Annotated in this window: 54 protein-coding genes and 1 other RNA gene (1 of these 55 cut by a window edge); 14 read left to right on the forward strand and 41 right to left on the reverse strand. The window is 61.0% G+C overall.

What is annotated here, in order from left to right; all coding sequences use genetic code 11:
- Positions 1–802: 802 nt before the first annotated feature.
- The 5 genes from groL to I5S59_RS08895 form a co-directional block, all read right to left on the reverse strand.
- Positions 803–2,455, reverse strand: a complete 1,653-nt coding sequence (groL, locus tag I5S59_RS08875) for a chaperonin GroEL (protein WP_128323925.1) — start codon at positions 2,453–2,455, stop codon at positions 803–805.
- A 47-nt stretch (positions 2,456–2,502) separates the two neighbouring features.
- Positions 2,503–2,796, reverse strand: coding sequence for a co-chaperone GroES (locus tag I5S59_RS08880; protein WP_029614823.1), 294 nt, complete (start codon positions 2,794–2,796; stop codon positions 2,503–2,505).
- Positions 2,797–3,048: 252 nt separating this feature from the next.
- Positions 3,049–3,555: an FxsA family protein gene (locus I5S59_RS08885; protein WP_197876271.1), complete on the reverse strand. Its 507-nt coding sequence runs from the start codon at positions 3,553–3,555 to the stop codon at positions 3,049–3,051.
- Positions 3,556–3,625: 70 nt separating this feature from the next.
- Positions 3,626–4,351: a HugZ family protein gene (locus I5S59_RS08890; RefSeq protein WP_197876272.1), complete on the reverse strand. Its 726-nt coding sequence runs from the start codon at positions 4,349–4,351 to the stop codon at positions 3,626–3,628.
- A 105-nt stretch (positions 4,352–4,456) separates the two neighbouring features.
- Positions 4,457–5,464, reverse strand: a complete 1,008-nt coding sequence (locus I5S59_RS08895; RefSeq protein ID WP_197876273.1) for a DUF481 domain-containing protein — start codon at positions 5,462–5,464, stop codon at positions 4,457–4,459.
- A 152-nt stretch (positions 5,465–5,616) separates the two neighbouring features.
- On the opposite strand from I5S59_RS08895, the gene I5S59_RS08900 reads away from it, so the two are divergent.
- Positions 5,617–5,970, forward strand: coding sequence for an MGMT family protein (locus I5S59_RS08900; protein ID WP_197876274.1), 354 nt, complete (start codon positions 5,617–5,619; stop codon positions 5,968–5,970).
- Positions 5,971–6,013: 43 nt separating this feature from the next.
- Positions 6,014–7,564 carry an AmpG family muropeptide MFS transporter gene (locus I5S59_RS08905; RefSeq protein ID WP_197876275.1) on the forward strand — a complete coding sequence of 517 codons (1,551 nt, stop codon included), beginning with the start codon at positions 6,014–6,016 and terminating at the stop codon, positions 7,562–7,564.
- A 24-nt stretch (positions 7,565–7,588) separates the two neighbouring features.
- On the opposite strand, the gene I5S59_RS08910 is transcribed toward I5S59_RS08905, so the two are convergent.
- The 3 genes from I5S59_RS08910 to I5S59_RS08920 form a co-directional block, all read right to left on the reverse strand.
- Positions 7,589–8,836 carry an MFS transporter gene (locus tag I5S59_RS08910; RefSeq protein ID WP_197876399.1) on the reverse strand — a complete coding sequence of 416 codons (1,248 nt, stop codon included), beginning with the start codon at positions 8,834–8,836 and terminating at the stop codon, positions 7,589–7,591.
- Between the two features lie 196 nt (positions 8,837–9,032).
- Complete coding sequence (locus I5S59_RS08915; protein ID WP_420066448.1) at positions 9,033–9,815, reverse strand: mechanosensitive ion channel family protein; 783 nt, start codon at positions 9,813–9,815, stop codon at positions 9,033–9,035.
- A 169-nt stretch (positions 9,816–9,984) separates the two neighbouring features.
- Complete coding sequence (locus tag I5S59_RS08920) at positions 9,985–10,470, reverse strand: YajQ family cyclic di-GMP-binding protein (protein WP_128323918.1); 486 nt, start codon at positions 10,468–10,470, stop codon at positions 9,985–9,987.
- A 113-nt stretch (positions 10,471–10,583) separates the two neighbouring features.
- On the opposite strand from I5S59_RS08920, the gene I5S59_RS08925 reads away from it, so the two are divergent.
- Genes I5S59_RS08925 through I5S59_RS08935 form a run of 3 tightly spaced genes read left to right on the forward strand, consistent with a single transcriptional unit; the run spans position 10,584 to position 14,160 of the window.
- On the forward strand, positions 10,584–11,501 hold the full coding sequence (locus tag I5S59_RS08925; RefSeq protein ID WP_197876277.1) for a putative 2-dehydropantoate 2-reductase: 918 nt from the start codon (positions 10,584–10,586) through the stop codon (positions 11,499–11,501).
- Between the two features lie 50 nt (positions 11,502–11,551).
- Positions 11,552–13,588 carry a sensor histidine kinase gene (locus I5S59_RS08930; RefSeq protein ID WP_197876278.1) on the forward strand — a complete coding sequence of 679 codons (2,037 nt, stop codon included), beginning with the start codon at positions 11,552–11,554 and terminating at the stop codon, positions 13,586–13,588.
- Positions 13,589–13,590: 2 nt separating this feature from the next.
- Positions 13,591–14,160 (forward strand): cob(I)yrinic acid a,c-diamide adenosyltransferase, encoded by a 570-nt coding sequence (locus I5S59_RS08935; RefSeq protein WP_197876279.1) that lies wholly within the window; start codon positions 13,591–13,593, stop codon positions 14,158–14,160.
- Between the two features lie 51 nt (positions 14,161–14,211).
- Here I5S59_RS08935 and I5S59_RS08940 read toward each other — a convergent pair whose 3' ends face one another.
- From I5S59_RS08940 to secA, 4 genes are all read right to left on the reverse strand, one after another.
- Positions 14,212–15,156, reverse strand: coding sequence for a Nudix family hydrolase (locus tag I5S59_RS08940; protein ID WP_197876280.1), 945 nt, complete (start codon positions 15,154–15,156; stop codon positions 14,212–14,214).
- The gene (locus I5S59_RS08945) at positions 15,153–15,785 is read right to left on the reverse strand and encodes a glutathione S-transferase family protein (RefSeq protein WP_197876281.1); all 633 of its coding nucleotides are present in this window, start codon (positions 15,783–15,785) and stop codon (positions 15,153–15,155) included. The genes I5S59_RS08940 and I5S59_RS08945 overlap by 4 nt, the downstream gene beginning before the upstream one ends.
- Before the next feature lie 63 nt (positions 15,786–15,848).
- Positions 15,849–17,066, reverse strand: coding sequence for a bifunctional glutamate N-acetyltransferase/amino-acid acetyltransferase ArgJ (argJ, locus tag I5S59_RS08950; protein ID WP_197876282.1), 1,218 nt, complete (start codon positions 17,064–17,066; stop codon positions 15,849–15,851).
- Positions 17,067–17,193: 127 nt separating this feature from the next.
- The gene (gene secA, locus I5S59_RS08955) at positions 17,194–19,929 is read right to left on the reverse strand and encodes a preprotein translocase subunit SecA (RefSeq protein ID WP_197876283.1); all 2,736 of its coding nucleotides are present in this window, start codon (positions 19,927–19,929) and stop codon (positions 17,194–17,196) included.
- A gap of 284 nt (positions 19,930–20,213) precedes the next feature.
- Between secA and I5S59_RS08960 the strand changes: the two genes are divergently transcribed.
- On the forward strand, positions 20,214–20,663 hold the full coding sequence (locus tag I5S59_RS08960; RefSeq protein WP_128323910.1) for a DUF721 domain-containing protein: 450 nt from the start codon (positions 20,214–20,216) through the stop codon (positions 20,661–20,663).
- A gap of 58 nt (positions 20,664–20,721) precedes the next feature.
- Here the strand turns inward: I5S59_RS08960 and lpxC are convergent, their stop codons facing one another.
- The 18 genes from lpxC to rsmI form a co-directional block, all read right to left on the reverse strand.
- The gene (gene lpxC / locus I5S59_RS08965) at positions 20,722–21,633 is read right to left on the reverse strand and encodes a UDP-3-O-acyl-N-acetylglucosamine deacetylase (RefSeq protein ID WP_128323909.1); all 912 of its coding nucleotides are present in this window, start codon (positions 21,631–21,633) and stop codon (positions 20,722–20,724) included.
- Positions 21,634–21,745: 112 nt separating this feature from the next.
- Complete coding sequence (gene ftsZ / locus I5S59_RS08970) at positions 21,746–22,936, reverse strand: cell division protein FtsZ (RefSeq protein WP_128323908.1); 1,191 nt, start codon at positions 22,934–22,936, stop codon at positions 21,746–21,748.
- A 57-nt stretch (positions 22,937–22,993) separates the two neighbouring features.
- Positions 22,994–24,247, reverse strand: a complete 1,254-nt coding sequence (gene ftsA, locus I5S59_RS08975) for a cell division protein FtsA (protein ID WP_197876284.1) — start codon at positions 24,245–24,247, stop codon at positions 22,994–22,996.
- Positions 24,248–24,261: 14 nt separating this feature from the next.
- Positions 24,262–25,131 (reverse strand): cell division protein FtsQ/DivIB, encoded by an 870-nt coding sequence (locus I5S59_RS08980; protein ID WP_197876285.1) that lies wholly within the window; start codon positions 25,129–25,131, stop codon positions 24,262–24,264.
- 4 nt (positions 25,132–25,135) lie between these two features.
- Entirely contained in the window at positions 25,136–26,095 is a 960-nt protein-coding gene (locus I5S59_RS08985) for a D-alanine--D-alanine ligase (RefSeq protein WP_197876286.1), read from the reverse strand.
- The gene (gene murC / locus I5S59_RS08990) at positions 26,092–27,546 is read right to left on the reverse strand and encodes a UDP-N-acetylmuramate--L-alanine ligase (protein WP_197876287.1); all 1,455 of its coding nucleotides are present in this window, start codon (positions 27,544–27,546) and stop codon (positions 26,092–26,094) included. Before murC ends, I5S59_RS08985 begins: the two co-directional genes overlap by 4 nt.
- A complete protein-coding gene (murG, locus tag I5S59_RS08995) occupies positions 27,539–28,618 on the reverse strand; it encodes an undecaprenyldiphospho-muramoylpentapeptide beta-N-acetylglucosaminyltransferase (protein WP_197876288.1) in 1,080 nt (359 codons plus the stop codon). Before murG ends, murC begins: the two co-directional genes overlap by 8 nt.
- Positions 28,608–29,822, reverse strand: coding sequence for a putative lipid II flippase FtsW (gene ftsW, locus I5S59_RS09000; protein WP_232239659.1), 1,215 nt, complete (start codon positions 29,820–29,822; stop codon positions 28,608–28,610). Before ftsW ends, murG begins: the two co-directional genes overlap by 11 nt.
- Positions 29,819–31,165: a UDP-N-acetylmuramoyl-L-alanine--D-glutamate ligase gene (gene murD, locus I5S59_RS09005; protein ID WP_197876289.1), complete on the reverse strand. Its 1,347-nt coding sequence runs from the start codon at positions 31,163–31,165 to the stop codon at positions 29,819–29,821. The genes ftsW and murD overlap by 4 nt, the downstream gene beginning before the upstream one ends.
- Positions 31,166–31,171: 6 nt before the next feature.
- A complete protein-coding gene (gene mraY / locus I5S59_RS09010; RefSeq protein WP_197876290.1) occupies positions 31,172–32,254 on the reverse strand; it encodes a phospho-N-acetylmuramoyl-pentapeptide-transferase in 1,083 nt (360 codons plus the stop codon).
- Entirely contained in the window at positions 32,254–33,621 is a 1,368-nt protein-coding gene (locus I5S59_RS09015; protein WP_197876291.1) for a UDP-N-acetylmuramoyl-tripeptide--D-alanyl-D-alanine ligase, read from the reverse strand. The genes mraY and I5S59_RS09015 overlap by 1 nt, the downstream gene beginning before the upstream one ends.
- On the reverse strand, positions 33,614–35,077 hold the full coding sequence (locus I5S59_RS09020; protein WP_197876292.1) for a UDP-N-acetylmuramoyl-L-alanyl-D-glutamate--2,6-diaminopimelate ligase: 1,464 nt from the start codon (positions 35,075–35,077) through the stop codon (positions 33,614–33,616). Before I5S59_RS09020 ends, I5S59_RS09015 begins: the two co-directional genes overlap by 8 nt.
- A complete protein-coding gene (locus I5S59_RS09025) occupies positions 35,077–36,810 on the reverse strand; it encodes a peptidoglycan D,D-transpeptidase FtsI family protein (protein ID WP_197876401.1) in 1,734 nt (577 codons plus the stop codon). The genes I5S59_RS09020 and I5S59_RS09025 overlap by 1 nt, the downstream gene beginning before the upstream one ends.
- Entirely contained in the window at positions 36,810–37,103 is a 294-nt protein-coding gene (gene ftsL / locus I5S59_RS09030) for a cell division protein FtsL (RefSeq protein WP_128323896.1), read from the reverse strand. The genes I5S59_RS09025 and ftsL overlap by 1 nt, the downstream gene beginning before the upstream one ends.
- Positions 37,100–38,047, reverse strand: a complete 948-nt coding sequence (gene rsmH / locus I5S59_RS09035; protein WP_420066447.1) for a 16S rRNA (cytosine(1402)-N(4))-methyltransferase RsmH — start codon at positions 38,045–38,047, stop codon at positions 37,100–37,102. The genes ftsL and rsmH overlap by 4 nt, the downstream gene beginning before the upstream one ends.
- Positions 38,044–38,499, reverse strand: a complete 456-nt coding sequence (gene mraZ / locus I5S59_RS09040) for a division/cell wall cluster transcriptional repressor MraZ (protein WP_128323895.1) — start codon at positions 38,497–38,499, stop codon at positions 38,044–38,046. The genes rsmH and mraZ overlap by 4 nt, the downstream gene beginning before the upstream one ends.
- Before the next feature lie 309 nt (positions 38,500–38,808).
- Positions 38,809–39,168: RNase P RNA component class A (gene rnpB / locus I5S59_RS09045), an RNA gene on the reverse strand.
- A 64-nt stretch (positions 39,169–39,232) separates the two neighbouring features.
- Positions 39,233–40,111: a 16S rRNA (cytidine(1402)-2'-O)-methyltransferase gene (gene rsmI / locus I5S59_RS09050; protein WP_197876293.1), complete on the reverse strand. Its 879-nt coding sequence runs from the start codon at positions 40,109–40,111 to the stop codon at positions 39,233–39,235.
- 186 nt (positions 40,112–40,297) lie between these two features.
- Here rsmI and I5S59_RS09055 point away from each other — a divergent pair, with 186 nt between their 5' ends.
- The 5 genes from I5S59_RS09055 (at position 40,298) to I5S59_RS09075 (ending at position 44,046) form a co-directional block, all read left to right on the forward strand.
- The gene (locus I5S59_RS09055; RefSeq protein WP_197876294.1) at positions 40,298–42,118 is read left to right on the forward strand and encodes a penicillin-binding protein activator; all 1,821 of its coding nucleotides are present in this window, start codon (positions 40,298–40,300) and stop codon (positions 42,116–42,118) included.
- Positions 42,118–42,489 (forward strand): YraN family protein, encoded by a 372-nt coding sequence (locus I5S59_RS09060; protein ID WP_197876295.1) that lies wholly within the window; start codon positions 42,118–42,120, stop codon positions 42,487–42,489. Before I5S59_RS09055 ends, I5S59_RS09060 begins: the two co-directional genes overlap by 1 nt.
- Positions 42,490–42,623: 134 nt before the next feature.
- Positions 42,624–43,217: a phosphoheptose isomerase gene (locus tag I5S59_RS09065; RefSeq protein WP_026001179.1), complete on the forward strand. Its 594-nt coding sequence runs from the start codon at positions 42,624–42,626 to the stop codon at positions 43,215–43,217.
- Complete coding sequence (locus I5S59_RS09070) at positions 43,214–43,792, forward strand: BON domain-containing protein (protein ID WP_197876296.1); 579 nt, start codon at positions 43,214–43,216, stop codon at positions 43,790–43,792. The genes I5S59_RS09065 and I5S59_RS09070 overlap by 4 nt, the downstream gene beginning before the upstream one ends.
- A gap of 35 nt (positions 43,793–43,827) precedes the next feature.
- The gene (locus I5S59_RS09075; RefSeq protein WP_128323890.1) at positions 43,828–44,046 is read left to right on the forward strand and encodes a YgdI/YgdR family lipoprotein; all 219 of its coding nucleotides are present in this window, start codon (positions 43,828–43,830) and stop codon (positions 44,044–44,046) included.
- 47 nt (positions 44,047–44,093) lie between these two features.
- Here I5S59_RS09075 and I5S59_RS09080 read toward each other — a convergent pair whose 3' ends face one another.
- From I5S59_RS09080 to rplM, 7 genes are all read right to left on the reverse strand, one after another.
- Positions 44,094–44,528, reverse strand: coding sequence for a ClpXP protease specificity-enhancing factor (locus tag I5S59_RS09080; protein WP_197876297.1), 435 nt, complete (start codon positions 44,526–44,528; stop codon positions 44,094–44,096).
- 17 nt (positions 44,529–44,545) lie between these two features.
- On the reverse strand, positions 44,546–45,163 hold the full coding sequence (locus tag I5S59_RS09085) for a glutathione S-transferase N-terminal domain-containing protein (RefSeq protein WP_197876298.1): 618 nt from the start codon (positions 45,161–45,163) through the stop codon (positions 44,546–44,548).
- A 117-nt stretch (positions 45,164–45,280) separates the two neighbouring features.
- On the reverse strand, positions 45,281–46,060 hold the full coding sequence (locus tag I5S59_RS09090) for a cytochrome c1 (RefSeq protein ID WP_128323887.1): 780 nt from the start codon (positions 46,058–46,060) through the stop codon (positions 45,281–45,283).
- Positions 46,060–47,271, reverse strand: a complete 1,212-nt coding sequence (locus I5S59_RS09095; RefSeq protein WP_128323886.1) for a cytochrome b — start codon at positions 47,269–47,271, stop codon at positions 46,060–46,062. Before I5S59_RS09095 ends, I5S59_RS09090 begins: the two co-directional genes overlap by 1 nt.
- A complete protein-coding gene (gene petA / locus I5S59_RS09100; protein ID WP_128323885.1) occupies positions 47,271–47,864 on the reverse strand; it encodes a ubiquinol-cytochrome c reductase iron-sulfur subunit in 594 nt (197 codons plus the stop codon). Before petA ends, I5S59_RS09095 begins: the two co-directional genes overlap by 1 nt.
- A 275-nt stretch (positions 47,865–48,139) precedes the next feature.
- A complete protein-coding gene (gene rpsI, locus I5S59_RS09105) occupies positions 48,140–48,532 on the reverse strand; it encodes a 30S ribosomal protein S9 (RefSeq protein WP_128323884.1) in 393 nt (130 codons plus the stop codon).
- Positions 48,533–48,546: 14 nt separating this feature from the next.
- Entirely contained in the window at positions 48,547–48,975 is a 429-nt protein-coding gene (rplM, locus tag I5S59_RS09110; RefSeq protein ID WP_128323883.1) for a 50S ribosomal protein L13, read from the reverse strand.
- A gap of 250 nt (positions 48,976–49,225) precedes the next feature.
- On the opposite strand from rplM, the gene I5S59_RS09115 reads away from it, so the two are divergent.
- Both I5S59_RS09115 and I5S59_RS09120 read left to right on the forward strand, forming a co-directional pair.
- Entirely contained in the window at positions 49,226–50,266 is a 1,041-nt protein-coding gene (locus I5S59_RS09115; protein ID WP_197876299.1) for an NADP(H)-dependent aldo-keto reductase, read from the forward strand.
- A gap of 214 nt (positions 50,267–50,480) precedes the next feature.
- Positions 50,481–51,377 carry a GlxA family transcriptional regulator gene (locus I5S59_RS09120; RefSeq protein WP_197876403.1) on the forward strand — a complete coding sequence of 299 codons (897 nt, stop codon included), beginning with the start codon at positions 50,481–50,483 and terminating at the stop codon, positions 51,375–51,377.
- Positions 51,378–51,431: 54 nt separating this feature from the next.
- Here I5S59_RS09120 and zapE read toward each other — a convergent pair whose 3' ends face one another.
- From zapE to I5S59_RS09135, 3 genes are all read right to left on the reverse strand, one after another.
- Positions 51,432–52,526 carry a cell division protein ZapE gene (gene zapE, locus I5S59_RS09125; RefSeq protein ID WP_128323881.1) on the reverse strand — a complete coding sequence of 365 codons (1,095 nt, stop codon included), beginning with the start codon at positions 52,524–52,526 and terminating at the stop codon, positions 51,432–51,434.
- Between the two features lie 82 nt (positions 52,527–52,608).
- Positions 52,609–53,958 carry a tryptophan--tRNA ligase gene (locus tag I5S59_RS09130; RefSeq protein WP_197876300.1) on the reverse strand — a complete coding sequence of 450 codons (1,350 nt, stop codon included), beginning with the start codon at positions 53,956–53,958 and terminating at the stop codon, positions 52,609–52,611.
- 24 nt (positions 53,959–53,982) lie between these two features.
- The gene (locus tag I5S59_RS09135) at positions 53,983–54,618 is read right to left on the reverse strand and encodes an alpha/beta hydrolase (RefSeq protein ID WP_197876301.1); all 636 of its coding nucleotides are present in this window, start codon (positions 54,616–54,618) and stop codon (positions 53,983–53,985) included.
- Positions 54,619–54,756: 138 nt separating this feature from the next.
- Between I5S59_RS09135 and I5S59_RS09140 the strand changes: the two genes are divergently transcribed.
- Positions 54,757–55,194, forward strand: coding sequence for a YhcB family protein (locus tag I5S59_RS09140; protein ID WP_128323878.1), 438 nt, complete (start codon positions 54,757–54,759; stop codon positions 55,192–55,194).
- A 55-nt stretch (positions 55,195–55,249) separates the two neighbouring features.
- Here the strand turns inward: I5S59_RS09140 and mdeB are convergent, their stop codons facing one another.
- Positions 55,250–57,337 carry the 3' portion of an alpha-ketoglutarate dehydrogenase gene (gene mdeB / locus I5S59_RS09145; protein ID WP_197876302.1) on the reverse strand. The gene runs 612 nt beyond the window's last position, so the window shows 2,088 of its 2,700 coding nt (coding positions 613–2,700); the start codon falls outside the window, past its right edge; the stop codon is at positions 55,250–55,252.

Consider the following 57,337-nt stretch of genomic DNA (forward strand, 5'->3'; position numbering starts at 1 on the left):
GGTTTTTACAACAGCTGTCGGCTGCACTCAGCACTGGGCTATCGCTCACCGAACGCTTTTGCAAAGGACTTAAAGTGCAAGCCTTAACGCCCAGCTTCTTGGCGTCTGCTGCCAAGGGACAGAACCAGCAAAACCGCTCGCTCCTGCATACGGCCCTACGCTACGCTCCGGGTCCCTTCCCTCCGGCACCTTCCGGGACCACGCGGCCTACGACTTGCTTCGCCAAGTCTACATCTCGCGTCTTCGGCTTCGCCGAAGGTGCTGCGCACTGCCCCTACAGGCACCTCCACTCAGCCTCCTGAAGTCGCAGTCTGCGGCGTCTGAACCGACGTGCTTGAAGATCAAGATCAAAAGCCGGATCAAGATCAAGATCAAGATCAAGATCAAGATCAACAGCGATCTCCATGTTTTGAGTTCGAAGATGCGTCCGTATCGGCGCCACGGATTGCTTTTGCGACTTCAGGAGGCTGAGTGGAGGTGTCTGGAGGGGGCTGGTGCGCAGCACCCTTCGGCCTTGGCCGAAGTTCGCGAGCCGGAGACTTGGCGAAGCAAGTCGTAGGCCGCGATGCCCCTGGAGGGCACCGGAGGGAAGGGACCCGGAGCGTAGCGTAGGGCCGTATGCAGGAGCAGGCGGTTTTGGTTCCTTTTGCCAAGACAAAAGGGACCCGCCGTAAGGGCGGAAGGGGCCGTCAGCTGCGCCACATAGAATGGATAAGCTCCCAGCCCCCAAAGCCAAAGCCAAAGCCACAGCCAAAAAAAAGCCCCGCATCAGCGGGGCTTTTTCTCAAGCGGTGAGGCTGGCTTACATCATGCCGCCCATGCCGCCCATACCACCCATGCCGCCCATGTCTGGCATGCCGCCACCAGCAGAAGCTTCTACTGGCGCGTCAGCAATCATGGCCTCGGTGGTGATCATCAGACCACCGATCGAAGCTGCAGCCTGCAGCGCGGAACGGGTAACTTTGGCTGGGTCCAGGATGCCCATTTCGATCATGTCGCCGTACTCACCGGTAGCAGCGTTGTAACCGAAGTTGCCCGAACCTTGCTTGACCTTGTCGGCCACAACGCTTGGCTCGTCGCCAGCGTTGGAAACGATCTGACGCAGCGGCGCTTCAACAGCGCGACGCAGCAGGGCGATACCGACGTTCTGCTCTTCGTTGTCGCCTTTCAGATCCTTGATGGCTTGCAGGGCGCGAACCAGTGCAACACCACCGCCAGGCACCACGCCTTCTTCAACGGCTGCACGGGTAGCGTGCAGGGCGTCTTCAACGCGGGCTTTCTTCTCTTTCATTTCGACTTCGGTGCCAGCACCGACCTTGATCACGGCAACACCGCCAGCCAGTTTGGCCAGACGTTCTTGCAGTTTTTCACGGTCGTAGTCCGACGAAGTTTCTTCGATCTGGGCACGGATCTGTTTGACGCGTGCTTCGATGTCGGCTTCAACACCAGCACCGTCGATGATGGTGGTGTTTTCCTTGGACAGGGTGACGCGCTTGGCGTTACCCAGGTGCTCCAGGGTAGCGGACTCCAGGCTCAGGCCGATTTCTTCGGAGATCACGGTACCGCCGGTCAGGACGGCGATGTCCTGCAGCATGGCCTTGCGGCGGTCGCCGAAGCCAGGTGCCTTGACCGCTGCAACCTTGACGATGCCGCGCATATTGTTGACTACCAGGGTAGCCAGCGCTTCGCCTTCAACGTCTTCAGCCACGATCAGCAGTGGACGGCCGGCCTTGGCAACGGCTTCCAGAACTGGCAGCAGTTCGCGGATGTTGGAGATCTTCTTGTCAACCAGCAGCAGCAGTGGGCCATCCAGCTCGGCAACCATGGTGTCTGGCTTGTTGACGAAGTAAGGGGACAGGTAGCCACGGTCGAACTGCATGCCTTCTACAACCGACAGTTCGTTTTCCAGGCCCGAGCCTTCTTCAACGGTGATCACGCCTTCTTTACCGACTTTTTCCATGGCTTCGGCAATGATGTCGCCGATGGAGTTGTCGGAGTTGGCGGAGATGGTACCTACCTGGGCAATGGCCTTGGAGTCGGCGCATGGCTTGGACAGGGACTTCAGCTCGGCAACGATGGCAGCAGTGGCCTTGTCGATACCGCGCTTGAGGTCCATCGGGTTCATGCCGGCAGCAACGGATTTCAGACCTTCGCTAACGATGGCCTGAGCCAGAACGGTAGCAGTGGTGGTGCCGTCACCGGCAGCATCGTTGGCCTTGGAAGCAACTTCCTTGACCAGCTGGGCGCCCATGTTTTCGAACGCGTCTTTGAGTTCGATTTCTTTGGCAACCGATACACCGTCTTTGGTGATGGTCGGAGCGCCGAAGCTCTTGGCGATCACTACGTTACGGCCTTTCGGGCCCAGGGTCGCTTTTACCGCGTCAGCCAGAACGTTGACACCAACGAGCATTTTTTTGCGGGCGGAATCGCCGAATTTTACGTCTTTAGCAGCCATGATCGTTTAATCCTTGAATACTTTGGAGTAACGGGAAACCAGCAGAATCAGCCTTCGATAACAGCGAGAATCTCGTTCTCAGCCATTACCAGCAGGTCTTCGCCGTCAACTTTCACAGTGTTGCTGCCCGAGTAAGGGCCGAAAACCACCTTGTCACCCACTTTCACGGCCAGCGCACGCACTTCACCGTTGTCCAGAACGCGGCCGGTACCTACAGCGACGACTTCGCCACGGTTAGGTTTTTCAGCGGCCGAACCTGGCAGAACGATACCGCCAGCGGTTTTCGATTCTTCTTCGCTGCGACGGATGACGACGCGGTCATGCAGAGGACGAAGCTTCATTGTCGATCTCTCCTAATTGTGGTTTTCATCGGCCGGTATCGACACCGGCGGGTTGATGCTTGCGGCGTAGCCGCTCGTAGCTCGCTGTGCGAACTACCCATGTAATGTCCAGGGCAAACCCCTGGAAACCTTGCGGTAACCCCTACATGAGGTCGCCAAGATCAATTACAAGGCTTGCCGGTTAAATTTTTTAGCGATGGCTCATACAAAACAGAACGGCCCCGTCAGGGGCCGTTGGCAAAAAGCGCTGGATCAAATGTCGCGGGGGTTGCGCGGTACGCGCGCATCAGGCCCGTCGCGGTGTTCATACTCGCCTTCGATCACGTTTGGCTGGCGCGGCTGAGCACCCGGGTTACCCGGGCGCGCCATGAACGGATCATCACCAAAGGCACGCTGGCGCATGGCCTGGGCCTCGGCACGCTCGCGCATCTTGCGCCCCACCAGACGGCGGGTGAAAGGCAGCAGGCAGACCAGGCCGATCACGTCGCTGATAAAACCAGGAAGCAGCAACAGGCCACCACCTAGTGCCAGCATCAAGCCCTGGAACATGTCTTCGGCGGGCAGTTCGCCACGTTGCAGGCTCTCACGGGCGCGCAGGGCGGTGGCCAGACCGGCCACCCGCACCACCAGCACACCCAGGGCGGAGCCGGCGATAATCAGCAGCAGCGCCGGAAAGAAGCCGATCGCGGTGCTGACCTTGAAAAACACATACAGCTCCAGCACCGGAAAAATCAGAAACAGCAATAGAAAAGCACGCATCAAGGGTTCCTCTGCGCAAGAATGACTTGCAGTAAACCTTTAATGGATGCGATCCACCGCTATTTCAAGGCTATGCGCTTTCACGAACGGGCCACTGATCGGCGCGCGCCAGAAAAACCAGGGCTTCGCGCACTTGTATCGGCGTATTGCAAGGTACTGCAAACGGCAACCAGTGTACGCCTTGGCCGATACGCAAGTGCATGCCTTCGCTGTCGATACCGACCAGCTGCGCCGGAACGCCCTGTGGCAGGCCGCTGAGCTGGACGTAATGTTCGATGGCCGAGGCATGGTCACTGTTCATGTGCTCGATCATGCTCAGCTCGGCTTTGCCGGCAAAGGGATTGGCCAGGCTCAGGTGATCGACCCAGTGGATGGCGCCGAAACCACCGATGTAGCGGTGACGAACCGGCTTGAGCACCCAGAAATCGAAGTCATGCGCCTTGTGGTAACTGCTCGACTCGGGGAAGTACCGGTAGTAACGCTCGGCAGCCGCTTCAATGGCAGCCGGATCGTCGAGCTTGTGCGCTTCGGCCAGCACGGTAAGCCGACCGACGGCCTGCACATCCTCAGCTTCACGCTCGCCGACCAGCAACGAGCACTTGGGGTCTTTTTGCAGGTTGTGGGTGTGCTGGGCAATGCGGCTGATCAGGATAAGCGGGTTGCCCTCAGCATCCAGGCAATACGGCACCACCGAACCGAACGGAAAGCCTGGCATCGACTTGGAATGCGTCGACAAGACTCCACGGTACTCCTTGAGCAGCAGCTCACGGGCCTGTTGTGCGACTTTTGCGCTCACGGTGTAACTCCCGACTCGATAATGTTGCGAAGGTCGGCCGGACCTGAAGTCCGGCGCGTGCTAAACCGTCAAAATAATCATTATCGCCGGCGCTTGCCAGAAGACTTACCAGGTTACGCCGAAGCCTGCGGTGTAACGGGTCTTGTCGAGGTCACTGTCACGGGTGCCGCTGATCACGTCCTTCTCGGCCTTGAGGTTGAGCGAGGCCCATTCGGTGACTTTGTAACGCAGGCCGACTTCGGCATCCAGGGCATAGTTGGCGACCCCGTCCAGCGGCTTGCCGAGTTCACCGTTGGTGAAGAACTCGACGCGTTTGCCAATCAGGTAGCGGTTGTAGTCCCACTTCATGGCCAGGGCGTAGAAGTTGTCCTTGCCGCCGTCGGCGTATTCATAGTCGGTGCGGTTGATCAGCGAGCCCAGCGAGAACGCGCCCAGTTCATCATCCCAGAACTGGTAACCCGGGCCGGTACCCACGGTGCGTTGACGGGCCAGGTCCTCGATATGATCACGCTTGTACTCCAGGCGCCCCTGCCAGAACCACTTTTCCGTGATAAAGCGGTCCAGGGCGTATTCGGCGCTCCAGTTGTTGGTCGTGGTGACATCGTCCTTGGATTCGCGGTTGTACTCACCCTCAGCCTGATGACGCCAGCGGCCATGGCGGGCCGTAGTCTTGAAGTCGACGTCGTAGTCGTCGCTGTCGGTGTCAGCGCGCTTGTAGTCCATCGCCACGTCGACGTTACCTTTCCAGGAAAGGTCTTCGATCACGGGCTTGGGTTTCATGATCTGCTGGATACTGGCCAGCTCAACCGTCTTCGGCGCCTCGCCGTTGGCCAGGATGACCTTGCCATCATCTGCCGGGTGCAGGGACTTGGCCTTCTCGCCGGTGTACGCGTCCTGCTTGACCAGCAGCTCCTGGTCGCTTTCCAGGGTTTTGACCTGTTTCCAGTCGAGGGCGACGGAGCCACCGTACTCGGTCTTGATCAGCAGCTTGCCACCGTCAAAGACGGTGATCTTGCCACTGAGCCGGTCACCATTTTTCATCCAGACGGTATCTGCCATCGCCGCAGAACACAGGCCAAGGAGGGTGAGGCACAGCAAGACTCTAGAAAACATAAGCAGGTACGGACTCGGGTTCACAAAAAAAGTCGGGCATTATCCAGATACCAGCCCGTAGAGCAAGGACTGACCCACCCCATGCCCATGAGTTCAATGCCTGTTACGGCAAACGATTCCTGCGTTTACCCGCCTACGCCCGCGAGGCCGCGATGAAACCGACACCTGGCGATCCCACTGAAAACGCAGAAGCCCGACGAATGGCGCTCTACCTAGTGCTCGGCCAAGTGCCCTGCGGCAAGGTCGTCAGCTATGGACAACTGGCCGAACTGGCCGGTTTGGGCCGCGCAGCTCGCTGGGTTGGACGCACCCTCAGTCAACTGCCTGCCGACACTCAATTGCCCTGGCATCGGGTGCTGGGAGCAGGCGGACGCCTGAGCCTGGCCCTGGGCACGCCGTCAGGCGACGAGCAGCGTGCACGATTACGGGCAGAAGGCGTCACCCTGCACAATAATCGTGTGGATATGTTGCGCCATGGCTGGCGCCCGATAGAGCACAGCGGTTAGAGTGCGCGCTTTGTTTTCGTAATATTGAGGCAGATGTTGGCCCATGCCCCGTAAAACCTGGCGCGCTGCGCTCGCTGCCTATGCCAGCCCGTCGACCCTGGTGCTGCTGCTGCTCGGCTTTGCCGCCGGCCTGCCCTACATGCTGGTGTTTTCGACCCTGTCGGTATGGTTGCGCGAGGCCGGTGTAGCACGCGAAACCATCGGCTATGCGAGTTTGATTGGCCTGGCCTACGCCTTCAAATGGGTCTGGTCGCCGCTGCTCGACCAATGGCGCCTGCCGTTGCTCGGCAAGCTCGGTCGACGCCGCTCCTGGCTGGTGTTGTCCCAGGTGCTGGTGGTGATCGGCCTGGTGGGCATGGGTTTTTGTGACCCCCAAAAACATCTGTCATGGCTGATTGCCCTGGCCGTGCTGGTGGCCTTCGCCTCCGCCACCCAGGATATCGCCGTTGACGCCTACCGCCTGGAGATCGCCGACGATCAACGCCAGGCTGCGCTGGCTGCCAGCTACATGGCGGGCTACCGTGTCGCTGCCCTGCTGGCCACTGCGGGTGCGCTGTTTTTCGCCGAAGGCTTCGGTTCCACCGGCTTCAGCTACCTGCACAAGGCCTGGACCGGCACCTACGTGCTGTTTGGCATACTCATGCTGCCCGCGGTCATCACCACCCTGCTGATGCGCGAACCGCCGGTACCGCTGCGCACGCAGTTGTCGGCCGCCCGTTACGGCCTGGTGCATCAGCTGGTTTCGGTGTTCGTCCTGATCGTTCTGCTGGTCTCGGTACCGGCCACCTTCACCCAGCTGTACAACACCGACTTCGCCAGCGTGCTGTTCGACGGCATGAGCCTGCTCGACCTGCTGCTGCAAGACCGTGCGTTCTTGCGCGCGATCCTCTACATCACCCTGACCACCCTGTGCCTGTCGTCCATGGGCCGACGCGGCCTGGCACCGGTACTGACCCCGGTCAACGACTTCATCCTGCGCTACCGCTGGCAGGCACTGCTGCTGCTCGGGCTGATCGCGACCTACCGGATGTCCGATACGGTGATGGGCGTGATGGCCAACGTGTTCTATATCGACCAGGGCTTCACCAAGGACCAGATCGCCAGTGTCAGCAAGATTTTCGGTTTGATCATGACCCTGGTCGGCGCCGGCATGGGCGGCTTGCTGATCGTACGCTTCGGCATCCTGCCGATCCTGTTCATCGGCGGTGCGGCTTCGGCCGCCACCAACATCCTGTTCCTGATGCTGGCCGACATGGGCCCGAACCTGCAGATGCTGGTGGTGACCATTTCCCTCGACAACTTCAGCTCGGGCCTTGCCACCTCGGCGTTCGTGGCCTACCTGTCGAGCCTGACCAACCTGAAGTTCTCGGCGACCCAATATGCGTTGCTCAGCTCGATCATGCTGCTGCTGCCGCGCCTGATCGGCGGCTACTCCGGTGTCATGGTGGAGAAGTTCGGTTATCACGACTTCTTCCTGATCACCGCCCTGCTGGGTGTGCCGACCCTGATCCTGATCGCCCTGCAGTGGCGTCAGGAACAGAATCGCGCGAAACAACTACCCACCGACAACCCGGTTGCCGAGCAGCGCCCCTGAGCCCGAATGAGGCGCTTACGGGTTTTATTCCGGTAACGCCTGCACTTCTACGCTGGAGGCCCTCAAAACGACCCTCAGCGGCCACAGCGCGAGGATACCGGCAACTCCGGCGGCCAAGGCAAAACTCAGCAGGCTGGCACCCGCGCCCAACATGGCCAGCAAAGCACCTCCCAGGCCCAGCAGGGCAATGGTGATCATCCCCAGCATCGCCGACACCAGTCCTTTGCTCTGCTCACTGGCAAACAGGGTCATGCGGTAGAGTACCGCGTTGGCAATCCCCAGCCCCAGGGCGTAGACCGACAGGCCGGCCACCAGGCTCGGCACGGTCGGGTGCAGCCAGGTCGCCAGCATCATGCCCAACAGCCCGGCCAGATACGGCCACAGCGCGCGCCGTACCAGGCTGGTCAGCGGGTAACGGTCGGCAATACGGTTGATGATCAGGTTGCCGAGAATCAGGCCGCCAAACACCGGCAGTTGCCACAGCGCATAGTCAAAGGTGCTCAGGCCTTCGTCGTGAATCAGCAGCACCGGTGACAAACCGATCCAGCCGATCAACGGCAAGCCCACCAGGCCCAGTGCGGCACTGCCGGCCACAAAGCGGCGGTTGGCAAGCAACTGGCCATAGCCGGCCAGCAGCGGCAGCAGGTGAATGGGCTGAAACGCCAGCCGTGAGCCGTCTCGGCGCTCAACGCCGAGGGTTTCCGGCATGAAGCGATACAGTGCCAGCCACGACAGCACGGCACAGGCGCCGAAGATCACGAACAGCCAGCGCCACGACACCCACTCAAGCAGCAGCGTGCCCACCAACGGCCCGAGCAGAGGCGACAACAGCGCAATATTGGCCAGCAAGGCCATCATGCGCACCGCATCCGCTTCACTGAAAGCTTCGTTCAAGGCCGGATAGCTGACCGTCACCACAAAGCCCAGGCCGATGCCCTGCAGCAGACGCAGCAGGTTGAACAGTTCAATACCTTTGACCCAGAACGTCGCCAGACAGGCCGCACAGAAGAACGCACAGCCCACCAGCAATAACGGCCGGCGCCCATAGCGGTCGGCCAGCGGACCGATCAGCCACTGCAACAGCACACCGCCGAGCAGGTACAGGTTAAGGGCATGCGGTATGAATTCTGGGCTGGCATCGAGATCGCCGACCACCACCGGCATGGCCGGCATGACCACATCGCTGGCGAGGTAGGTCAGCAGTTCGAAGAGTGCCAGGGTCATGGCAAAGCAAAACGCCCGAAATGGCGTGATGTTGATCAGCGGGGTCAGCATGGTAGGGCCGGCAAACAAAGGTAAGCCAGCCTATATGCCAGAAACACCAGGACGCAGGTAGCGCGAAGACGTGAACAAGTGTAATGGCAGGCCCCGCGCTACGCGCTCGGTCGCAGGCTTCGCCCGCTCCCACAGCTCAGACACTGTGGGAGCGGGTTTACCCGCGAAACAGCCAGAATGAAGGCTGTTGCTACTAGACGACCGTTTCCTGCACCACGCGGATTACCCGCTGCGGGAAGGGAATGTCGATGCCCTCTTGCTTCAGACGGTCACGGGCGTGTTCGTTGAGCATGAACATCACGTCCCAGTAATCGGCGGTGTTCACCCACACCCGCAACGACAGGGTGATCGAGCTGTCGCCCAGCAGCGAAACCACGGCCTGTGGCGCCGGGCTCTGGTGGATACGCGGATCATCGGCCAGCTCCAGCAGCACCTGCCGCGCCTTCTGCAGGTCGGCTTCGTAATCAACCCCCACATCAAACACAACTTTGCGGGTCGGCTGACGGTTGGTGTTGGTGATGATGCCGTTGGACAGGCTGCCGTTGGGCAGGATCACGGTCTTGTTGTCACCGGTGCGCAGCACGGTGTGGAAGATCTGGATACTGTCCACGGTGCCGGAGACGCCTTGCGCCTCAATCCAGTCGCCCAAACGGAACGGACGGAACAGCAGGATCAACACGCCGCCCGCGAAGTTTGCCAGGCTGCCCTGCAACGCCAGGCCGATGGCCAGGCCGGCAGCACCGATGGCGGCGACGAACGAGGTGGTCTCGATACCGATCATCGAGGCAACGCTGACCACCAGCAGAATTTTCAGAATGATGTTGGCCAGGCTGCTGATGAAGCCCTGCAAGGCCAGGTCGACTTTACGCAGGGCAAGGAGCTTGCCCAGGCGGTCGGCCACTTTGTTGATCAGCCACCAGCCGATCGCCAGGGTCAGCAGCGCCAGCAACAGGCGGCTGCCGTACTCCATGATCATCGGGACCCAAGTTTGCGACGTTTTTACCAGCTGATCGACTTCAGCACTCAAATCCATAATCCATTCCTCATGCCGAAGGGCAAAAGCTGTGAAAAACACGCCGCAATCGTTTCAGCGGCAGCACAAACCTCGGACGCCAAATCGGCGCCAAGGTTCCAAAGCGCCATGATCAGTCGCGGAAGTTGTTGAACTGCAGTGGCATGCCGAATTCCTTGGCGCGCAGGGCTGCAATGGCTTCCTGCAGGTCATCGCGTTTTTTACCGGTGACCCGTACCTGCTCACCCTGGATGGCGGCCTGCACCTTGAGTTTGGCGTCTTTGATATGGGCAACGATCTTCTTCGCCAGCTCCTTGTCGATGCCTTCCTTGAGGGTGGCGTCCTGTTTCATCACTTTGCCCGACGCGTAGGCGTCCTTCACTTCCAGGCACTGCACGTCGATCTTGCGCTTGACCAGGGCCAGCTTGAGGATCTCGATCATCGCCTCGAGCTGGAATTCGGCTTCGGCCGTCAGGGTGACGGTCAGATCCTTTTCCTTGAACTCGAAGCTGCCCTTGCCCTTGAGGTCATAGCGACGGTCCAGGTCCTTGACCGCGTTTTCCACGGCGTTGGTGACTTCGTGCTTGTCCAGTTCCGATACCACGTCGAACGACGGCATACCTTCTCTCCAAAAAATAAACGCACGCTCACCGCTCTGATAACAGAGCGCGATGGAGCCTGCAGGGTTTGACGGTTAAAATACCGGCTCATTATAACGGTTGCGAAACGCTGATGAGCAGCACCTGGCATATTCTCGGCGCCGGCAGTCTGGGCAGTCTCTGGGCCTGCCGGCTGGCACGCGCCGGCAAAGCGGTCCGGCTGATTCTGCGCGATGCGGCACGCGTGCAGGCCTACGAGGCCAGCGGCGGCCTGACCCTGATCGAGCAGGGCGAAGCGCAACTGCACGCCATTCCGGCGCAAACCGCGCACGACACCACGCCCATTCATCGCCTGCTGGTGGCCTGCAAAGCCTATGACGCCGAGCACGCCGTCGCTCAGCTGGCACCGCGCCTGAGCCACGGTGCCGAGGTTATCCTGTTGCAGAACGGTCTGGGCAGCCAGGATGCCGTTGCGGCACTCGTCCCTCACGCCCGCTGCATCTTTGCCTCCAGCACCGAGGGTGCATTTCGCCAGGCCGACTGGCAGGTCAACTTCGCCGGGCACGGTTTCAACTGGCTGGGCGATCCGGCCAACCCCACCCCGGCAGAGTGGCTGGATGATCTGGTTGACGCCGGCATCCCCCACCAATGGACGCCCGACATCCTCACCCGCCTGTGGCGCAAGCTGGCGCTCAACTGCGCCATCAATCCCCTGACCGTGTTGTATGACTGCCGTAACGGCGGCCTGCAGGAACACCACTGCGAAGTGGCCACCCTGTGCGCCGAACTCGCCGAGCTGTTGCAGTGCTGCGGCCAGCCGGAAGCCGCCGAAGGCCTGGACGAGGAAGTCGAGCGGGTGATCAAGGCCACCGCCGCCAACTACTCTTCCATGTATCAGGATGTTCGTCAGGGCCGGCGCACCGAGATCCATTACCTGCTCGGTCATGCCTGCCGGGTGGCAAGCCGACATGGTCAAGAGCTACCGCACCTTGAACGCCTGTACCGGCGCCTGGTCGAACACCTGAATGCACGCCGATTGCCCAGCGACTAAGCGCAGCGGTACCCTGCCCTTTCACCTACCGACCAGGATCTGGCTTTCACATGACGCTGCGCGAACGCCTGGAGAACCTGCCGGTCGGCCAGAAACTGCTGGCCGCCCTGCTGGTGTTGTTGATCACCATTTTGCTGGTGGCCAACGTCACCTTTATCAGCGCCGCCTACTGGATCTCCCAGGAAAGCATGGCCCCACAGGCCCTGCAGACTATTGGCCGGCTGGTAGCCAACCCGCAACTGTCTGCCCAGGCCGCAGACTCGCCCGACGCGGCGAACGAGCTGCTCAAGGAACTCGACAGCTATACACCACTGCGTGCGGCGGCGGTGTACGGCGGCGACGGCAAACTGCTTGCGCAATTGCAGCACGGCGAACAACTGCCCCTGCCCAAGCGTTACCGCAACATCGAGAACTGGCGTCTGACCGAGTTTCGCAGTACCCAGCTGACGCCAATACCGCGCCCGGGCGGGGCTCCCGGGCATCTGTTGATGGTCGCCAGCAGCGAACTGCCGATGGCGTTCTATACCGGTATCCTCACCGCCAGCCTGGGCATCCTGGTGTTCAGCATTTTGCTGTGGATGGTTATCGCCCGGCAGATCAAGCGCCTGATCACGCAACCGATCTATCAACTCGAACAGCTGTCGCGCCAGGTGACCCGCGAAGAAAACTATGCGCTACGCGCGCACCGCGGCAACGACGACGAAATCGGCAGCCTGGCCGAAGCGTTCAACACCATGCTCTCGCGCATCGAAGCCCGCGAGCAGCAACTCAAGCGCACCCGTGACGAATTCCAGCAAGCCTACGACCAGGCGCAGGGCCTGGCTGAGGAAACCCGCCATACCAACCGCAAGCTGGAGCTGGAAGTCCAGGTGCGCAGCAAGATCGAGAAAAAGCTCACCGGCTTTCAGAACTACCTCAACAGCATCATCGACTCGATGCCCTCGGCATTGATCGCCCTCGACGAGCAACTCTACGTCACCCAGTGGAATCAGGAAGCCAGCGCACTGTCCGGCACGCCGCTGGACGAAGCGCTGAACCAGCCGATCTTCCTCGCCTTCGAGCCGCTCAAGCCGTTCCTGCCGCAGCTCAAGGAAAGCGTCGAGAAGCACCGGGTGGCGAAAATCGAGCGGGTCACCTGGACCAAGGGCGACGACAGCCGCTACTACGCCCTGACCTTCTACCCGTTGATGGGTGGCGGCGGGCGCGGCGTGGTGATCCGGATCGACGACATCACCCAGCGTCTGTCGCTGGAAGAAATGATGGTGCAGTCGGAGAAGATGCTGTCGGTGGGTGGCCTGGCCGCCGGCATGGCCCATGAAATCAACAACCCGCTGGGGGCGATCCTGCACAACGTACAAAACGTACGCCGGCGCCTGTCACCGGACCTGGCGAAGAATCAGGAGCAGGCCGGCGAGCTGGGCATCGACCTGGCTACCGTCAACCGCTACCTGGAAAGCCGCGAGGTCCCGCAGTTGCTCGATGGCATTGCCCAGGCTGGCGCGCGTGCGGCCAAGATCGTCACCCACATGCTCAGCTTCAGCCGGCGCAGCAATCGCCAACTGGCGCCTTGCGATCTGCCGGCATTGATCGATCAAGCCGTGGAAATTGCCGGCAATGACTTCGACCTGACCATCGGCTTCGACTTCAAGGGCCAGGCCATCATCCGCCAGTTCGACCCGAACCTGGGCCCGGTACCCTGCACGGCCAACGAACTGGAGCAGGTGCTCCTGAACCTGTTGAAAAACGCCGCCCAGGCCATTCATCTGCGCGAAGACGACAGTGAGCCGGGGCGCATCATCCTGCGCACCCGGCTGAACCCGCCCTGGGCCGAGATTCAGGTAGAAGACAACGGCGTCGGCATGCCCGAGGCCGTGCGCAAGCGCACCTTCGAACCGTTCTTCACTACCAAGGAAATCGGCCAGGGCACAGGGCTTGGCCTGTCCGTTTCGTACTTCATCATCACCAACAACCACAAGGGCCAGATGGAGGTGCAATCGGCACCGGGGCAAGGCACCTGCTTTACCTTGCGCCTGCCACTGGCCAGCAGCTCGCCCACCGTGGTCGAGCATCACTCAATGGAGTCATGAACATGGGTTTTCGGTTGTCGAAGATCTACACCCGCACCGGCGACAAAGGCGAAACCGGCCTGGGTGACGGCCGTCGGGTACCCAAGGATCATCCGCGCATCGAGGCCATTGGCGAGGTCGACAGCCTGAACAGCCAGCTCGGGCTGCTGCTGGCCGGGCTGGCCGAACAGCAACTGGATGAGGTGATCGAGGTGCTGGCGCCTTGCCAACACCGTTTGTTCGATCTGGGCGGTGAGCTGGCGATGCCCAGTTACCAGGCGCTGAACGCCACCGAAGTAGAACGCCTGGAAGCGGCGATCGACCGCTGGAACGAGGAACTGGGGCCACTGGAAAACTTCATTCTGCCCAGTGGCTCGGCACTGATCGCCCAGGCCCACGTGTGCCGTAGTCTGGCGCGCAGTGCCGAACGGCGCTGCCAGCAACTGAACAGTGTCGAACCGCTGGCTGGAGTGGGTTTGGCGTACATCAACCGGTTGTCGGATCTGCTGTTTGTAGCGGCGCGCTTGATCGGCCGGCGGCAAGGGGTTGCAGAGGTGCTTTGGCAGGCGGCGGCGAAACCCCTTCGCGGGTGAACCTGCTCCCACAGGGCCAGGGCAATCTGTAGGAGCAGGCCCGCGAAGGATTCAGACCTCAGGCCAGAACGCGCGGATTCCCGCTACACCTTGAGCGCCGTGCTGCCAGGCCTTTTCGCGTTCGGCAGCGCCGACGCCACCGAGCAGGTACACCGGCTTGCTGAAGCCTTCGATCAGCAGGCAGGCCTGCTCCCAACCCAGCGGCTGGGCATCCGGGTGCGTCTGGGTCGCTTGTACCGGCGACAGGGTGACAAAGTCCACTCCCATCTGCTCGGCCAGGCTCAACTCTTCGGCATTGTGGCAGGACGCCGCCAGCCAGCGCTCTTTCGGGAACGGCCGCCCCTTGCTGGCATACTTGCGCAACTGCTCGGACGTCAGGTGCCAACCGGCCGCAGGGAAATCACCCAGCCACTCCAGTGGCCCCTTGAGCATCAATTGCGCCTTGCCAGCACACAGCCCCACGGCATCGACGGCAACGTCGCGGTACTTGGGGTCATACATGTTCGGCGCACGCAACTGAACCAGTTTGATCCCGCCGGCAATGGCCTTTTGAATGCCCCGCAGCATCTGCGGCACTTCCAGGCCTTCCGGGGTAATCATGTATTCGCCAGGCAGACGCGCCGCTGCGACGATCGACTGGTTGGCTTCCGGGAAATCGTACTGCGGCAGCTCGCGGGCAGTTACCCAGGCCAGCGGCTGGCCTTCGGCGCCATGCGGTTCGCCGGTGAACGCGCTGACTTCCCAGACATCCAGCAATACCTGTTTGTCCGGGTAGTCGTGGTGAACCTTGATCAACGGCCGGGCGGCCGTGACGACAATGCCCAGCTCTTCGTTCAGCTCACGGGACAGGGCGATTTCCACGGCTTCGCCGTCTTCCACCTTGCCACCGGGGAACTCCCACAGACCGCCCTGGTGCTGGGTATCCGCGCGCCGGGCAATGAGGATTCGGCCGTCAGCACCACGAATGACCGCGGCGGCTACATGAATGCGTTTCACCCTTCACGCTCCGCCAGGCCAGCGTTTTGCCATGCCTGAAAGGCCGGCCACTGGTAGATGGTTTCGATGTAGGCCGCTGCTTCGGCAGGCACTTCCACCCGGTAGGTGCGCAGGCGCACTGCAACCGGCGCGAAGAAAGCGTCAGCCAGGCTTGGCTTGCCAAACAGGAACGGACCGGCTTCTTTGGCCGCCAGGCGGCACTCAGACCATAGCGCGACGATACGATCGATATCGACCTGCACTTCCAGCGGCATGTTCTCCAGCGCCTCATCACGAGACAGGTCGAACGGCATGTTGCCTCGCAGCGCGAAGAAGCCACTGTGCATCTGCGCGCAGGCCGAACGGGCCTGGGCACGCGCGGCGACATCGGTCGGCCACAGGTTGGCCTCGGGATGACGCTCGGCAAGGTATTCGGCGATCGCCAGGGAGTCGGCAATGATGCCGTGCTCGCACTTGAGCAGAGGCACCTTGGCGGTAGGCGAGAACTCCAGCAGGCGCGCACGGGTGTCGGCCTGATTGAGTTTGATCAGGGTTTCCTCATAGTCGGCACCCGCCAGCTCAAGGGCCAGGGCGCCACGCAGCGACCAGGAGGAGTACAGCTTGTCGCCGATGATCAGGTGGTAACTCATGGTTCGGCTCCATCAGGGGGAACGATCGCGGAGCCGGTCGAAGCGACTGGCCCCGCGATGTGATCAGGTACGGTACTCAGCGTTGATTTTTACGTACTCGTGGGACAGGTCGGTGGTCCAGATGGTTTCGCTGCACTGGCCACGGCCCAGCTCGATACGGATGGTGATTTCCTCTTCGGCCATCACCGCCGAGCCCTGAGCTTCAGTGTAGGTGGCACTGCGGCCGCCTTTGCTGGCAATACAGACATCGCCCAGGTACACGTCGATCAGGCTGACATCCAGGTCAGGCACCCCAGCGCGGCCTACGGCTGCCAGGATACGGCCCCAGTTCGGGTCGGAGGCAAACAGCGCGGTCTTGATCAGCGGCGAGTGGGCCACGGCGTAACCGACGTCCAGGCACTCCTGGTGGTTACCGCCGCCATTGACTTCAACGGTGACAAACTTGGTCGCGCCTTCACCGTCACGGACGATGGCCTGGGCCACTTCCATGCACACTTCGAATACGGCTTTTTTCAACGCGTCGAACAACGCGCCCTTGGCTTCGGTGACTTCAGCGACATTCGCCTTGCCAGTGGCAATCAGCATGCAGCAATCGTTGGTCGAGGTATCGCCGTCGATGGTGATGCGGTTGAACGACTTGTTGGCGCCGTCGAGCATCAGGTCCTTGAGCACCGCCGGGGCGACCTTGGCATCGGTGGCGATGTAGCCGAGCATGGTGGCCATGTTCGGACGGATCATCCCGGCGCCCTTGCTGATACCGGTAACGGTGATGGTCACGCCTTCGTGCTGGAACTGACGACTCGCACCCTTGGGCAGGGTATCGGTGGTCATGATTCCAGTGGCAGCAGCCGCCCAGTTGTTTTCCGACAGGTCATCCAGCGCAGCCTGCAGTGCGCCTTCGATTTTCTCGACTGGCAGCGGCTCGCCGATGACACCGGTAGAAAACGGCAGTACCGCGCTGGCGTCGACGCCAGTGAGCTCGGCCAGCTTGGCGCAGGTGCGCTCGGCAGCCGCCAGGCCCGGCGCGCCGGTGCCGGCATTGGCGTTACCGGTGTTGGTCAGCAGATAGCGCACGGTGCCCTGTACGCGCTGCTTGGCGAGGATCACCGGCGCTGCACAAAAGGCATTGAGGGTGAACACGCCAGCCACGCTGGAACCTTCGGCACAGCGCATGACGACGACGTCCTTGCGCCCCGGGCGCTTGATACCCGCAGAGGCGATGCCGAGTTCAAAACCTGGAACCGGGTGCAACGTTGGCAAAGGACCAAGACCAACAGCCATGAAAGCGCTCCTAGAAAAAATACACCGGCTCGAATATACCGGTGCTTGAGATGGAACAACGCCGCGAGGGTACGGAACCGGTCGCGGCGTGGTGTTCGTGAATCAGCAGATTGCCGGGTCGATTACTTTAGTTGATCTGACCGTGGCAGTGCTTGAACTTCTTGCCCGAACCACACCAGCACAGTTCGTTGCGGCCCAGCTTCTGGTCGTTGCGCACAGGGGCGGCGGCGACGGCGACTTCAGCGCCCTCCTCCTGCTCCTGAACCTGCTCAAGACCTGGAGCAGCAGCGTGCTGGAACTGCATGCGGGCGGCCAGTTCCTCGGCCTCGCGGCGCAGGCGTGCTTCTTCTTCGGCAGGGTCTTCGCGGCGAACCTGAACGTGCGAGAGCACGCGGATGGTGTCGCGCTTGATCGAGTCGAGCAGCTCCTGGAACAGGTTGAACGACTCGCGCTTGTACTCCTGCTTCGGGTTCTTCTGGGCGTAGCCGCGCAGGTGGATACCGTGACGCAGGTGGTCCATGGTCGACAGGTGGTCTTTCCACAGGTCGTCCAGTACGCGCAGCAGAATCTGCTTCTCGAAGGTGCGCAGGGCTTCGGCGCTGGCCTGCTCTTCCTTCTCGTTGTAGGCCGCCATCAACTCGGTCATGAGCTTCTCGCGCAGGGTTTCTTCGTACAGGTGATCGTCTTCGTCGAGCCACTGCTGAACCGGCAGTTTCACACCGAAATCGCTCGCCAGCGCGGCTTCCAGGCCAGCCACGTCCCATTGCTCGGGCAGCGACTGCGGCGGAATGTGCTGGGCGACGGTAGCGTCGAGCACTTCCTGACGGAAATCGGCAATGGTGTCGCCGATGTTGTCAGCTGCCAGCAGGCTGTTACGCATGTGGTAGATGACTTTACGCTGTTCGTTGGCAACGTCGTCGAATTCGAGCAGTTGCTTACGGATGTCGAAGTTGCGCCCTTCAACCTTGCGCTGGGCCTTCTCGATCGCGTTGGTCACCATGCGGTGCTCGATCGCCTCACCGGACTGCATGCCCAGTGCCTTCATGAAGTTCTTCACCCGGTCAGAGGCAAAGATGCGCATCAGGCTGTCTTCCAGCGACAGGTAGAAACGGCTGGAACCCGGGTCACCCTGACGGCCGGCACGGCCGCGCAGCTGGTTGTCGATACGGCGGGATTCGTGACGCTCGGAGGCGATCACATGCAGGCCACCGGACTCGATCACCTGCTGGTGACGCTTCTGCCAGTCGGCCTTGATCTGGGCGATCTGCTCGGGCGTCGGGTTCTCCATCGCCGCGACTTCCACTTCCCAGTTACCGCCCAGGAGAATGTCGGTACCACGACCGGCCATGTTGGTCGCGATGGTCAGTGCCCCCGGACGACCGGCCTGGGCAATGATCTCGGCTTCTTTTTCGTGGTACTTGGCGTTCAGTACCTTGTGATCGATGCCTTCCTTCTGGAGCAGATTGGACATGTGCTCGGAGGTCTCGATGGTGGCCGTACCGACCAGCACCGGACGGCCCTGGGCCATGCTTTCCTTGATGTCGGCAATGATCGCCGCGTACTTCTCTTCGGCGGTCAGGTAGACCAGGTCGTTGAAGTCCTTACGGGCCAGCGGCTTGTTCGGCGGGATGACCATAACGTTGAGGTTATAGATCTGGGCGAACTCGAAGGCTTCGGTGTCAGCGGTACCAGTCATGCCGGACAGTTTGTTGTACAGCCGGAAGTAGTTCTGGAACGTGGTCGATGCCAGGGTCTGGCTTTCGGCCTGGATGTTCAGGTTTTCCTTCGCTTCGATCGCCTGGTGCAGGCCTTCGGACAAGCGACGGCCCGGCATGGTACGGCCGGTGTGCTCGTCGATCAGCAGGATCTGGCCGTCCTGGACGATGTACTCGACATTGCGATGGAACAGCTTGTGCGCACGCAGACCGGCATAGACGTGGGTCAGCAGGCCCAGGTTGTGCGCCGAGTAGAGGCTCTCGCCCTCGGCCAGCAGGCCGACCTGGGCAAGCATCTCTTCGATGAACTGGTGACCGGCTTCGTTGAGCTCGACCTGACGGGTCTTCTCGTCGATCTTGTAGTGGCCTTCCTGGGTAACCTCGCCTTCGACTTCCTCGATGTGCTGCTTGAGGCGCGGGATCAGCTTGTTGATCTCGATGTACAGCTTGGAGCTGTCTTCGGCCTGGCCGGAGATGATCAGCGGGGTCCGCGCTTCGTCGATCAGGATGGAGTCGACTTCGTCGATCACGGCGAAATTCAGCTCGCGCTGGAATTTCTCGTCCATGCTGAACGCCATGTTGTCGCGCAGGTAGTCGAAACCGAATTCGTTGTTGGTGCCGTAGGTGATGTCAGCGGCATAAGCAATGCGCTTCTCTTCCGGCGGCTGGAACGGCGTAACGACGCCAACGCTCAGGCCGAGGAATTCATACAGTGGACGCATCCAGTTGGCGTCACGGCGGGCCAGGTAGTCGTTGACCGTAACCACGTGCACACCCTTGCCCGACAAGGCATTGAGGTATACCGCCAGGGTTGCGACCAAAGTCTTGCCTTCACCGGTACGCATTTCTGCGATAGTGCCTTCGTGCAAGGCCATGCCACCGATCAGCTGGACATCGAAGTGGCGCATGCCCATGACCCGCTTGCCAGCCTCGCGGGCAACAGCGAAGGCCTCCGGCAGCAATTGGTCGAGGGTCTCGCCTTTGGCCAGGCGCTCTTTGAACTCTGCGGTTTTGGCGCGCAGCTGTTCGTCCGAGAGGGCCACCATCTTCTCTTCGAAGGCATTGACGGACTGCACCGCCTTGAGCAGGCGTTTCACCTCACGCTCGTTCTTGCTTCCAAAAAGTTTTTTTAACAAAGGCGCAAACATATCGGCAGGATCTTCCACACATAGGGATGGAGGGCGGCCCCGTGAGTCGCCCGTGCAGCCCTTATGGCCGCATGCGAACGAGCATTCTACCCGGAAACGACGGTGAGGAAAGTGGCGGATTTCCACGATGCTGGCACAGCGCTTTGACGGGGCTTTTTTACAATAAGGGCTTTTTTCACAACTTCAACCCACCGGCAACATGAAGTTTTTCCACAAGCACCCGCGCAAGGCGTGCGCCGGGGGATCTGATAAGATGCCGGTACTGTAACTTCAGGTGTCCCTTCATGGCTTTTCGCCCCTTGCCGGCCCGCGCGCCCGCCGTACTTCTGCGCGAAGCCCGACCACTCAAAGCCCTGTTCAGTCAGGCCCAGCGTCTGGCGCAGCTGCAAAAGCTGCTCGACAGCCAGTTGCAGCCAGCCGCCCGCGAACACTGCCATATCGCCTCCTGGCGCGAAGGTACCCTGCTGCTGATTGTCACCGACGGCCACTGGGCGACCCGCCTGCGCTACCAGCAAAAGCGCCTGCAACGCCAGCTGCAGACCCTGGAGGTGTTCGCCAGCCTGACCCGGATCCTGTTCAAGGTGCAACCCACTGCCGGGACGCCGCCTGTCGCCGGCCACCCCATGGATATTTCCACCGAGTCGGCGCAGAACATCCAGTCGACCGCCGAAGGCATCAGCGATCCCAACCTGCGTGCTGCCCTGGAACGCCTGGCCAGCCACGGCAAAAAGTGACCGCGCATAAAAAAGGCCACCCGAAGGTGGCCTTAATCACTAGAGAGAGTGTTCGAACTTACACTGCCGCAACGGGACGCATGTAAGAGATCGGTGCCGTACTGGCATCTTCGAAGGTCACCACTTCCCAGGCATCTTTCTCCTCGATCAGCTTGCGCAGCAGCTGGTTGTTCAGCGCGTGTCCGGACTTGTAGCCCTTGAACTCGCCGATCAGGCTGTTGCCCAGCAGGTAGAGGTCGCCGATGGCGTCGAGGATCTTGTGCTTGACGAATTCGTCTTCGTAACGAAGGCCGTCTTCATTGAGCACGCCGTCCTTGTCGACCACGATGGCGTTTTCCACACTGCCGCCGAGCGCGAGGTTATGCTTGCGCAGGTACTCGATATCGCTCATGAACCCGAAGGTCCGGGCGCGACTGACTTCCTTCACGAACGAGGTGCTGGAAAAGTCCACGCTGGCACTTTGGGTCCGGTTGCGGAACACCGGGTGATCGAAATCGATCTCGAAGCTCACCTTGAACCCGTCGAATGGCAGGAAAGTGGCGCGCTTGTCGCCGTCCTCCACTGTTACTTCGCGCAGGATGCGGATGAACTTCTTGGCTGCGTCCTGTTCTTCCAGGCCAGCCGATTGAATCAGGAATACAAAGGGCCCTGCGCTACCGTCCATGATCGGCACTTCGGACGCGGAGAGCTCGACGTAGGCGTTATCGATGCCCAGGCCAGCCATGGCCGAAAGCAGGTGCTCTACCGTGTCTACCTTGGTATCGCCGTTGATTAATGTCGTCGACATGGTGGTCTCGCCGACATTCGCCGCGCGAGCAGGAATTTCCACCACGGGATCGAGGTCGGCTCGGCGAAATACAATGCCGGTATCCACAGGTGCAGGTTTGAGGGTCAGGTAAACCTTTTCCCCGGAGTGCAGGCCGACACCTGTGGCACGGATAATATTCTTCAGGGTGCGTTGTTTAATCATGGCATTGGCCGCTTCAGCGCAAATTGCGAACTGGTATCAACAAAGGTTGAGGATAATACCAGACCCGACCTTTGCTGAATACCAATCACCCTTATACCCCTGATAAATTTCATTAATCGGCCTGACGACGCAGGAAAGCTGGGATGTCCAGATAATCCAGATCGTCTTGCGGATTAAGTTTGGCCGCGGCGGCAGCACCGGCGTGAGCCTGGTTACGCATCACGGTAGGACGCTCCAGGTCACGGTAGTTCACCGACGACTGCTCCTGGCGAACCGGTGCAGGTGCAGGCGTCTGCATGGCAGCGGTCTGCATGGTGTTGTCGATGATCTTCACCGGCTTCTCGATCTTCGCGCCCAGACCGGTGGCGACGACAGTCACGTGCAGCTCGTCGCGCATGTCCGGATCGATAACGGTACCGACCTTGACCATGGCGTGATCGGAAGCGAAGGCCTCGATGATGCTACCCACGTCCGAGTACTCGCCCAGCGACAGGTCCGGACCGGCGGTGATGTTGACCAGAATACCGCGGGCACCCTGCAGGTTGACGTCTTCGAGCAGCGGGTTGCGGATGGCCGCTTCAGTCGCTTCACGTGCACGGTTAGGGCCGCTGGCGCAGCCAGTACCCATCATGGCCATGCCCATTTCGCTCATCACGGTACGCACGTCGGCAAAGTCGACGTTGATCATGCCCGGACGCTTGATGATGTCGGAGATACCGCGAACGGCACCGGCCAATACGTCGTCGGCCTTGGCGAAGGCGGACAGCAGGCTGGCATCTTTGCCCAGGATGGTCAGCAACTTCTCGTTCGGGATGGTGATCAGCGAGTCGACGCTGTCTGCCAATGCACGGATGCCTTCATCGGCGATCTGCATGCGCTTGCGGCCTTCGAACGGGAACGGACGGGTCACCACCGCAACGGTGAGGATGCCCAGCTCCTTGGCGACTTCGGCAATGATCGGCGCAGCACCGGTACCGGTACCACCGCCCATGCCGGTAGTGATGAACACCATGTTGGTGCCCTGCAATACCTCGGCAATGCGCTCACGGTCTTCCAGCGCGGCCTGACGGCCGACTTCCGGATTGGCACCGGCGCCCAGGCCCTTGGTGACACCGGTACCCAGTTGCAGAATGGTACGTGCACCGATGTTTTTCAGCGCTTGAGCATCCGTGTTGGCGCAGATGAACTCAACGCCTTCGATGTTGCTCTTGACCATGTGATTGACGGCGTTGCCACCGCCGCCACCGACGCCGATCACTTTGATGACCGGACTTTGCGGGACGTTGTCTACGAGCTCGAACATTTTCCCTCTCCTTACAGTTCTCTAGTTTTTTGCGCCTACTACTACTGCTTTGAAACTTTAAAAGTTGCCCTGGACCCAGCGTTTGAAACGCTCGAACGCTGGAGCCTTCGGTTCATCGCCATAGCTGTTGCTGCTGTTACCGGTCAGGGACACGCCGTCGGACTGCTTCTGCAAGCCGTAGGTCAGCAGGCCCACACCGGTGGAATAAATCGGGTTGCGCACGACGTCACTCAGACCCCGAACGCTATGCGGAACGCCCAGGCGCACCGGCATGTGGAAAATCTCTTCGGCCAGCTCGACCGCACCTTCCATTTTCGCGGTGCCACCAGTGAGCACGATGCCGGCCGGCACCAGGTCTTCGTAGCCGCTGCGACGCAGTTCGGCCTGGATCAGGGTGAACAGCTCGGCGTAGCGCGGCTCGACCACTTCGGCCAGCGCCTGGCGCGACAGTTCGCGCGGCGGACGGTCGCCAACGCTCGGCACCTTGATGGTTTCACCGGCACCGGCCAGCTTGGCCAGGGCGCAGGCGTAACGGATCTTGATCTCTTCGGCGTACTGGGTCGGGGTACGCAGGGCCATGGCGATGTCGTTGGTCACCTGATCGCCGGCAATCGGGATCACTGCGGTATGACGGATCGCGCCTTCGGTGAAGATGGCGATATCGGTGGTGCCGCCGCCGATGTCCACCAGGCACACGCCCAGCTCTTTCTCGTCGTCGGTCAGCACCGAGTAGGCCGAGGCCAGTTGCTCGAGGATGATGTCGTCGATTTCCAGACCGCAGCGACGCACGCACTTTTCAATGTTCTGTGCAGCGTTGACAGCGCAGGTGACCACGTGAACCTTGGCCTCAAGACGTACGCCAGACATGCCCAGCGGCTCGCGCACGCCTTCCTGGTTATCGATCACGTAGTCCTGAGGCAGGGTATGCAGGACCCGCTGATCGGCCGGAATGGCAACCGCCTGAGCGGCGTCGAGTACGCGCTCAAGGTCGGCCGCGCTGACTTCACGGTCGCGAATTGCAACGATGCCGTGCGAGTTCAGGCTGCGGATATGATTGCCGGCCACACCGACAAACGCCGAGTGGATACGGCAGCCGGCCATCAGCTGGGCTTCTTCCACCGCCCGCTGGATCGACTGCACGGTCGACTCGATATTGACCACGACGCCCTTCTTCAACCCGCGCGAAGGGTGCGTGCCAATACCGACGATTTCCAGGGTACCGTCTGCCGCGACTTCGCCTACCAGCGCCACCACCTTGGAGGTACCGATATCCAGCCCGACGATCATTTTGCCGCTATGCGCATTTGCCATGGTCCTGCCTCTCTCTAATTCTTCGCAACGGCGGGTTGGGCCGTCGTCGGTGCAATCGGTTCCCGCCAGCCAACAGCCAGGCCGTTGGCGTAACGCAGATCGATGCGGGCGATGTTCGTGATCTGTTCTTTGAGTGTCTTGTCGTAAATGGCAATGAAACGGCGCATTTTTTCCACCAGATGATCGCGCCCCAGCAGCAGTTCGATACCCGCCCCCGCACTACCGGCGCCGGTGGTCAGGAACCAGCTGCCGCGCTCGCGCAACTCCAGCCGGGCAATCGAAAAGCCCATCGGCCGCAACATCTGGCTCAGTACCTGATATTGCTGCATCACTTGTTGCTGCGCCCGCTGCGGCCCGAACAGCTGCGGCAGGTGCTCGTAGTTGGCCAGTTCGCGTGGGGTGAAGGCCTGGCCCTGGTTATTGAGCAAGGCCTCCTCACCCCAGCGCGCCACCGGCAACTGTTCTTCCAGGCGGATAACCACCTCGTCCGGCCACACCCGACGCACTTCGGCGTGGGCGATCCAGGGCATCTTTTCCAGTTCCGCGCGCATGCTGGCGAGGTCAACGGTGAAGAAGCTGGCGGCCACGTACGGAGCAATACGCTGTTGCACGGCTTGCTGGCTGATGTAGCTGAGGTCGCCCTGCACCGCGATCTTGGTGATCGGGCGGTCGGCATACGGCATCAGCCGCTGCGCACCCTCGTATGCACCAAACGCTGCAGCGACCAGCAACACCGGCCAAATCAGGCGTTTGAAGATGCTGAAGTTAGCCTTGGGCAGGCGCGCCGACAGTGGCTCCTTGGCCACCATCCGGCTGGCACCGCGCGGCACCGGCTTGCTACGGCCGGTGGCGGGTTGCTGATGACGTAACATCGCGCCTTGCATGGGCTTAACCTCGCGCCTCGACGCTGGCCGCCAGGATCGCCAGCACCAACTGCTGGAAGTCCAGGCCGGCCGCGCGTGCCGCCATTGGGACCAGGCTATGATCCGTCATGCCTGGTGCGGTGTTGACTTCGAGCAGCCAGAAGCGGCCCTGCTCGTCCTGCATGACGTCCAGACGCCCCCAGCCAGCGATGCCAATGGCGTCGCAGGCACGGGCGGTCAGGTCGATCAGTTCCTGTTCTTTCTCGGGGCTCAAGCCACACGGAATCCGGTACTGGGTATCGGAGGCCAGGTACTTGGCGTCGTAGTCGTAGAACGAATGCGGGGTGCCCAGCGCGATCGGCGGCAATACCTGGCCACGTAGGGTCGCGATAGTGAACTCCGGACCTTGAATCCATTGTTCGACCAACACTTGCGAATCGTAGGTGGCGGCGTCTTTCCAGGCAGCGATCAATGCCTCAACGCTGCTCACTTTCGCCATACCGATACTGGAACCTTCATGGGCCGGTTTGACGATCAAAGGGAAGCCCAGTTCCGTGCCCGCAGAAATACAGTCAGCTTCGCTGCTCAGCACCGCGTGACGCGGGGTCGGAATACCCAGGCTCTGCCACACCTGCTTGGTGCGCAGCTTGTCCATGGCCAGGGCCGAAGCGAGGATACCGCTGCCGGTGTACGGGATGCCCAGGCACTCGAGCAGGCCCTGCATGCTGCCGTCTTCACCGCCACGGCCGTGGAGGATGATGAAGGCGCGATCAATCTTTTCGCTCTGCAGGCGCGCCAGCAGGTCGTCGCCGACATCGATGCCGACGACGTCGACACCGGCACTGGTCAGCGCCTCGATTACTGCCGCGCCGGATTTCAACGACACGGCACGCTCAGCACTCTTGCCGCCATAAAGCACGGCAACGCGGCCGAAGGCTTTCGGGTCGAGGGTCGAGTGCAACGAGGCAAATGCGTTATCAGTCATTTCGACTTCTCCTGACTGGCAACGGCACCAGCGAACAACGGACTCTTCAACAGTTGTGGGGCCAGGCCACCAATGTCACCGGCGCCCTGACACAACAGGATGTCGCCGGCACGCAGCAACGGCTTGACCAGCGGCGCCAGCTCAACGCCGCGCTCGATGTAGATCGGATCGAGCTGGCCACGCTGACGAATGCTGTGGCACAGCTGACGGCTGTCGGCGCCGGGAATCGGCTCTTCGCCGGCCGGGTAGACTTCCATCAACAGCAGCACGTTGGCGTCAGCCAGGACCTGGACGAAGTCGTCATACAGGTCGCGGGTACGGCTGTAACGGTGCGGCTGGTAGACCATCACCAGGCGGCGCTCAGGCCAGCCACCGCGCACGGCCTTGATCACCGCGGCCACTTCGGTCGGGTGGTGACCGTAGTCGTCAACCAGCATCACGCTGCCACCGTCGACCGGCAATTCGCCATAGACCTGGAAGCGCCGACCGACGCCCTGGAACCCGGACAGGCCCTGAACGATGGCTTCATCGCTGATGCCCTCGTCCGTAGCAATGGCGATGGTTGCCAGCGCGTTGAGGACGTTGTGGTTGCCCGGCATGTTGACCGACACATCCAGCGGCTCGCGGTCACGGCGCAGCACGGTGAAGTGGGTCTGCATGCCCGACTGGCGAACATTGATAGCGCGCACGTCGGCTGCTTCGCTGAAGCCGTAGGTGACCGCCGGACGTTTGACCAGCGGCAGGATTTCACGCACCACCGGGTCGTCCAGGCACACCACCGCCAAGCCATAGAACGGCAGGTTGTGGAGGAACTCGACAAAGGTCTTCTTCAGTTTGTTGAAGTCACCTTCGTAGGTCGCCATGTGGTCGGCGTCGATGTTGGTGACCACGGCCACCAGCGGCTGCAGGTGCAGGAAGCTGGCGTCGCTCTCGTCGGCCTCGGCGATCAGGTAGCGGCTGGTGCCAAGCTGGGCATTGGTACCCGCTGCATTCAGACGCCCTCCGATAACGAAGGTCGGATCCAGGCCGCCAGCGGCGAACACCGAGGCCAGCAGGCTGGTCGTGGTGGTCTTGCCGTGGGTACCGGCGACGGCGATGCCATGACGGTAGCGCATCAGCTCGGCGAGCATCTCGGCACGCGGTACCACCGGAATGCGGCGCTCAAGGGCGGTGGCAACTTCCGGGTTGGCAGGATTGATGGCACTGGACACTACCAGCACGTCTGCACTGGCGGCGTTTTCGGCGCGGTGGCCGATGAAAATTTCAGCGCCGAACGAGGTCAGACGTTCGGTGACCGGCGAGGTCTTGAGGTCAGAACCCGATACCTGGTAGCCCAGGTTCAGCAGCACTTCGGCAATACCGCACATGCCCACGCCGCCGATACCGACGAAGTGAATACGGCGGATACGGCGCATTTCCGGTTGCGGGATGGCCTTCTGATTTTCAACCATGCGCCACCTCCAGGCAGATATCGACCACGGTGCTTGTGGCAGCGGGTTTGGCCAGGCGCCGGGCAGTGGCAGCCATGGTGTTGAGTTTTTCCGGTTGCATCAGCACCTCGTTCAGGCGTTCAGCGAGCTGCGCTGCGCCAGTTGTCGCTTGTGGCATCAGGAAGGCAGCGCCTTCGCGGGCCAGATAATGGGCGTTGTGGGTCTGGTGATCGTCGATGGCGTGGGGCAACGGCACCAGCATCGATGGCAGGCCGGCTGCGGCCAGCTCGCTGACAGTGAGTGCGCCGGCGCGGCAGACCACCAGATCGGCCCAGGCATAGGCCTTGGCCATGTCTTTGATAAAGGGCTCTACCTGAGCCTCGACGCCGGCTTCGCGATAGCGCTCGGCGGTAATCTGGTCATGCTTTTTACCCGCCTGGTGGAATACCTCGGGACGAACGTCCGCAGGCACCTGGGCCAAGGCTTGGGGCAACAATTTATTCAACGGTTCAGCGCCCAGGCTTCCGCCCAGCACCAGCAAGCGCGGCCGCCGTGCGCCCAAGGGCTCACGCGGCGCCTGGATGAACAGCTCACTGCGCACCGGATTACCGGTGGTGCGCAGTTTTTCCGACGCACTGAATGTGCCGGGGAAAGCTTCGCAGACTCGGCCAGCCAACGGCACCAGCAGCCGATTGGCGGTACCGGCACGGGCATTCTGTTCGTGGACCACGACGGGCACGCCGCACAGTTTGGCAGCCACACCGCCCGGCCCGGTCACATAGCCACCAAAGCCGACCACGCAGACCGGCTTGAGCTGGCGAATGATGCGCCGTGCCTGGAACACGGCCTTGACCAAGGTAAACGGCGCCTTGAGCAGCGAAAGCTTGCCTTTGCCGCGCAGGCCGCTGACCTGGATCAGGTGCAACGGCAAGCCCGCCTGCGGTACCAGTTCATTCTCGATACCACGCGGGGTGCCCAGCCAGTGCACGCTGTAGCCGCGCGCCTGGAACTCCCGGGCACAGGCCAGTGCCGGGAACACATGGCCCCCGGTGCCGCCTGCCATGATCAGTACGTTCTTGCCGTCAGCGGCCATGATTCGGCTCCTCGGCAAAATCGCTTTCATCGAATTCGTGCTCTTCGCTGCCCAGGTGGGTACGACTCTCCCACTCGATCCGCAGCAACAACCCGACACAGGCACAGCAGATAACCAGCGAGCTACCACCGTAGCTGAGGAACGGCAGGGTCAGGCCCTTGGTTGGCAGCAGGCCGACGTTTACGCCGATATTGATCAGGAACTGACCAATCCACAGGAAGGCCAGGCCGAATGCCATATAGGCAGCAAAGAACTGTTTGGCTTTCTCGGCCCACAGGCCGATGTACAGCGCGCGCACGGTGACGAACACGAACAACGCCACGGTGACCAGCGAGCCGACCACACCCAGCTCTTCGGCAAGTACCGAAAACACGAAGTCGGTGTGTGCTTCCGGCAGGTAGAACTGCTTTTGCACGCTGTTGCCCAGGCCGACGCCGAGCCACTCGCCGCGGCCGAAGGCGATCAGTGCCTGGGTCAGCTGGTAGCCGGAACCGAACTGGTCGGACCAGGGATCGGTAAAGGTGATCAGACGCGCCATCCGGTAGGGCTGGGCCTGTACGAGCACGAACACTGCTCCCACCGCCAGCACCACCATCAAGCTGAAGCGGAACAGCCCCACCCCGCCGAGAAACAGCATGGCCGCAGCCGCCCCCATCATCACTACCGTGGCACCGAAGTCCGGCTCCATCAGCAGCAGGCCGGCCATCGGCAGCAGGACAATGAATGGCTTGAAGAAGCCCATCCAGCTTTCGCGCACTTCGGTCTGCCGGCGTACCAGGTAGCCGGCCAGGTAGATAACAACGAATACCTTGGCGATTTCCGAAGGCTGCACGTTGAAGAAGCTGAAACCGATCCAGCGCATCGAACCGTTCACTTCACGGCCAATACCTGGTACCAGCACCAGCACCAGCAAGCCGAAGGCACCGACGAGCATGGTGAAGCCCATCTTCTGCCAGGTCGCGATCGGCACCATCATCGTGACGATGCAGGCGAAAATGCCGATGGCCACGTACACCAGGTGGCGGAACATGTGATACAGCGGGTTACCCGACTGCGCGGCGGCCACTTCCGAGGACGCCGAGGTGATCATCACAAGGCCAAGGCCAAGCAACGCCAGGCAACCCGCGAGCATGGCAAAGTCGAGATCGATGCCGCGACCGCTGATCAGCGGCGACGGGTAGGGCTTGATGATGCCGAAGATCATGCCAGCCCTCCTACGGCCTGGGCGAACAGACGCCCACGCTCTTCAAAATTCTTGAACATGTCGAGGCTGGCGCACGCTGGCGACAGCAGCACGGCGTCACCCGGTTGTGCCTGCTCGGCACATTGCGCGACGGCCTCGTCGAGAGTTTTTACGCGGATCAGCGGCACACGGTCGCCCAGTGCTTCAGCCAGGCGTTCGGCATCGCGACCGAGCAGCACCACCGCACGGCAATGGGCCGCGACTGGCTCACGCAACGCGCTGAAGTCGGCGCCCTTGCCATCGCCACCGGCGATCAGCACCAGCTTGCCGTCGATGTCGGCACCCAGGCCTTCGATCGCAGCCAGCGCGGCGCCGACATTGGTCGCCTTGGAGTCGTCGTACCAGCTCACGCCGTTACGCTCACGCACCCACTGGCAGCGGTGCGCCAGGCCTGCGAAGGTACGCAGGCTGGAGAGCATGGCGTCCATCGGCAAACCGACGGCATGGCCCAGCGCCAGCGCCGCCAGGGCGTTGGACTGGTTATGTGAACCGCGAATCTTCAACTCACGTACCGGCATCAGGTTCTGGAACTCGAACGCCAGGTACTTCTCGCCGCCCTCTTCGCGCAGGCCGAAGGCCTTGAAGTCAGGGACGTTCAAACCAAAGGTCCAGACCGGCTGGCCTTCAGCCAGGAGCGGTCGGCTCAGCGCATCCTGACGATTGACTACCACTTGCCGCGCACCCCGGAAGATCCGGTGCTTGGCCAGGTGATAGGCCGGCAGGCCGCTGTAGCGGTCCATGTGGTCTTCGCTGACGTTGAGCACAGTGGCCACTTCAGCATTGAGCTGGTCGGTGGTTTCCAGCTGGAAGCTGGAAAGCTCCATCACGTAAAGCTCGACATCGTCGCTGAGCAGATCCAGCGCCGGTGTGCCGAGGTTACCGCCCACCGCCACACGTTTGCCTGCCGCTGCCGCCATCTCGCCGACCAGGGTGGTCACGGTGCTTTTCGCATTGGAGCCACTGATCGCAATGATGGGCGCCTTGGCATTGCGTGCAAACAGTTCGATATCGCCGGACAACTTCACGCCACGGGCTGCCGCCTGCTGCAGTGCCGGCGTGGCAAGGGCCAGGCCAGGGCTGACATACAGCTCGTCGGCGCGGCACAGAAATTCAACGTCCAGGTCACCACAACGCACTTCTACCTGCGGGTAATCGCGGCGCAGGGTTTCCAGTTCCGGGGGTTGCTCACGGGTGTCGGCGACCGCAAAGGCAACGCCCCGGTTCGCCAGGAAGCGAACCAGGGACATGCCGCTCTTGCCGAGGCCGACAACGATGCGGAAGTGGTCAGAAGCGATCAGTGACACGCGTTTCTACCTCAGTTTCAGGGTGGCAAGGCCGATCAGCACAAGAATCACGGTGATAATCCAGAAACGGACGATCACCCGCGGCTCGGGCCAACCCTTGAGTTCAAAGTGATGGTGAATCGGCGCCATGCGGAACACCCGCTTGCCGGTCAACTTGAAGGAAGCGACCTGGATCACCACCGACAAGGTCTCCATGACGAACACACCGCCCATGATGAACAGGACGATTTCCTGACGAACGATAACGGCGATGGTGCCCAGTGCAGCGCCCAGCGCCAGGGCACCGACATCCCCCATGAACACCTGGGCCGGATAGGTGTTGAACCACAGGAAGCCCAGCCCGGCGCCGATCAGCGCGCCGCAGAATACGATCAGCTCACCGGCACCCGGCACGTAAGGGATCAGCAGGTACTCGGCAAATTTCACGTTGCCCGACAGGTAGCAGAAGATGCCCAGGGCACCACCGACCATCACGGTTGGCATGATGGCCAGGCCATCGAGGCCGTCGGTGAGGTTGACGGCGTTGCTCGAGCCCACGATCACAAAGTAGGTCAGCACGACAAAACCGATGCCCAGCGGGATGGTGACATCCTTGAGCATCGGTATCAGCAAGGTGGTTTCGACACTGCTCGGCGCGGTCACGTAAAGGAAGATTGCTGCGCCCAGGCCGAATACCGACTGCCAGAAATACTTCCAGCGACTTGGCAGGCCACGGGAGTTCTTCTCGATCACTTTGCGGTAGTCATCCACCCAGCCAATGGCACCGAACAGCAGGGTGACGATCAGCACAACCCACACATAACGGTTGGTCAGGTCGGCCCAGAGCAAAGTGCTGATACCGATTGCCGAGAGAATCAGGGCGCCGCCCATGGTCGGGGTGCCGGACTTGGACAGGTGGGATTGCGGGCCGTCATTACGAACCGCTTGACCGATCTGGCGAATCTGCAAGGTACGGATCATCCATGGCCCCAACCACAGGGCCAGCGACAACGCGGTCAGTACACCGAGGATCCCGCGCAGGGACAGGTACTGGAAGACCGCGAAGCCTTTGTAGAACTGTTGCAGATACTCAGCCAACAGCAGCAGCATTAATGTTTCTCCCCGCTGGAACCGCACAAGGCCGCCACGACGTTTTCCATCGCAGCGCTGCGCGAACCCTTGATCAAAATGGTGGTATTGGTGGCCTGCTCGCCGCGAACCGCGTCGATCAGGTCAGCTTGAGTAGCGAAATGACGGGCATTGGCGCCGAACGCTGCCACGGCGTGAGCCATGTTAGGGCCCACCGCATACAGTGCCGAAACCTTGTCTTTGGCGTAGTCGCCTACCTGCCGGTGCCCTTCCTCAGCCCACTGGCCCAATTCGCCGATGTCCCCGAGCACCAGAACGGTGCGCCCGGAAAAGCCGGCGAGTATATCAACGGCAGCGCACATGGAGGTGGGGTTTGCGTTGTAGGTGTCATCGATTACCCGCACACCGTTGGCGGCCATCTGCACCACAGTGCGGCCCTTGACCGGCTGCACATTATTCAAGCCCTCGGCGATGCCGTTCAGCGCCAGACCAATGGCATGAGCGGCCGCAGCCGCGGCGAGAGCGTTGGCAACGTTGTGCGTACCCAGCAGATTGAGCTGAACCCGTGCTGCACCCTGTGGGCCGCGCAGGTCGAAGGCCGGGCAGCCGCGTTCATCATGGGTAATGTTGCCGGCGTGGAAGTCCGCGTCGGCATTGTTCAGGGCAAAGGTCAGCACCTGGCGATTGCCAGCGCGCTGTTTCCAGATGCCGAATGCCTTGTCATCAAGATTCAATACGGCGACGCCATCCTGATCCAGACCCTCGAGGATTTCGCCCTTGGCTTCGACAATCTTCTCCGGCCCGCCGAATTCACCGACATGCGCCGTACCGGCGTTGTTGATCAGCGCCACGTGAGGTTTCGTCAAGCCCACGGTGTAGGCGATCTCGCCAATGCGCGAAGCGCCCAGCTCGATGACCGCTGCGGTATGTTCCGGGGCGATTTCAAGCAGGGTCAGCGGTGCGCCCAGGTCGTTGTTCAGGTTGCCACGGGTGGCCAGGACCGCGCCTTGCGTACGCAGGATGCTGGCAAGCATTTCCTTGACCGTGGTCTTGCCGCTGGAGCCGGTGATGGCTGCGACCGGCTTGTCGAACGCCGCACGGTTGAGCGCACCGAGCTGACCGAGGGCCAGACGGCTGTCGGCAACTACAAGCTGGGGCAGATCAGTACCCGGCACTTCGCGCTCGACCAGCGCGGCAACCGCGCCCTTGGCCTGCACCTCGTTCAGGTAGTCATGGCCGTCGAAACGCGGCCCGGCCAACGCTACGAACAGCTGCCCGGCAACGATTGCGCGGCTGTCGATGCTGACGCCGGTAAAGGTTGCATCGGCACCTGTCAGGCGCCCTTGCAGCGGCGCGACCAACTGGGCAAGGGTCAATGGCTTAAGCATGGGGAGCCTCCCAGACAGCGAGGGCTTTTTCAGCCTCGACCAGATCGGAAAAATCATGACGCTGGCCGTTGATTTCCTGATAGTCCTCGTGGCCTTTGCCGGCCAGGACAATGACATCGTCACCACCGGCGCTGGCAATAAGATGAGCAATCGCAGGACCACGACCAGCCACGAACTCAACCGCATCAGCCTTGGCAAAACCCGGGCGGATATCGGCAAAAATCTGCTGCGGGTCTTCACTGCGCGGGTTGTCGTCAGTCACCACCACCCGGTCCGCAAGGCGTTCGGCCACTTCGGCCATCAACGGGCGCTTGCCGCGATCACGATCGCCGCCGCAACCGAACAGGCACACCAGTTGCCCCTTGGCGTGCGGACGCAAGGCTTGCAGCACTTGCTCCAGCGCATCCGGGGTATGGGCGTAATCAACCACCACCAAGGGTTTGCTGCCCCCACCCAAACGCTGCATACGGCCGATCGGCCCTTCCAGATTGGGGGTGACGGCAAGAATTTCATCCAGCGCATAGTTGAGCGCGAGCAAGGTACCGACGGCCGCCAGCATGTTGCTCAGGTTGAAGCGACCCAGCAGGCGACTGCGCAGCGTGCGCTCGCCCTGGGCGGTAACGATCACGGCACGCACACCGTCATCATCGAAGTGCGCTTCGCGGCAATACAGCGAGGCGGCACTGTCGTTGAGGCTGTAGCTGATCAGACGCGACTCGGCATGTTCGGCGGCCAGCCGACGACCAAAGTCATCATCCAGATTGACCACCCGGCAACGCAGGTTCGGCCAGGCAAACAAGCGCGCCTTGGCCTTTTCATAGGCCTCCATACTGCCGTGGTAGTCGAGGTGATCACGGGACAGGTTGGTCATCACCGCGATATCGAAATCCAGGGCGGCAACCCGCCCCTGCTCCAGGGCGTGGGAGGAAACCTCCATCGCCACGGCCTTGGCGCCGCCTTTCTTCAGGTCATTGAGGGTGGCCTGCACCGCGATCGGGTCCGGCGTGGTCAGGCGACCGCTTTGCAGCTCGCCATAGAACCCGGTACCCAGGGTGCCGATCAGGCCACAGCGCTGACCGAGCTTGTCCAGGGCCTGAGCCACCAGTTGCGTCACGCTGGTCTTGCCGTTGGTGCCAGTGACCCCCACGAGATCCAGTTGACGGCTCGGCTCGCCATAGAAGCGCCCGGCAATGTCCGACAGCTGGGCGATCAGCCCTCGCACCGGAATCAGCGGTACTTCGGTAATCGGCAGCACCGTGGCGCCTGCAGCTTCATAGGCCACGGCAGCAGCACCACGCTTGAGCGCGTCGGCAATATGATCACGGCCGTCGACCTTCGCCCCGGGCACTGCCAGGAACAGGTCACCGGGACGGATGTTACGGCTGTCGAGCGTCAGCTCGCGAATCAACGGATCGCGGCTGGCCTGGGCGAACAGTTTGCTCAGTGGCATCGTCATCAACCGCGCCCTCCTTTGGCGGGCGCAGCATTGACCTGCTGCTGTGGAGTCGCCGGCGGCAGGTTATCCGGCGGAATATTCATCAGGCGTAACGTGCCCGACATGACTTTGCTGAATACCGGTGCCGAGACCAGGCCACCGAAGTAGCCACCTTTGCTCGGCTCGTCGATGACCACCACCACGGCATAGCGCGGATCGCTCATCGGGCCGAAGCCGGCGAACAGCGAACGGTAGGAATTCTCGGTGTAGCCTTTGGAACCAATCGTGGCTTTACGCGCCGTACCACTCTTGCCACCGACGTGATAGAACGGCACCTGGGCGCGGAACACACCGCGCGGCGCTTCAATTACCTGCTGCACCATGCCTTGGATGGTCTTGGCGACTTCCACCGGCACCACCTGGGTGGATTCCGGCGCCTTGTCGACCTTGAGAATGCTCAGCGGCACCATCTTGCCGTCGTTGGCCAGCGCGGCGTACGCATGCACCAGCTGCAAGGCGGTGACCGACAAACCGTAGCCATACGACAGGGTGGCGGTTTCGGCCTTGCGCCACTCACGGTGGTTCGGCAGGTTACCGACGCGCTCACCCGGGAAGCCCAGGCCGGTGTACTGCCCCAGACCGAGCTGGGACATCACGCGGTAGATCGACTCGCCACCGATATCGAAGGCAATCTTGCTCATGCCGACGTTACTGGAGTTGATCAGGATGCCGGTCAGGTCAAGGATCGGGCCTTCGCTCTTGGACACGTCACGAATGGTGTAGCGCCCAAGCTGCAGGGTGCCCGGGTAGACTTCGACCTTGTCGGTCGGCTTCCAGCGCCCGCTTTGCAGCGCAGCACTCATGGACAGCGGCTTGACCGTGGAACCGGGCTCGAACACGTCGATGATTGCGCGGTTACGCATGGCCGCCGGGAACATGCTGCGGCGGTTGTTCGGGTTGTAGGTGGGCTGGTTGACCATGGCCAGCACTTCACCGGTCTTCACATCGAGGATCACCAAGCTGCCGGCCTTGGCTTCCTGCTCGGCAATGGCATTGCGCAGTTCACGGGTCGCCAGGTATTGCAGGCGCAGGTCGATGGACAACGCCAAGGTCTTACCGGCCTTGGCGTTTTTGGTTACCTGGATGTCTTTGATCAGCCGCCCGCGCCGATCCTTGATCACCTGTCGCTTGCCGGGTACCCCGGCCAGCCATTCGTCATAGGCCAGCTCCACACCTTCGCGACCATGGTCATCGAGGTCGGTAAAGCCGACCATGTGTGCGGCGACATCACCTGCCGGGTAGAAACGACGAAATTCCTCGATGCCATAGACACCGGGAACCTTCAGGTCGAGCACCACCTGCCCCTGCTCCGGGGTCAGGCCGCGAACCAGGTAGATGAACTCCTTGTTGGCCTGCTGCTCGAGACGCTGGGTCAGCTGTTGCGGATTCTGCTTGAGTGCGGCAGCCAGTGCCGGCCAGCGATCCTTGTAAGCCTGCATTTCCTTGGGGTTGGCCCACAAGGTAGTGACCGGGGTACTGACCGCCAGCGGTTCACCGTTACGGTCGGTGATCAGCCCGCGGTGCGCAGGAATGGGGATATGACGCAGGCTGCGGGCATCGCCCTGGCCCTTGAGGAAGTCACGGTCCACGACCTGCAGGTCGATAATGCGCCAGGCAATTGCACCGACCATCACCGCCAGCAAGGCAATGACCACGCGGAACCGCCAAGGATAGAGTGCACCCTCAAGTTTCATCATGGCGCCACCATCCGTACTTCGTCGGCGGCAGGGATGCGCATCTGCAATTGTTCGCTGGCCAGGTTTTCGATTCGGCTGTGCGCGGTCCAGGTGCTCTGCTCAAGAATCAACCGGCCCCACTCGGCTTGCGCCTTGTCACGTTCGCTGAGTTCGCCGTAAAGGGTGTTGAGCAACTGACGGTTCCAGTGCGCGCTGTACGACACCGCCACCGAAGAAACGAGCACGGCAACAAACAGCAGAAGCATCAGGAAGCTTCCGCCTGGCAAAGGCTTGGCGAACAGGCGACTCACCGCAGCTTCTCGGCAACGCGCATGACCGCGCTGCGTGAACGTGGGTTGGCCTTGAGTTCGGCTTCGGAGGCAAATTGCGCCTTGCCGATCAGCTTGATCTTCGGTTCGAAATGCTTGTGCTGCACGGGCAGGTTGCGTGGCAGGTTGTCGCCCTCGCCCTTGACCAGCTTGCGCATGAACAGCTTGACGATGCGGTCTTCCAGGGAGTGGAAGCTGATCACCACCAGACGCCCACCGACTTCCAGTGCGTCAAGGGCAGCCTCGAGGCCGAGCTCCAGATCGCCCAGCTCGTTGTTGACGTGAATGCGCAGCCCCTGGAACGCACGGGTGGCCGGGTTCTTGCCCTTTTCCCAGGCCGGGTTGGCAACCTTGAGTACTTCGGCCAGGTCGGCGGTGCGCTCGAACGGCTGGATTTCACGGCGCGCAACCACAGCGTTGGCCATGCGTTTGGCAAAACGCTCTTCGCCATATTCCTTGAATACGCGGGCGATCTCTTCGGCTGGCGCGGTGGCGATGAACTCGGCGGCGCTGACGCCACGGCTCGGGTCCATGCGCATATCCAGCGGGCCATCATTCATGAAGCTGAAGCCGCGCTCAGGATCGTCCAGCTGTGGCGAAGAAACGCCCAGATCGAGGAGGATGCCATTGACCTTGCCATTGATACCGCGCTCAAGCGCTTCGGCACCCAGTTCGGCAAAACTGCGCTGCACAATGACAAAGCGGCCGTCTTCGGCCGCCAGCGCTTGCCCGGTAGCAATCGCTTGAGGATCTTTGTCAAAACCCAGCAACCGGCCTTGCGGCCCGAGCTTGCTGAGGATCAGGCGGCTGTGCCCACCGCGTCCGAAGGTGCCATCCAGATAGCAGCCATCGGCGCGTACGGCGAGAGCCTCAACGGCTTCGTCAAGCAGTACGGTGATGTGGTTAAAGCCGCTATCTATAGTCACAGGATCAAATCACGCAGTTCATCAGGCATGGCGCCCGGTTGTTGAATAGCTGCAAGGTCGGCTGCCGAAACTGCGTTCCAGGCATCCTCGTCCCACAGCTGAAATTTGTTCAGTTGCCCCACCAGCATCGCTTTCTTGTCGAGCTTGGCGTATTCGCGCAAACGCGGAGGCACCAGGAAACGCCCACTGCCATCAAGCTCCAGATCCACCGCATTGCCGATCAGCAAACGCTGCAGGCGACGGTTCTCTTCACGCAATGACGGCAACGCGCGTAACTTGGCTTCAATCAGTTCCCACTCGTCGAGCGGGTATACACACAAGCAAGGGTCGACAGCGTCGATGGTCACGATCAACTGCCCGGAACTACGCGATTCGAGCTCGTCACGGTACCGGCTCGGCATTGCGAGACGGCCCTTTGCGTCGAGGTTGATGGCGTTTGCTCCGCGGAACACGGCTGCGATTCCCCACTTGTTAGCTTTTTTGTGATCAGAAAACCCACTTCATGCCACTTTCTGCCACTTGCGCACACTATAGGAATCCGCCTACCACACCGTCAAGGCGCGCTTATAAGGAAATCCCTTACAGATCGGAGATTTAGCGTATGGAGGGAAGATATTCGGAGAATTCGAAGAGGCTTTTGACAGAAAAAATCAAACTCATTCAGACAAATAGAGCCCGAAGTTAAAGTGATTTATTAAGAGTAAGATTTTTTTGGTATTACCGGGACACATCTGCTATCGAATCAAGCAGGGGAGGGAAAGGTGGAGAGTCGATCTGTAAGCCGGGTTCTGTCGAGGACAGTCATTCCTCTACGACGGCCATCACTGGACGCCTTTAGCAACCTACCCGGTTCCAACGCGGGCCGCGCCATATGGAACCCTATTTGGTCTTGCTCCGAGTGGGGTTTACCTAGCCACGAACTGTTGCCAGTCGTGCGGTGCGCTCTTACCGCACCTTTTCACCCTTACCGGCACCGAAGTGCTTAGGCGGTTATTTTCTGTGGCACTTTCCGTAGGCTCACGCCCCCCAGGTGTTACCTGGCACTCTGCCCTATGGAGCCCGGACTTTCCTCCCCCCTCTTTTGCGGAACAAAAGAAGGCAGCGACTGTCCGATCGACTCTCCGCCGCAAAGGTTAACGGCAGAGAGGCTCAAGAACAAGCAATAAAACAGATTGTAGCAACGGGTCAGCCGTTGTCTTTCTGTTTTTCCAGCGCCGCCTGGTACAGCACATTCTTGCGCACGCCAGTAATTTCCGCCGCCAGCGCTGCAGCCCGCTTGAGCGGCATCTCCGCCAGCAGCAGGTCGAGCACCCGCATCGCCTCGCTGCTGATCGCCTGCTCATCTTCAGGCGCGGTCCAGCCTGCCACCAGCACAACACACTCGCCGCGCTGCTGATTGCTGTCCGCCTCGACAAACGCACGCAACTCACCCAGCGGCAGGCCTTTGAGGGTTTCGAAGGTCTTGGTCAGTTCGCGCGCCAGCAGGGCAGGACGCTCTGCACCGAACACCGCCTCCATGTCCTGCAGGCATTCAAGGATACGATGCGGCGCTTCGTAGAAGATCAAGGTCCGTGGTTCTTCCTTGACCTGACTCAGGCGCGCACGCCGCCCAACCGCCTTGGCCGGCAAAAAGCCCTCGAAGATGAACCGGTCCGACGGCAAGCCAGCCGCCGACAGTGCGGCAATCAGCGCGCACGCCCCCGGCACCGGCACCACCTTGACTCCAGCCGCACGCGCCTGGCGCACCAGATGGTAGCCAGGATCGGAAATCAACGGCGTACCGGCATCGGAAATCAGCGCCACATTGTCGCCCGCCAACAAACGCGTCAGAAAGCGGCTGCCTTCATCACGCTCGTTGTGTTCGTGGCAGGCCGCCAAGGGCGTGTTGATGCCGAAATGCTGTAGCAAACGAATGGAGTGGCGTGTGTCTTCTGCGGCAATCAACGCCACGTCGCCAAGCACCTTCAGGGCCCGTGCGCTCATGTCGTCCAGGTTGCCAATGGGCGTGGCCACCACGTAGAGCGTGCCGATCGTGGAATGGGAAGCCCCTGGAACATCTGTCACAGCACACACCTTTGAAAGTGAACAAAGCGCCATTGTAGCCCGACTGACGGCAACAATGCGTAACCAGCACAGCCTGCAGGGCGCGTTCCAGCGCCTATATTGAAGGATTAACGCCAGCGACATCGCGCCCCGGCCAGTGCTTGGGTACAATTGCCAGTTAATTTGATCGAGTAACAGGACCTTTACATGATCGCTTGCCTGCGGCTGTTCACAGCCCTTTGCTTCGCCGCCCTGCTGGCAGCCTGCGCCAGCTCGCCCTCGTCGAGCCTCGGCGAACTGCCGCGCACCCCGGACGCCAGCATCGAGCAACTGCTTGAACAAGCCAACACCAGCAAGACACCGGAACAAGCCGCCCTGCTGCGCCTGAGCGCCGCCGACCTGGCGCACCAGCAAAAAGACAACGTGCGCGCTGCACGCATCCTCGAACAGGTGCCGATGGAGCAGCTCAAACCTGCCCAGCAGATCTTCGCCAGCACCCTGAGTGCCGAGCTGGCCATGAGCCGCAACCAGCCCAAGGCTGCCCTGAGCGCCTTGAGTCACCCAAGCCTGGCACGCCTGAACGAATTGCCGGACGAGCAACAGCGCCGCACCCGCAGCGTGCAGGCCAGCGCCCTGGAGGCCGATGGCCAGACCCTGGCCGCGGCGAAAACCCGCGTCGACCTCGCCCCGCTGCTCACCGGCAATGCCGCCAGCGCCAACCAGGACGCCATCTGGAACCTGGTTGCCGCCCTGCCCAGCGATCAGCTGCAAGCGGCCAGCACCGGCGACGACACCTTTGCCGGTTGGGCCAGCCTGGCCCTGGCGGTGAAAAGTGCCGGCACCCTGGAGCAACAACAGGCTGCCATCGACACCTGGAAAACCCAGCACCCCAAGCACCCGGCCGCCCTGCAACTGCCGCTGCCGCTGGTAAAACTCAAGGAACTGGCCAGCCAGCCGCTGACCAAAATCGCCTTGCTGCTGCCCCAGGAAGGCCAGCTGGCCGGTGTGGCCCGCGCCCTGCGTGATGGTTTCATGGCCGCGCACTTCCAGGCGCAACAAGCCGGACAGAAACCCCCTGCGGTCGAAGTCTTCGACAGCTCGCGCATGACCTCCCTGGATGACTTCTATCGCCAGGCCCAGGCAGCCGGCGTCCAGCTGGTCGTTGGCCCGCTGGAAAAGCCCCTGGTCAAACAGCTCGCCTCACGCCCGCAACTGCCTATCACCACCCTGGCCCTGAACTACAGCGACGTCGGCCAGAACGGCCCGGCGCAACTGTTCCAGTTCGGCCTCGCTGCCGAAGACGAAGCCCGTGAAGTCTCGCGCCGCGCCCACGCCGACGGCATGGTTCGTGCCGTTGCCCTGGTACCACGTGGCGATTGGGGCGACCGCGTACTCAAAGCCTTCCGCCAGGACTGGGAAGCCAAGGGCGGCACCCTGCTCGCCGCCGAGCATATTGACCAGCCTGTCGCCCTGGCCCAGCAAATTGCCGATCTGTTCCAGCTGCGCCAGAGCGAAGGCCGCGCCAAGAGCCTGCAGGACACTGTCGGCGGCAGCGTTTCGGCCCAGCCGTCGCGTCGCCAGGACATCGACTTCATCTTCCTCGCCGCCACTCCGCAGCAGGGCCAGCAGATCAAGCCGACCCTGAACTTCCAGTACGCAGGCGACGTTCCGGTCTATGCCACCTCGCACCTGTACAGCGCCAGCGGTGACGTGAACCAGTACAACGACATGAACGGCATTCGCTTCTGCGAGACCCCGTGGCTGCTCGACACCAACAACAGCCTGCGCCAGCAAGTCGTCAGCCAGTGGCCACAAGCCGCCGGCAGCCTCGGTCGCCTGTACGCCATGGGTATCGATGCCTACAGCCTGGCGCCACGCCTGACTCAGCTCAAGGCCCTGCCAGACAACCGCATTGAAGGCTTCTCCGGCAGCCTGAGCATGAACCCGAACCAGCGCATCGAGCGTCAGCTGCCTTGGGCCGAGTTCTCCGGCGGTCAGATCAAGCGCCTGCCTGACACCCCGCGCTGATGCCCCACAGTTCGCGCCAGCAGGCCGGCCAGGCCGCCGAACAATACGCCCTTGAGCACCTTCAAGGGCATGGCCTGCAACTGCTGGCGCAGAACTGGCGATGCAAAGGTGGCGAGCTTGATCTGGTCATGCTCGACAGCGATACAGTAGTATTCGTCGAAGTTCGCTATCGGTTGCATGCGGACTTTGGCGGTGCACTCGGCAGTATCGACGGGCGCAAGCAGGACAAACTGGTGCTAGCCGCCGAGTCTTTTCTGCACAAGGAAACACGCTGGGCCAATCACCCCTGCCGTTTCGATGTGATCGCCGTGCAAGGCAGAGGCCACCAGGGCCAAGCGCTTCAATGGCTGAAAAACGCCTTCGAATGCTGAGCCCGCCCTGACCCTGCACCTTTACCCCATTAATTTTTTTGCTCTTTGCTTCGCGGGCTGCACAGTCATGTGCCGGGACCTTTTCTGTACACTCCCGACACGCCCGGCCAGCCGCCCTACTTAAGGTCTCACTGATGGACATGCAATCCCGAATTCGCCAGCTTTTTCAGGCCAGCATCAACACCAAGCAACAGGCGATGGAAGTCCTTGCACCCCACATCGAGCAAGCCAGTCAGGTCATGGTCAATGCGCTGCTCAACGAGGGCAAGATGCTCGCCTGCGGCAATGGCGGCTCGGCCGGCGATGCCCAACACTTTTCCTCCGAGCTGCTCAACCGCTTCGAGCGTGAGCGCCCAAGCCTGCCGGCCATCGCCCTGACCACCGACAGCTCGACCATCACCTCGATCGCCAACGACTACAGCTACAACGAAATCTTCTCCAAGCAGATCCGCGCCCTCGGCCAACCAGGCGATGTGTTGCTGGCGATTTCGACCAGCGGTAACTCGGCAAACATAATTCAGGCGATCCAGGCCGCACATGATCGCGAAATGATTGTCGTAGCTCTGACCGGACGCGATGGTGGCGGCATGGCCTCACTGCTGCTGCCCGAAGACGTCGAGATTCGCGTACCGGCCAACGTCACCGCACGTATCCAGGAAGTCCACCTGCTGGCGATCCACTGCCTTTGCGATCTGATCGACAGCCAATTGTTCGGGAGTGAAGAATGACCCCTAACCGCCTCGGCCTGATGGCCCTGACCCTGTGCCTGAGCCTGACCGGCTGCAGCTCGGTGCTCACCGCCACGCGCGACACGCCGATCGAAGACGATCGCGGCACGCGCACCTTCGGCAGCAAGATCGATGACTCGCTGATCGAAACCAAGGTATCGGTCAACGTTGCCAAGGCCAGCCCAGACCTGGACAAGAACTCGCACATCGTTGTCAGCAGCTTCAACGGCATCGTCCTGCTGGCCGGCCAGACCCCGCGCGCCGACCTCAAGTCCCTCGCCGAGCAGGCAGCCGGCCAGGTGCAACGCGTTAAGAAAGTCCATAACGAACTGCAGGTACTGCCGCCTTCGTCGATCCTGGCGCGCAACAACGACGCCTGGCTGACCACCAAGATCAAAGCCCAGATGCTGACCGACAACAACATTCCCGGTTCACGCATCAAAGTGATCACCGAGAATGGCATTGTCTACATGCTCGGCCTGCTGACCCAACAGGAAGCCACCCGCGCCACCAACCTGGTGCAGGGCGTGTCGGGCGTACAGAAGATCGTCAAGCTGTTCGAATACATCGACTGAATACCCACTCTCTACACCTAGCCTAGGAAGTCCCCATGAAAAACGGCCTGCTGTCCACCCTGCTGATCGGCGCTTTCGCCACCCTGGCCGGCTGCTCCACCCCAAGCCTGATCACCCTCAACGACGGCCGCGAATTCCAGGCCGTCGATGCCCCGCACTTCGAACGCAGCACCGGCTTCTACGAGTTCGAGCAACTGGACGGCAAAGTGACCCGCGTCAACAAGGATCAGGTCCGCACTATCAGCGACCTGTAATTCTTTCGCGCAATAAAAAAGGCGATCCAACCGGATCGCCTTTTTTATTACTTCACAACCTTCAGGCTCGGACGCCCACTTGGCCGCGGTGGCTGCCCACCCGCCGGCGGACCGTCATCATCGGGCTCGACACCCTCGTCGTCGGCGTATTCTTCATCTTCTTCGAATACCGGCGGCTCGAGCTCAAAGACCATGCCCTGACCGTTCTCACGGGCATAGATACCGAGAATCGCACCGGCAGGCACGAACAAGGTATGGGCAACACCGCCAAAGCGTCCCTCGAAGCTCACTGCGTCGTTATCCATGTGCAGATGACGTACGGCATTGGGCGAGATGTTCAGGACGATCTGGCCGTCACTGGCGAAGCCCTGGGGCACCTGTACCTTCGGGTACTCGGCATTGACCAGCATGTGGGGGGTGCAGTCGTTATCCACGATCCACTCATAGAGTGCACGTACCAAATAGGGGCGACTGGAGTTCATCGACAGCTCCTTAAAACCTAGCGCATTTCACGTTCAGCAGCGGACAGGCTTGCCTGGAAAGCTTCGCGGGCAAACTGTCGCTCCATGTAATCGAGCAACGGCTTGGCCGGCCGCGGCAGTTCAATTCCCAACACTGGCAAACGCCAGAGTATGGGCAGTAGACAACAATCAACCAGACTTTGCTCCTCACTGAGGAAACAGGGCTTGTCGGCAAACAACGGCGACACGCCGGTCAGGCTCTCGCGCAGCTCCTTGCGGGCCTGGACCCGGACGGCATCCTTGGTGCGCGGATCAAGGATCTGATCGACCAAAGCACACCAGTCGCGCTGGATGCGATGGATCAGCAGCCGGCTGTTGGCCCGCGCCACCGGATACACCGGCAGCAAGGGAGGATGCGGGTAACGCTCATCGAGGTATTCCATCACCACGGTCGACTCGTACAGTGCCAAGTCGCGATCGACCAGGGTCGGCACGCTGCCATAGGGGTTCACTTCGACCAGCTTGGGCGGCAGGCGTCCGGGATCGACATTGATGATCTCGACGCTGACACCTTTCTCGGCGAGAACGATGCGCACCCGATGAGAATAATGGTCAGCGGGGTCGGAGTAGCAGGCCAACCGGTTGGTCACGCCCATAGTGGTCCTCCTCGCAGATGAAATTATAGAAGCTACAAATGCAAACGCGCCCTGCGGGCACCTCCGTTATCCGGAGGCACCCCAGGGCGCGTTCAACTACCAGAAACTACTGCGTGATCAGTGCACGTCCTTCCAGTATTCGCGCTTGAGCAGGTAAGCGAATATGAAGAAGAAGGCCAGGTACAGCAGCACGTAGGTGCCGATGCGCTGACTTTCCAGTTTGACCGGGTTGGCCGAGTAGGCCAGGAAGGTCACCAGATTCTTGACCTTCTCGTCGAACTGCTCTTCGTTCAGGGTACCGGATTTCGGCTCCACGGTCAGCTGGTCGCATGCTTCATGGGTCAATGGCGAGCCGGTCAGCGGGTCAAATTGCTTCTTGCCGTCGACCACGGTCTGCACTTGTTTGCAGCCGATGACCTGATTGCCCTGCAGGCCAACCAGCACGTTAGGCATGCCAACGTTCGGGAAAACCTTGTTGTTCACCCCGTACGGACGCGAACTGTCCGCATAGAAGCTGCGCAGGTAGGTATACAGCCAGTCGGTGCCACGCACCCGTGCAACCAGGGTCAGGTCGGGCGGCGCCGCACCGAACCAGGTCTTGGCGTCTTCAGGCTTCATGCCGATCTTCATATGGTCGCCAATCTTGGCGCCGGTAAACACCAGCTTCTCGAGCATCAGCTCGTGAGGAATGCCCAGGTCGTCGGCAACCCGCTCGTATCGCTGGAACTTGGCGCTGTGGCAACCCATGCAATAGTTGGCAAAGGTACGCGCACCGTCCTGCATGGCCGCCTTGTCGCTCAGATCGATATCGACCTTGTCCAGCTCCAGGCCGTGCTCGGCCGCGAAGGTCAACGAGGGCATCACTGCCAGAATCAATACTGCAAATAGCTTTTTCATCAGCCAGTCACCCTTTCCGGAACCGGTTTGGTCTTCTCGAGCCGGGTGTAGAACGGCATCAGAAGGAAGTAGGCGAAATACAGGAAGGTGCATACCTGCGACAGCAACGTACGGCCCGGGGTTGGCGCCAGCACGCCGAGCACACCGAGGATCACGAACGAGATGCAGAACACCACCAGCCAGATCTTGCTCATCCAGCCCTTGTAGCGCATGGACTTCACCGGACTGCGGTCGAGCCATGGCAGCACGAACAGCACGGCAATCGCGGCACCCATGGCGATAACGCCGAGGAGCTTGTCCGGTACTGCCCGCAGGATTGCGTAGAACGGTGTGAAGTACCAGACCGGGGCAATATGCTCTGGAGTCTTGAAGGCGTTCGCCTGCTCAAAGTTCGGTTTTTCCAGGAAGTAACCACCCATTTCCGGGAAGAAGAACACAATGGCGCAGAACACGAAGAGGAACACGACGACACCGACAATGTCCTTCACGGTGTAGTACGGGTGGAACGCGATACCGTCCAGCGGTACACCGTTTTCGTCTTTGTGCTTCTTGATATCGACGCCATCCGGGTTGTTCGAACCCACTTCGTGCAGGGCCAGGATGTGCAGCACCACCAGGCCAAGGATCACGATGGGCAGTGCAACGACGTGCAAGGCGAAGAAGCGGTTCAGGGTAATGCCGGAGATCAGGTAGTCACCACGAATCCACTGGGTCAGGTCATCGCCGATCACCGGAATCGCACCGAACAGCGAGATGATCACCTGGGCGCCCCAGTACGACATCTGGCCCCATGGCAGCAGGTAGCCCATGAAGGCTTCGGCCATCAGCGCCAGGTAGATCAGCATGCCGAACACCCACACCAGCTCGCGAGGCTTCTGGTACGAGCCGTACAGCAGACCGCGGAACATGTGCAGGTAGACGACGATGAAGAATGCCGACGCGCCGGTGGAGTGCAGGTAGCGCAGGATCCAGCCGTACTCGACATCACGCATGATGTATTCGACCGAGGCAAACGCCTCTTCGGCCGAAGGGGTAAAGCTCATGGTCAGCCAGACACCGGTAACGATCTGGTTAACCAGCACCAGCAGCGCCAGGGAGCCGAAAAAATAGAAGAAGTTGAAGTTCTTTGGTGCGTAGTACTTGCTGAGGTGGTCTTCCCACATCTTGGTGGCGGGGAAGCGGGCGTCAACCCAGTCCATGAACTTACTCATCACGCGTTCTCCTGATCGACGCCGACGACAATGATGTCGTCCGACTCATAAGAGTGCGGCGGCACTGGCAGATTGAGCGGCGCCGGCTGGGATTTGTAAACGCGGCCGGCCAGGTCGTAGTGGGAACCGTGACATGGGCAGAAGTAACCCCCCACCCACTTGGGACCCAGGTCGACCGGGGCGACTTCAGGACGGAAGGTTGGCGAGCAGCCCAGGTGGGTGCACAGGCCGACCAACACCAGGATTTCCGGCTTGATCGCGCGGTTTTCCGGGTTGACGTAAGTGGGCTGGACCGATGCTTTGGACTCAGGGTCGGAGAGGTCGCCGGTGATCTTCTTGAGGTTGCCAAGGATCTCTTCGGTACGGCGGACGATGAAGACTGGCTGGCCGCGCCATTCAGCAATCATTTGCTGGCCCGGCTCAATCTTGGCGATGTTGACCTTCACCGGTGCACCCGCGGCTTTCGCCTTGGCACTGGGGAACCATGACCCCACGAACGGGACCGCAGCCCCCACCGCTCCTGCAGCACCCACCACGGATGTGGCTGCTACGAGGAAGCGACGCCGGCCTGCATTGACGCCGTCATTGCTCATTCAGTCCTCTCCCATCAGCTTTATGGCCTGTTACAACAGGCATCTACTTAAGTAATTTCTGAACTGCTTAAAATTTGCCGCATGGTAATGAAAAGACCCTGCTATTACAAGGTGATTAGCCATGGCAAAAGGCTGCATCCCTTATAGCACTTGACTTGCGTCTATGCGGCAAGTTGTCACGTCACAGGCTAAGTAAAGGCCAATATGTTTATTCAAGACATAAAAAAAGCCCGGTTCCACTGGAACCGGGCTTTTTTTGAACGCCGAAGCGAAAATTAACGCTTGGAGTACTGAGGACGCTTACGTGCTTTACGCAGACCCACTTTCTTACGCTCGACTTCACGAGCGTCGCGGGTGACGAAGCCAGCACGACGCAGAGCGCCACGCAGAGTCTCGTCGTAGTCCATCAGTGCACGGGTGATACCGTGACGGATCGCACCAGCCTGGCCGCTGACACCACCACCGATAACGGTGACGTAGATGTCAAACTTCTCGGTGGTTTCAGTGAGTTCCAGCGGCTGGCGAACTACCATGCGCGCGGTTTCACGACCGAAGAAGGTGTCCAGAGGACGGTTGTTGATGGAGATGTTACCGGTACCTGGACGCAGGAAAACGCGAGCGGTTGCGGTCTTGCGACGGCCAGTGCCGTAATTTTGAGTCGCCGACATAATGAACTATTCCGTTAAATCTTCAGTTCTTGGGGCTGCTGAGCAGTATGAGGGTGAGCAGCGCCCGCATAGACTTTCAGCTTACGGTACATGTCGCGACCCAGTGGGTTTTTAGGCAGCATGCCTTTAACCGCGGTCTCGATCACGCGCTCTGGGGCCTTGGCGATCAACTTCTCGAAGTTGATTTCCTTGATACCGCCCGGGAAGCCGGAGTGGGAGTAGTACATTTTGTCCGAAGCTTTGGCACCAGTAACACGTACCTGCTCGGCGTTGATTACGACGATGTAGTCGCCGGTGTCAACGTGAGGGGTGTATTCTGGCTTGTGCTTGCCACGCAGACGGGTAGCGATTTCGGTAGCCAGACGACCCAGGGTCTGACCAGCGGCGTCAACTACGAACCAGTCGCGCTTTACTGTTTCCGGTTTAGCAGTAAAAGTTTTCATTCTTTATAGCCTCAGGGGCCGCCCAGCGAAAATAAGACGGCGGATCTTACTGGATAGTGCGCACCTTGACAAGTCAAGGACACAGCCGCACACGGACGCTATCGGGGGCTCGGGTCAGCGCGTCCAATATTCGGCAGGGTTCTTCTATGAAGCGGGGCATCACTCCCACAACACGGAGAGGGGCTGAATTATCCAGATTGCGAAAAAAAATTCAACCTGCTTTTATGCTTCTTTTGCCAGGAACACGCCAATGGACTACCGCAAACTGGGCCGTACCGACCTCAACGTCAGCGCCCTGTGCCTGGGAACCATGACCTGGGGCGAGCAGAACGACCAGGCTCAGGCCTTCAGCCAGATCGAACGCGCCAAGGCCGCGGGGATCAACTTCATCGACACCGCCGAGATGTATCCGGTGCCGCCCCGCCCGGAAACCTACGCCAGCACCGAGCGCATTATCGGCAACTGGTTCAAGGCCCGCGGCGACCGCGCCGACTGGATCCTGGCCAGCAAGGTAGCCGGGCCGGGCAACGGCATCAGCCACATCCGTGACGGCCAGCTCAAGCACAACCGCCAGCACATCGTTGCGGCGCTGGACGACAGCCTCAAGCGCCTGCAGACCGACTGGATCGACCTGTACCAGTTGCACTGGCCGGAACGCGGCACCAATTTCTTCGGCAAGCTGGGCTACCAGCACCTGCCCGAGGACCACTTCACCCCGCTGGAAGAAACTCTGGAAGTGCTCGACGATCAGGTCAAGGCCGGCAAGATCCGTCACATCGGCCTGTCCAACGAAACGCCGTGGGGCACCATGAAGTTCCTGCAACTGGCCGAGAGCCGTGGCTGGAGCCGCGCAGTGTCGATCCAGAACCCCTACAACCTGCTCAACCGCAGCTTCGAGGTGGGCCTGGCAGAAATCGCCATCCGCGAACAGTGCGGCCTGCTCGCCTACTCGCCGCTGGCCTTTGGCATGCTCTCGGGCAAATACGAAAACGGCGCGCGCCCCGCGCAAGGTCGCCTGACCCTGTTCAGCCGCTTCTCGCGCTACTCCAGCCCGCAAACGGTAGCGGCCTGCAGCCGCTACGTGAAGCTGGCCCGCGACCACGGCCTGGACCCGGCGCAAATGGCCCTGGCCTTCGTCACCCAGCAGCCGTTCGTGACCAGCAACATCATCGGCGCCACCAGCCTCGAGCAACTGGACAGCAACCTCGCCAGCATCGACCTCACGCTTTCCCAGGAGCTCTTGGCAGGCATCGAAGCCATCCATCAGGACCAGCCCAACCCGGCCCCCTGAAGCGCGATAGCAGATCCCGCGCACTGCGCGGGATTCGAGGGTAGACACAACGGCCAAAAAATAAGACGATCCAGCCGGTGATTGACCACTCTCCCCTATAAGAATAAAGAAAATGATGTTTACCCAACCGAGCGCGTCCTTGCGGCGCGTCAGTATCCTGGCCATCGATAACGTCTTTGCGTCGACCCTGATGCAGGCCAAGGATTTCTTCTACCTGGCCAGCCTGCGCTACGGCAAGCAACTGGGGCTGGGCCTCAAGCCGATGTTCGAGACTCGCCTGGTGAGCCCCGACGGGCAGCCGGTGCGCAGCTTCAGCGAAGTCATGCTCCCCGTGGACAGCGGGCTGGAGCAGGCCGATGTGATCATCCTGCCGGCCTTCTGGGACGACTTCGACGCGCTCTGCCAGCGCTACCCGCAGGTGTTGCCGTGGCTGCGTGAGCAGCATGCACGCGGCGCCGTGCTGTGTGGCGAAGCCAGCGGGGTGTTCTGGCTGGCCGAGGCCGGCCTGCTCGACGGCAAGGAGGCGACCACCTACTGGCGCTTTTTCAGCCAGTTTGCCGAGCGCTTCCCCAACGTCAGCCTGAATCAGGACAAGCACCTGACCGACGCCGACAACCTCTATTGCGCTGGCGGCACCACCTCGGCCTGCGACCTGTACATCTACCTGATCGAACGTTTCTGCGGCGCCAACGTCGCTCAGGCGGTCGCCCGCGACACGCTCTACGAGGTGCAGCGCAACTACACCCCGGGGCGCATGGGCTTTGGCGGGCAGAAGCTGCACCAGGACCTGACCATCCTGCAGATCCAGCAATGGCTTGAAGAGCACTTTGCCGACAAGTTCCGCTTCGAAGATGTGGCGCGCAACCACGGCATGAGCATTCGCAACTTCATGCGTCGTTTCCAGGGTGCCACCGGTGACAAGCCGTTGCATTACCTGCAGCGACTGCGTATCGAAACGGCCAAGGGCCTGCTCTCCGGCACGCGCAAGAGCATCAAGACCATCAGCTATGAAGTGGGCTATGACGATGCCAGCTTCTTTGCACGCCTGTTTCGGCAGCACACGGAACTGTCGCCGAACCAGTATCGCCAGCAGTTTGTGCAGGAAGCCTGAAAGGTAACGATGCAGGAGCCCGGCTTGCCGGCAAGCCGGCTCCTGCAGGACGCGTTAAGGCTTGTGCGCCCGCGACAGGAACTCGTGGGACTGCATTTCCAGCAAGCGGCTCAAGGTGCGCTGGAACTCGAAGGTCAGGCGACCGCCGGTGTACAGGTCCTTGAGTTCAACTTCGGCCGAGATGATCAGCTTGACGTTGCGGTCGTAAAATTCGTCGACCATGTTGATGAACCGGCGGGCGATGTCGTCGGTGGCCACGCTCATCTGTTCAACGCCGCTGAGCAACACGGCATGGAAGATCTTGCCCAGTTCGATGTAGTCGTTCTGGCTACGCGGGCCATCGCACAGCTCGCGGAAGTCGAACCAGGCCACATCGTCACAGGTACGCAGCGCACGGATCTCGCGGTTTTCGATGATCAGTACGTCGTTTTCCACCGCCAGGGTGCATTCAGGCGTCAACGCCCGGAAGCTTTTACGCAGGCTTTCGTGAGCGGCTTCGTCCAGTGGGAAGTGGAACAGCTCAGCCTGCTCCAGATGACGCAAGCGATAGTCGACGCCACTGTCGACGTTGACGATGTCGGTGTTCTGCTTGATCAGGGCGATGGCCGGCAGGAAACGCGCACGCTGCAGGCCGTCCTTGTACAGGCCGTCCGGCACGATGTTGGACGTTGCCACCAGGGTCACGCCGTTCTTGAACAGCTCTTCCATCAACGTGCCAAGAATCATCGCATCGGTAATGTCCGAGACAAAGAATTCGTCAAAGCAGATCACCCGCGCTTCTTCGGAGAAACGCTTGGCAATGATGGTCAGCGGGTTCTTTTCGCCCTTGAGGGTTTTCATTTCCTCGTGCACCCGCTTCATGAAGCGGTGGAAGTGCGTACGCACCTTCTGCTTGAACGGCAGCGCTTCGAAGAAGGTATCGACCAGGTAGGTCTTGCCGCGCCCTACCCCACCCCAGAAGTACAAGCCCTTGACCGGTGCCTGCTCCTTCTTGCCGAACAACTTGCCGAACACGCCCGGCTTGTTGTTCTGCGCCGCGATCAGATCGTCGTACAGGCGCTGCAAATGACGCACCGCAGTTTCCTGCGCCGCATCATGGAAGAATTCGGGACGTTTCAGATCTGCTTGATATCGTTCTAGGGGCGTCATAATTCGTTAGCAAGGTAACAAAAACGGGCCGTCACTGTAGCGACGGCCCCGGATAATGGCAATCAGACTTGCGTCTGGCCGTTCAGTCCTGCTGTGGCTGCAAGGCTACGCGCAGGCTCTCGATGGCGGCATCACGCGCGGCTTCATCAGCCAGCTGCGGACCGTCGGCAACGCATTCGCCTTCCAGCCACAGGCTGAAGCCCAGGCCTTCGGTACGCACATCCAGCTCGCCGCCTTGTTGCAGTTGCTTGCTCACCGCACCGGCAGTTTTGCCATCGGCAAAGTTACGCGACAGCAGCAGTTGCTCGCCATCGGCCGCCAGCAGACGGAAACGGAAGCTGCCGTCGTCTTCGCGGAAGCTGACAAAACGCGCGGCCTTGGCGGCTTTCTTTTTGACCTGGGCGGTGCCCTGCTCAATGCTGCGGAACGAACGCAGGCCCACCGCTTCACGCAGTTGCTCGAGGAACGGCGTGGCGACCTTGCGTGCTTTTTGCGCACCGGCCAGAAGAATGTCTTCGAGGTCGGCCGGACGGCTGATCAGTTGGTGATAACGCTCGCGCGGCTCACTCAACTGGCCATCGAGCAACTGGAACAGACGCTGCTTGGCTTCACCCCAACCCAGCCCTTGCAGCAGTTCACTGCGGAATTCATCGGCCTGAGCCGACGTGGCGAAGGCCTGGAACAGGGTGAACAGGTGCGAATTGTCCGGGTCTTTCGCTTCGCCCGGGGCGCGCGAATCGGTAACGATACGCGAGATCGCGTCCTTCATGTCCTTGGCGCTGGTGAACAACGGAATGGTGTTGTCGTAGCTCTTGGACATTTTGCGGCCATCCAGGCCCGGCAGGGTTGCCACGCTTTCTTCGATCAGCGCTTCGGGCATGGCAAAGAATTCCTTGCCCTGGCCGAACAGGTGGTTGAAACGCTGGCCGATATCGCGGGCCATTTCCACGTGCTGGATCTGGTCGCGACCAACCGGAACCTTGTTGGCGTTGAACATCAGAATGTCGGCAGCCATCAGCACCGGGTAGCTGTACAGGCCCATGCTGATACCCGCATCCGGGTCTTCACCGTTTTCCAGGTTCTTGTCCACCGAGGCCTTGTAGGCATGAGCACGGTTGAGCAGGCCCTTGGCCGCCACACAGGTCAGCAGCCAGGTCAGCTCGGGAATCTCGGGGATATCGGACTGGCGGTAGAAGGTCACCCGCTCCGGGTCCAGGCCACCGGCCAGCCAGGTCGCGGCGATTTCCAGACGCGAGCGCTGGATGCGCTGCGGGTCATCGCATTTGATCAGGGCGTGGTAGTCGGCCAGGAAGTAGAACGAGTCGACTCCCGGCTCACGGCTGGCGAGGATCGCCGGGCGAATGGCACCGGCGTAGTTGCCCAGGTGAGGCGTGCCCGTGGTGGTGATACCGGTAAGGATGCGCGTAGTCATGGGTAATCGCTTATCAGGCTTGTATCAGTTCGAAAGGCGCGGCAGCACCAGATCCTTGAGGTCGGTGAGCTTGCCGTGAAAAAAGTGTCCGCATTCTGCCACTTTCAGCAGCTCATGGGGACGCGAGAGTGCTTCGGACCAGTCGTAGACGAGCTGCGGATCGATCACTTCGTCGGTTTCCGGCTGGATCACGCTCAGCGCGCACGCTTGCGGCACGGCATCGTTGCCGCCCAGGCGCATCACCGCCGGGGCAACCATGAACAGTTGCCTGATGGCCACCTGCTCAGCCTCCAGGCGTCCGCCCAGGCTGGCAGCGACAAAACCACCGAAAGAGAAACCCATCAAGGTCAGCGGCAATTGCGGGTGTTTTTCGCGCAACCAGGCGGCAGCAGCCTGGGCATCGTCGACTTCGCCGCTGCCCATGTCATGGCTACCGGCACTGGCGCCGACCCCACGGTAATTGAAACGCAGGGTGATATAGCCCGCGTCACGTGCGGTACGCTGCAGCATCGACACCACCTTGTTGGTCATGGTGCCACCCTGTACCGGGTTGGGGTGACACAACAGCACCACGCCACGGGCATCGGCCACATCAAGATACAAGGCTTCCAGTTGACCGACCGGGCCATCAATGAATACGGGGGTTTCGCGGATAAGCAAGGATAAACTCCGTGACCTCGGAAAGGGTCGACACGTCTAGCTGAATGATTCTGTCTGAGATATTTGCGATCGTTCGCGGTATACAGCGCAGGTCCGAGCCGTTAACGTAAAGCAAAGCCGTTTATAGAGGAAGGACTCGTGGAACTCTCGCTCTTAGTTTGGTTGTTGCCGACCCTGGCCCTCGTCGTGGGCGTGGTCGTTGGTTTCCTGGTTGCCCGCCTGCTGCCCAATGCTGCACCGAGCAGCACCCAGCGGCAGCTGGACGATATCCAGGAACGCTTCGACAGCTACCAGAATGAGGTGGTTACTCACTTCAACAGTACGGCTGCGCTGGTCAAGAAACTGACCCAAAGTTACCAGGAAGTGCAGGACCATCTGGCTGATGGCGCCAACCGCCTGGCCCTGGACGACCTGACCCGCCAGCGTCTGCTGGCCGCCCTGCATTCGGAGGCCGCACAGGCGCCGCGTGATCGCCTGACCCCGCCAAAGGACGCCGAAGTGCCACGCGACTATGCACCCAAAGCGCCCAATGCACCGGGCATGCTCGATGAGCATTACGGGCTCAAGCGTAACTGACCAAAAAGCCCCGCCATCTGGCGGGGCTTTTTATTGAACCACCGGCGCAGCCACCTCAACAATACCAGGGCGCCTTCCCTGTCTTGTGACCATAGCGCTCCAGCGCCTGATCCAGCACCCGTCGCTCCATGCCGCCCTGAACCACCAGGCTGTGCAGACTGGCCAGCACGATACTGAAGCGGTCCACCTCGAAGAAGCGCCGCAGCTGCTGGCGGGTATCACTGCGACCAAATCCGTCCGTACCCAGGGTGACGTAAGGCGCCTGCACATACTCGGCAATCAGCTGCGGCCAGGCACGCACGTAATCCGTGGCAGCAATGACCGGTTCGTTTCCGGCCAGGCAACGCTGAACATGGCTGAGGGTGTCTCTGTCCAGGCCCAGTCGAGCGGCGCGCTGACCATCCCGCGCCTCACGTGCCAGCTCGCTGAAACTGGTGACGCTGAACACTTGGCTATCGATGTGCCAGTCGCTTGCCAGCAATTCGCTAGCGGCGATGACCTCACGCAGGATCGCCCCCGAACCCAGCAAACGCACCCGTCCTCGTGCATCGACCACCTGCTGCTGCACATAGCAGTACATACCGCGTAACACCTCTTCATGGACCTGCGCAGGCAGGGACGGTTGTGGATAGTTTTCATTCATCAGCGCCACGTAATGGAACTCGTCATGCTGCTCGGTGAGCATGCGCCGGGCCGCATGCTCGAGAATCACCGCCAGCTCACCGGCAAAGCACGGCTCCCAGGCGCGGCAGTTGGGGACCATGGCAGCCATCACCAGGCTCGAACCATCCTGGTGCTGCAACCCTTCCCCACCCAGGGTGGTACGCCCGGCCGTGGCACCGAGCAGCAAACCGCGGGCACGCTGGTCGGCTGCGGCCCAGATCAGGTCGCCGACGCGTTGAAAGCCAAACATTGAGTAATAGATGTACACCGGCAGCATCGGCTCACCGTGCACGACGTAAGAAGTGGCGGCGGCAACCCAGGAGGAGATCGCCCCCGCCTCGGTTATGCCCTCTTCAAGCAATTGCCCATCGCGCGCTTCCTTGTAGGACAGCAGCGAGCCGGCATCTTCCGGCTCATAGCACTGCCCCTGAGGCGAATAGATACCGATCTGACGGAACAGGCTGGCCATGCCGAAGGTGCGCGCCTCGTCCGCCACAATCGGCACCACACGCGGCCCCAGGTGCGGCGCCTTGAGCCAGGCGCCAAGCATGCGTACGGCGGCCATGGTGGTGGACATTTCCTTGCCTTCGGCCTGCAAGGCAAATCGTCCCATGTCTTCCACAGCAGGCACCGGGATCGGGCGCACGTCGGCACGCCGTGCTGGCAAAGGCCCGCCGAGCGTCGCACGGCGCTCGCGTAGATAGCGCAGCTCGGGGCTGTCTTCGGCCGGGCGATAGAACTGCAGCTGCTCGACCTGGGTGTCACTCAGCGGCAGGTGAAAGCGGTCACGAAACGCCAGCAACGCCTGGACGTCGAGCTTTTTCGCCTGGTGCGCGGTCATACGCGATTCACCGGCAGCGCTCATGCCGTAGCCTTTTTTGGTCTTGGCCAGGATCACTGTCGGCCGCCCGCTGCAGGCCTTGGCAGCCGCAAAGGCAGCATACAGTTTGCGAAAATCGTGCCCCCCGCGCTTGAGCGCGTTGATCTCCGTCGAACTCATGTGTTCGACCAGTTTCTGCAAGGCCGGCTGCTGATTGAAAAAGTGTTCGAGGTTATAGGTGCCATCTTTGGCGCCGAGGTTCTGAAATTGCCCATCCGGTGTGGCCGCCAGCTGGCGCAACAACACGTGCTCGGTATCGCGGGCGAACAAGGCATCCCATTCCGAGCCCCACAGCACTTTGATCACGTTCCAGCCAGCACCGCTGAACAGGGCTTCGAGTTCCTGAATGATCTGGCCATTGCCGCGCACCGGACCGTCCAGGCGCTGCAGGTTGCAGTTGATGACAAAGGTGAGGTTATCCAGCTGCTCACGAGCGGCCAGGGTCAACCCGGCGATCGACTCCGGCTCATCCATCTCGCCGTCGCCAAACACGCCCCACACATGCCGTGCGCCAGTGTCGAGCAACTGCCGGTGGTGCAGGTAGCGCATGAACCGCGCCTGGTAAATCGCGTTGAGCGGGCCGATCCCCATGGAACCGGT

This window comes from Pseudomonas alkylphenolica, assembly GCF_016009175.1.
In the GTDB taxonomy this organism is placed as follows: Bacteria; Pseudomonadota; Gammaproteobacteria; order Pseudomonadales; family Pseudomonadaceae; genus Aquipseudomonas; species Aquipseudomonas alkylphenolica_B.

Bases quoted from the DNA above. Each gene is read 5' to 3' on its own strand.
- groL (WP_128323925.1), bottom strand. From the start codon at position 2,455: ATGGCTGCTAAAGACGTAAAATTCGGCGATTCCGCCCGCAAAAAAATG.
- I5S59_RS08880 (WP_029614823.1), bottom strand. From the start codon at position 2,796: ATGAAGCTTCGTCCTCTGCATGACCGCGTCGTCATCCGTCGCAGCGAA.
- I5S59_RS08885 (WP_197876271.1), bottom strand. From the start codon at position 3,555: ATGCGTGCTTTTCTATTGCTGTTTCTGATTTTTCCGGTGCTGGAGCTG.
- I5S59_RS08895 (WP_197876273.1), bottom strand. From the start codon at position 5,464: ATGTTTTCTAGAGTCTTGCTGTGCCTCACCCTCCTTGGCCTGTGTTCT.
- I5S59_RS08900 (WP_197876274.1), top strand. From the start codon at position 5,617: ATGAAACCGACACCTGGCGATCCCACTGAAAACGCAGAAGCCCGACGA.
- I5S59_RS08905 (WP_197876275.1), top strand. From the start codon at position 6,014: ATGCCCCGTAAAACCTGGCGCGCTGCGCTCGCTGCCTATGCCAGCCCG.
- I5S59_RS08915 (WP_420066448.1), bottom strand. From the start codon at position 9,815: ATGATCATGGAGTACGGCAGCCGCCTGTTGCTGGCGCTGCTGACCCTG.
- I5S59_RS08920 (WP_128323918.1), bottom strand. From the start codon at position 10,470: ATGCCGTCGTTCGACGTGGTATCGGAACTGGACAAGCACGAAGTCACC.
- I5S59_RS08925 (WP_197876277.1), top strand. From the start codon at position 10,584: ATGAGCAGCACCTGGCATATTCTCGGCGCCGGCAGTCTGGGCAGTCTC.
- I5S59_RS08930 (WP_197876278.1), top strand. From the start codon at position 11,552: ATGACGCTGCGCGAACGCCTGGAGAACCTGCCGGTCGGCCAGAAACTG.
- I5S59_RS08935 (WP_197876279.1), top strand. From the start codon at position 13,591: ATGGGTTTTCGGTTGTCGAAGATCTACACCCGCACCGGCGACAAAGGC.
- I5S59_RS08945 (WP_197876281.1), bottom strand. From the start codon at position 15,785: ATGAGTTACCACCTGATCATCGGCGACAAGCTGTACTCCTCCTGGTCG.
- argJ (WP_197876282.1), bottom strand. From the start codon at position 17,066: ATGGCTGTTGGTCTTGGTCCTTTGCCAACGTTGCACCCGGTTCCAGGT.
- secA (WP_197876283.1), bottom strand. From the start codon at position 19,929: ATGTTTGCGCCTTTGTTAAAAAAACTTTTTGGAAGCAAGAACGAGCGT.
- I5S59_RS08960 (WP_128323910.1), top strand. From the start codon at position 20,214: ATGGCTTTTCGCCCCTTGCCGGCCCGCGCGCCCGCCGTACTTCTGCGC.
- lpxC (WP_128323909.1), bottom strand. From the start codon at position 21,633: ATGATTAAACAACGCACCCTGAAGAATATTATCCGTGCCACAGGTGTC.
- ftsZ (WP_128323908.1), bottom strand. From the start codon at position 22,936: ATGTTCGAGCTCGTAGACAACGTCCCGCAAAGTCCGGTCATCAAAGTG.
- ftsA (WP_197876284.1), bottom strand. From the start codon at position 24,247: ATGGCAAATGCGCATAGCGGCAAAATGATCGTCGGGCTGGATATCGGT.
- I5S59_RS08980 (WP_197876285.1), bottom strand. From the start codon at position 25,131: ATGCAAGGCGCGATGTTACGTCATCAGCAACCCGCCACCGGCCGTAGC.
- I5S59_RS08985 (WP_197876286.1), bottom strand. From the start codon at position 26,095: ATGACTGATAACGCATTTGCCTCGTTGCACTCGACCCTCGACCCGAAA.
- murC (WP_197876287.1), bottom strand. From the start codon at position 27,546: ATGGTTGAAAATCAGAAGGCCATCCCGCAACCGGAAATGCGCCGTATC.
- murG (WP_197876288.1), bottom strand. From the start codon at position 28,618: ATGGCCGCTGACGGCAAGAACGTACTGATCATGGCAGGCGGCACCGGG.
- ftsW (WP_232239659.1), bottom strand. From the start codon at position 29,822: ATGATCTTCGGCATCATCAAGCCCTACCCGTCGCCGCTGATCAGCGGT.
- mraY (WP_197876290.1), bottom strand. From the start codon at position 32,254: ATGCTGCTGCTGTTGGCTGAGTATCTGCAACAGTTCTACAAAGGCTTC.
- I5S59_RS09015 (WP_197876291.1), bottom strand. From the start codon at position 33,621: ATGCTTAAGCCATTGACCCTTGCCCAGTTGGTCGCGCCGCTGCAAGGG.
- I5S59_RS09020 (WP_197876292.1), bottom strand. From the start codon at position 35,077: ATGACGATGCCACTGAGCAAACTGTTCGCCCAGGCCAGCCGCGATCCG.
- I5S59_RS09025 (WP_197876401.1), bottom strand. From the start codon at position 36,810: ATGAAACTTGAGGGTGCACTCTATCCTTGGCGGTTCCGCGTGGTCATT.
- I5S59_RS09055 (WP_197876294.1), top strand. From the start codon at position 40,298: ATGATCGCTTGCCTGCGGCTGTTCACAGCCCTTTGCTTCGCCGCCCTG.
- I5S59_RS09060 (WP_197876295.1), top strand. From the start codon at position 42,118: ATGCCCCACAGTTCGCGCCAGCAGGCCGGCCAGGCCGCCGAACAATAC.
- I5S59_RS09065 (WP_026001179.1), top strand. From the start codon at position 42,624: ATGGACATGCAATCCCGAATTCGCCAGCTTTTTCAGGCCAGCATCAAC.
- I5S59_RS09070 (WP_197876296.1), top strand. From the start codon at position 43,214: ATGACCCCTAACCGCCTCGGCCTGATGGCCCTGACCCTGTGCCTGAGC.
- I5S59_RS09075 (WP_128323890.1), top strand. From the start codon at position 43,828: ATGAAAAACGGCCTGCTGTCCACCCTGCTGATCGGCGCTTTCGCCACC.
- I5S59_RS09080 (WP_197876297.1), bottom strand. From the start codon at position 44,528: ATGAACTCCAGTCGCCCCTATTTGGTACGTGCACTCTATGAGTGGATC.
- I5S59_RS09085 (WP_197876298.1), bottom strand. From the start codon at position 45,163: ATGGGCGTGACCAACCGGTTGGCCTGCTACTCCGACCCCGCTGACCAT.
- I5S59_RS09090 (WP_128323887.1), bottom strand. From the start codon at position 46,060: ATGAAAAAGCTATTTGCAGTATTGATTCTGGCAGTGATGCCCTCGTTG.
- I5S59_RS09095 (WP_128323886.1), bottom strand. From the start codon at position 47,271: ATGAGTAAGTTCATGGACTGGGTTGACGCCCGCTTCCCCGCCACCAAG.
- petA (WP_128323885.1), bottom strand. From the start codon at position 47,864: ATGAGCAATGACGGCGTCAATGCAGGCCGGCGTCGCTTCCTCGTAGCA.
- rpsI (WP_128323884.1), bottom strand. From the start codon at position 48,532: ATGTCGGCGACTCAAAATTACGGCACTGGCCGTCGCAAGACCGCAACC.
- rplM (WP_128323883.1), bottom strand. From the start codon at position 48,975: ATGAAAACTTTTACTGCTAAACCGGAAACAGTAAAGCGCGACTGGTTC.
- I5S59_RS09115 (WP_197876299.1), top strand. From the start codon at position 49,226: ATGGACTACCGCAAACTGGGCCGTACCGACCTCAACGTCAGCGCCCTG.
- zapE (WP_128323881.1), bottom strand. From the start codon at position 52,526: ATGACGCCCCTAGAACGATATCAAGCAGATCTGAAACGTCCCGAATTC.
- I5S59_RS09130 (WP_197876300.1), bottom strand. From the start codon at position 53,958: ATGACTACGCGCATCCTTACCGGTATCACCACCACGGGCACGCCTCAC.